This is a genomic window from Pseudomonas reinekei (assembly GCF_001945365.1).
GTDB classification, from domain to species: Bacteria; Pseudomonadota; Gammaproteobacteria; order Pseudomonadales; family Pseudomonadaceae; genus Aquipseudomonas; species Aquipseudomonas reinekei.
This window is the reverse complement of sequence record NZ_MSTQ01000010.1, coordinates 55,236-112,052: the sequence shown is the minus strand read 5'-3', so window position 1 is coordinate 112,052 and position 56,817 is coordinate 55,236. Positions and strand designations below refer to the sequence as shown.

Below are 56,817 nucleotides of genomic sequence, written 5' to 3'. Positions count from 1 at the left end.
GTCTTCACCGTTGATCAGGATCTTGCCCGAGGTCGGCTTGATCAGGCGGTTGATCATTTTCAGCGTGGTGCTTTTGCCGCAACCCGATGGCCCGAGGAACACGCAGATTTCGCCTTCATTGACGGTCAGGCTTACCGAATCCACGGCTTTGACATCTTTGCCGTTGCTTTGGAAGGTCTTGCTGAGGTTTTGAAGTTCGATCATTTGAGGAGTCCTTTTGGAGTCAACGAGCGTTGCAGCCATTGGAGAAACAGGTCAGCGAAAATGGCCAGAAGACTGACCAGCAGCGCGCCGACGATCAGCATCGACATGTCACTGCGGCTGATGGAAGCGAGGATGAGTACGCCCAGGCCACCGGCGCCGATGGTGGCGGCGATGGTCATGACGCCGATGTTCATCACCACGGCGGTGCGTACACCCGCAAGGATTACCGGCACGGCGATGGGCAGTTCGACCATGCGCAGGCGCTGGCCGAAGGTCATGCCGATCCCACGCGCGGCTTCACGAATGCCCGGTTCGACGCCAGTCAGCGCCAGGTAGGTGTTGCGCATGATCGGCAGCAGCGAATAAAGAAACACGGCGGTGATCGCCGGCATCGGCCCCAGGCCCTGGCCGAACTTGGAGTAGAACGGCAGCAGTAGGCCGAACAGGGCAATCGACGGCACGGTCAGCAGCACTGTCGCGCTAGCCTGCAAGGGACCAGCGAGGGTCGGGAAGCGCGTCATCAGAATGCCCAGCGGCACGCCGATGAGGATCGCCAGGGACACGGCGATGCCAACGAGGGTGATGTGCTGCCAGGTCAGGTGCATCACCTGCTGCCAGTCAAGATGGGAAAAGGCGTTCAGGAATTCCATGACTTCTCCTCTCTTAATTCAGCGGGTGTTGGCGCAGGAAATCAGCGGCAACTTTCGATGGGCTTTCGTGATCGACGTCGACGCGCGCGTTGAGCTGGCGCATGGTTTCGTCATCGAACAGTTCGGCCAGTGGCTTGAGTTGCTCGGCCAGTTTCGGGTTGGCGTCCAGCGTCGCCTGACGCACGACGGGCGCGGCGGTGTAGTCGGGGAAGTAGTGCTTGTCGTCTTCCAGCAGTTTCAGGCCGAAGGCGTTCAGGCGTCCGTCGGTGGTGTAGACCAGACCGGCAAACACCTGACCGTTGCGCAGTGCGGTGTAGACCAGACCGGCGTCCATTTGGCGAATGTTCTCGCGGGTCAGGTTCATGTCGTAGAGGTCGACCATGCCGATCAGCCCGTCAGAGCGGTTGGCAAACTCGGTGTCAAGCGCCACCAGGTGATTGCGCTTGGCTTCGGCGCGCAGTACTTCGTTCAACTGACTGATGTTGTTGATCTGCGGATATTCCTCAGCAACTTTTCCCGGCAGCGCGAGGGCGTAGGTGTTGCTGAATTTCGACGGGGTCAGCCAGATCAGGCCTTTTTTCGCGTCGAGTTCTTTCACCCGTGCGTAGGACTGAGCGCTGTCGAGTTTCTCAGTGACATGGTTGTAGGCCACCAGTGACACGCCGGTGTATTCCCAGAGCATGTCCAGTTGCCCGCTTTCGTGGGCGCTGCGGGCGAGGTTGCTGCCCAGGCCCCCGGTGATCTGTGCGTCGTAACCTTTGCTGCGCAGGTATTGCGCGGTGATTTCCGCGAGCAGGGTCTGCTCGGTAAACACTCGGGCGCCGAGGCGGATCACCGGTTTTTCAGCGGCTTGGGCGATGCCTGCGAACAGCAGGGCACTGCTCAACATCAGGCCGAAGATCAAGCTAAGTCGTTTCATAAATATTCCTTCGCAAAAGCCTTAAGACGGGCGCAAACCGCGTTCCAGCCAGAGACGGCTGGCGAGGGTGACCACGCCATCGAGCAGCAAGGCCAGCAGCGCGGTGCACGCGGCGCCGAGCAGCAATTGCGGCTGATTGTTCAGGGCGATGCCGGGGAAGATCAGGCTGCCAAGACTGTTGGCGCCAATCAGGAATGCCAGCGGCGCGGTCCCGACGTTGATCGCCAGCGCCACGCGCACACCACCGACGATGATCGGCACGGCGTTGGGCAGTTCGACTTTCCACAGCACTTGGCGCGGAGTCATGCCGATGCCGACGGCCGCCTCTTTCAGCGAGCCCTGCACGTTTTTCAGGCCTTCGTAGGTGTTGCGCACGATGGGCAGCAACGAAGCGAGGAACAAAGCGAAGATCGCCGGGCCACTGCCGATGCCGAGGATGCCCAGGGCAATCGCGAGCACGGCCAGCGGAGGCACGGTGTTACCGATATTGAAGATCTGCATGAAGCGTTCGGCGCGGCCGACCATGGTCGGGCGGCTGAGGAAGATGCCGGCAGGAATACCCACGACAAGGGCGGCCAGCATGGACGCGAGGACGAGAATCAAATGAGCTTGCAGGTAAAACAATAAATCGTCGCGGTAGTGTTCGATCGTGTTGATGCCGATCCAGTTGATCAGCAGGGCCAGAAGAGCGATTACCAGCGCGCCTCCTATCAGCCCTTTGCCATAGTGGATAGCCACAGGCGGACTCCTTTTTTTCAGTCGGCGAACGCAGTCCCGTGTGGCATGCCATGCCTGGCTGCCGGGATCAGATGTTCGCGAGAAGCAGCTCGCACACGCCGGTAAAACGGCCTGCAATCGAGCCATGAGCACAGCCTCGTCAGGCCGAATAGCGGGTGTTTCAGGCCCCCGACGAGTGGTCGTTACGGGGGAGTGGACGTCTCCGTGCTTTAAAAGGTTCCCATCTGCGGCAGCATTTGGCCACCCCGAATGTGCTCAACGGTTCGGTTCTTGGATCAACTTGGGCTATAATCTGCGCCCTTTTTTGAATCACCTGCCAGGCGATTTCCCATGACCAAACAGGCCGCCGAAGTCGCGAAACGCCGCACTTTCGCCATTATTTCCCACCCCGATGCCGGTAAAACCACCATCACCGAAAAGCTCTTGCTGATGGGCAAGGCGATTGCGGTGGCCGGCACGGTGAAATCTCGTAAATCCGACCGCCATGCCACCTCCGACTGGATGGAAATGGAAAAGCAGCGGGGTATTTCCATTACCACGTCGGTCATGCAGTTCCCGTATCGCGAGCACATGATCAACCTGCTCGACACCCCGGGCCACGAAGACTTCTCCGAAGATACCTATCGCACGCTGACGGCGGTGGACTCGGCGTTGATGGTGCTCGACGGCGGTAAAGGTGTAGAGCCACGGACCATCGCGCTGATGGACGTCTGCCGTCTGCGTGACACGCCGATCGTCAGCTTCATCAACAAACTCGACCGTGACATCCGCGACCCGATCGAACTGCTCGACGAAATCGAAGCGGTCCTGAAGATCAAGGCGGCGCCGATCACCTGGCCGATCGGCTGCTACCGCGACTTCAAGGGCGTGTACCACCTCGCCGACGACTACATCATCGTCTACACCGCCGGTCACGGTCACGAGCGCACCGAAACCAAGATCATCGAGAAACTCGACTCCGATGAAGCCCGCGCCCACCTGGGTGACGAGTACGAGCGCTTCATCGAGCAGTTGGAGCTGGTGCAGGGTGCCTGCCATGAGTTCAACCAGCAGGAGTTCCTCGACGGTCAGCTGACCCCGGTGTTCTTCGGTACGGCGCTGGGTAACTTCGGTGTCGACCATGTACTCGACGCCGTGGTCGACTGGGCGCCGCGTCCGATGGCACGTGTGGCCAACGAGCGCACCGTGGAGCCGATCGAAGAGAAGTTCTCGGGCTTCATCTTCAAGATCCAGGCGAACATGGACCCGAAACACCGTGACCGCATCGCCTTCATGCGCATTTGCTCCGGCAAGTACGAAAAGGGCATGAAGATGCGCCACGTGCGTACCGGCAAAGACGTGCGGATCGGCGACGCGCTGACGTTCTTCTCCTCCGAACGTGAGCAACTGGAAGAAGCCTACGCCGGCGACATCATCGGTTTGCACAACCACGGCACCATCCAGATCGGCGACACCTTCAGCGAAGGTGAAGTCCTGGGCTTTACCGGTATCCCGCACTTCGCTCCGGAACTGTTCCGCCGCGTACGCCTGAAAGACCCGCTGAAATCCAAGCAACTGCGCCAGGGCCTGCAGCAACTGGCCGAAGAAGGCGCGACCCAGGTGTTCTTCCCGGAACGCAGCAACGACATCATCCTCGGTGCCGTCGGTGTGCTGCAGTTCGACGTGGTCGCCAGCCGTTTGAAAGAGGAATACAAGGTCGAGTGCTCCTACGAGCCGATCACCGTGTACTCGGCGCGTTGGGTCGAGTGCAGTGACAAGAAGAAGCTTGAAGAATTCTCCAACAAGGCCGTGGAAAACCTGGCACTGGACGGCGGCGGTCACCTGACCTACCTCGCGCCTACGCGGGTCAACCTGGCGCTGATGGAAGAGCGCTGGCCGGACGTGAAATTCCGTGCGACGCGTGAGCATCATTAAGCATTAGGTGTTCAGGCAGGGAAAAAGCGAAGCTTTCGGGCTTCGCTTTTTTTTTGATCTTTTCGGCATAACGCTTATTCAAAACCAGTCTCTACATCCATTGCATTTCCCTCTCATCATTAACGTCCTATCTGGAGAACCCTGCTGATCGGAACTAGATTTCAATCGGCGCCAGACAGGCACTCTTCGACAGGATGGATTCGCTCATGAACAGATTGCTACGCATTTTATTGATGATGAAGGTATTGGTGATGCTGGCGCTCGGCAGCCCGGCGGTCTGGGCTGAGTGCGAAGAACACGAGACCCAGGCCTCGAGTGGGCAGGGGGCAAACGGTGAGCTGATGCTCGCCAAGTCTGAAGCCGAGCCGGGCGACAAAGGCCAGGGTGGGGCTGAGGGTGACGATGCCTCGACCACCGACGAGCCGGACTCCGATGACGCCGACGAAGGCGACAGCCAGACCTAAATCGCAGACAAAATAAAACCCCTTCCACTTGAAGTGGAAGGGGTTCGATCAACACAACCCCTGTGGGAGCTAGCCTGCTAGCGATTGCGGTGTGCCGGTAAACAGAAATGTTGACCGGTATACCGCTATCGCCAGCAGGCTGGCTCCCACATTTTTATGCCGCGCCGTGCACGAACTGCTCGGCGTAGTGGCAAGCCACTTGGCGGCTGTCGAGCAGGCGCAGGGCCGGCTCTTCGGTGCTGCAGCGCTCAGTGGCATACGGGCAGCGCTTGTGGAAAGCGCAGCCAGGCGGCGGGTTCAGCGGGTTGGGCAGTTCGCCGACGATCTTGATCTTCGGTTTGTCCGGATCCGGGTGGATGGTCGGCGTCGCCGACAACAGCGCCTGGGTGTAAGGGTGCAGAGGACGGGTGTAGATGTCCTCCTTTGGCCCCATTTCCACCGGACGGCCGAGGTACATCACCATCACATGGTCAGCCACATGCCGCACCACCGCCAGGTTGTGGGAGATGAACACGTAGGCGGTGTTGAACTCCTGCTGCAAATCCATGAACAGGTTCAGTACCTGAGCCTGGATCGATACGTCCAGCGCCGAGGTCGGTTCGTCCGCCACCAGCACTTTCGGTTGCAGCATCATGGCGCGGGCTAGGGCGATACGCTGGCGCTGACCGCCGGAGAACATGTGCGGATAACGCTGGTAGTGCTCAGGACGCAAGCCCACCTGCTTCATCATCGCCTGGACTTTCTCGCGACGTTCGGTGGCCGACAGGTTGGTGTTGATCAGCAGTGGCTCGGCCAGCTGATCACCGATTTTCTGCCGCGGGTTCAACGACGCGTATGGGCTCTGGAACACCATCTGCACGTCTTTGCGCAATTGCTTGCGCTGGGCCTTGTCGGCGCCGGCGACTTCCTGGCCGGCGATTTTCAAGGAGCCCGAGGACGGCTCTTCGATCAGGGTCAGGGCGCGGGCCAGGGTGGATTTGCCGCAACCCGATTCGCCTACGACGGCGAGGGTCTTGCCGGCTTCCAGCTCGAACGACACCCCGTTGAGGGCGCGAACGGTGGCGTGCCCCTTGAACATGCCACGGGACACTTCGTAGTGACGGGTCAGGTCGCGGGCGGTAAGTACGACGGCCATTACGCCACCTCCTGGTTCAGCGGGTAGAAGCAGCGGGCGAGGCTGTTGCTTTTCGGGTCAAGGGCCGGACGCTGGGAGCGGCAGTTGTCCTGCACATACGGGCAGCGCGGCGACAGCAGGCAACCTTGCGGACGGTCATAGCGACCGGGGACGATGCCCGGCAGGGTCGACAGGCGCGAGGCCCCCAGGCTGTGCTCCGGAATGGCCTTGAGCAGCGCTTCGCTGTACGGGTGCGCCGGGATGTCGAACAGTTGCGGCACCTGGCCGACTTCTACGGCTTGGCCGGCGTACATCACGCACACACGCTGGGCGGTTTCAGCCACGACCGCGAGGTCGTGGGTGATCAGCACCAGGCCCATGTTCTGCTCTTTCTGCAACGCCAGCAGCAGGTCCATGATCTGCGCCTGAATCGTTACGTCGAGTGCCGTGGTCGGTTCGTCGGCGATCAGCAGTTTCGGCTCGCCGGCAATCGCCATGGCAATGGCCACACGCTGACTCATGCCGCCGGACAGTTGATGCGGGTAGGCATCCATACGGCTGGCCGCACCCGGGATTTCAACTTTTTCCAGCAGTTCGATGGCGCGTTTGCGCGCGGCCTTGCCGGACATTTTCAGGTGCAGGCGCAGCACTTCTTCGATCTGAAAACCCACGGTGTAGCTCGGGTTCAGCGCAGTCATCGGGTCCTGGAACACCATCGACAGGTCTTTGCCGACGATTTGCCGACGCTGACGGTTGCTGAGCTTGAGCATGTCCTTGCCATCAAAGCTGAGCGAGTCGGCGGTGACGATGCCGGGATGCTCGATCAGACCCATCAGCGCCATCATGGTCACGGATTTACCCGACCCCGACTCGCCAACGATGGCCAGCACTTCGCCTTCGTCCACTTTCAGGTCGAGGCCATCGACCACGGGCGTTGCGTTCTTGTCGCCGAAGCGAACGTTGAGATTCTTGATTTCTAGCAGTGACATTGGAATCTCCTCAGGCGGCGTTCTTGAGTTTCGGGTCCAGCGCATCGCGCAGGCCGTCACCCATCAAGTTGATTGCCAGCACGCTGAGCAAAATGGTCAAACCAGGCAGACTGACGACCCACCAGGCACGTTCGATGTAGTCGCGGGCCGAGGCCAGCATGGTGCCCCACTCAGGGGTTGGCGGTTGTACGCCAAGGCCAAGGAAGCCCAGTGCGGCGGCATCGAGAATCGCCGAAGAGAAGCTCAGGGTCGCCTGAACGATCAGGGGTGCCATGCAGTTCGGCAGCACGGTCACGAACATCAGGCGTGGAAGGCCCGCACCGGCCAGGCGCGCGGCGGTCACGTAGTCGCGGTTCAGTTCGCCCATCACCGCGGCGCGGGTCAGACGAACGTAGGACGGCAGGGAAACCACGGCGATGGCGATCACGGTGTTGATCAGGCCAGGGCCGAGGATGGCGACGATCGCCACGGCCAGCAGCAGGGATGGCAGAGCCAGCATGATGTCCATCAGACGCATGATGGTCGGGCCGACCGCTTTCGGGAAGAAACCGGCGAACAGGCCCAGCAGAATCCCCGGGATCAACGACATGACGACCGACGACAAACCGATCAGCAGCGACAGGCGCGAACCCTGGATCAGGCGCGACAGCAGGTCGCGACCCAGTTCATCGGTACCGAGCAGGAACTGGATCTGCCCGCCTTCCAGCCAGGCTGGCGGGGTCAGCAGGAAATCACGGTACTGCTCGCTCGGGTCGTGGGGGGCAACCCACGGGGCGAAGATGGCGCAGAAAATCACCAGCAGCATGAACATCAGGCCGGCGACGGCGCCCTTGTTCCTGGAGAACGCTTGCCAGAATTCTTTGTACGGCGACGGATACAGCAGGCTTTGATCCACGGCGGACGCGGCGTTGGCTACTGAGGATGTTGGAGTGCTCATGGGTATTGACCTCAGCGCTGATGACGGATGCGTGGGTTGGCAAAGCCGTAGAGGATGTCCACTACGAAGTTGACCAGAATCACCAGGCAGGCGATTAACAGGATGCCGTTTTGCACAACCGGGTAGTCCCGGGCGCCAATGGCTTCGATCAGCCATTTGCCGATGCCCGGCCAGGAGAAGATGGTTTCGGTCAGGACCGCGCCGGCCAGCAGGGTGCCGACTTGCAGGCCGACCACGGTCAGTACCGGGATCAGCGCGTTACGCAGGCCGTGGACGAACACCACGCGCGATGGCGACAGGCCTTTGGCGCGGGCGGTACGGATGTAGTCTTCACGCAGCACTTCGAGCATCGACGAACGGGTCATCCGCGCGATCACCGCCAGCGGGATGGTGCCGAGCACGATGGCCGGCAGGATCAGGTGATGCAGCGCATCGAAGAACGCGCCGACGTCATCGGCCAGCAATGTATCGATCAGCATGAAGCCGGTACGCGGCTCGATGTCGTAGAGCAGGTCGATCCGCCCGGACACCGGGGTCCAGCCCAGGGACACCGAGAAGAACATGATCAGGATCAGGCCCCACCAGAAGATCGGCATCGAGTAACCCGCGAGGGAGATGCCCATCACCCCGTGGTCGAACAGCGATCCTCGCTTGAGTGCCGCAATCACCCCGGCCAGGAGGCCCAGGATGCCGGCGAACAACAGTGCGGCCATGGACAGTTCCAGGGTCGCTGGGAAGAGGGAGGTGAACTCGGTCCAGACGCTTTCACGGGTACGCAGGGATTCCCCGAGATCGCCGTGGGCCAGTTTGCCGATGTAATCCAGGTACTGGGCATACAGGGGTTTGTTCAGACCTAGGCGTTCCATTGCCTGAGCGTGCATTTCGGGGTCGACCCTGCGTTCTCCCATCATGACTTCCACGGGGTCGCCAGGGATCATGCGTATCAACGCGAAAGTCAGCAAGGTGATGCCGAAGAACGTGGGGATCAGTAACCCCAGTCGGCGGGCAATAAAACTAAACATCGTGTGGTGTACCTCATCAGCCGGTTAGGCGTGCCTGGTGTCCCTGGGGTCAGGGACACCGGGAGTTTTCTTATTTACTTCACCTGGGTGGTGGCGAAGTTATTCGTGGTGAGGGGGCTTATGTGGTAGCCCTCTACGTTGTTGCGCATTGCGGTGAACATTCTAGTGTGTGCCATGCTGATCCATGGCTGGTCCTGGTTAAAAATAACCTGAGCCTGTTCGTACAGTGCTGCACGCTCGGCCGGGTCGGTTTTTTCCCGGGCCTGATCGATCAGGGCCTGGAACTTGTCATTGCACCAGCGTGCATAGTTTTCGCCGTTCTTGGCCGCTTCGCAACTGAGCATAGGCGTCAGGAAGTTATCCGGGTCGCCGTTATCGCCCGCCCATCCTGCGGAAACCATGTCGTGCTCACCGTTTTTCGCACGTTTGAGCATTTCGCCCCATTCCATCACGCGGATGTCGATCTTGATCCCGACCTTGGCCAGGTCAGCCTGCATCATCTGCGCGCCGAGCATCGGGTTCGGGTTGGTCGGACCGCCACCGTTACGGGTGAACAGGGTGAAGGTGGTGCCTTCCGGTACGCCAGCTTCCTTGAGCAGGGCGCGGGCCTTGTCCAGATCACGAACCGGGTTTTTCAGGCTGTGGTTGTAGCCCAGCAGGGTGTCCGGGAACGGGTTGACCGCTACGGTAGCGTTGCCTTTGCCGAACAGGGCGTTGACGTAGGCCTCTTTGTCGAAGGCGATGTCGATGGCTTTGCGTACCCGCACGTCGCTCAAGTACTTGTGGGTGGTGTTCATGGCGACGTACGAAACGGTCATCGCGTTCAGCTCATCGACCTTCAGCTTATCGTCTTTCTTGATGCTCGGGATGTCGTCCGGTTTCGGATACAGCGCGACCTGGCACTCGTTGGCCTTGAGCTTCTGCAGGCGCACGTTGTTGTCGGTGGCGATGGCTAGAATCAGCGAATCGGCCGGGGCCTTGCCACGGAAGTAGTCCGGGTTGGCCTTGAAGCGCACCTGGGCGTCCTTGTTGTAGCGCTGGAAGATAAACGGACCGGTGCCGATTGGCTTGCTGTTCAGGTCGCCGGTCTTGTTGGCCTTGAGTAGCTGATCGGCGTATTCAGCGGAGTAGATCGACGAGAACGCCATCGCGATGTCGGCCAGGAACGGCGCTTCGCGGCGGGTCAGGGTGAACTTGACCGTGTTGTCGTCAACTTTCTCGACGCTCTTGAGCAGTTCTTTGAAGCCCATGCTTTCAAAGTACGGGAAGCCCACACTCGACAGTTTGTGCCATGGGTGGTTTGGGTCCAGCTGGCGCTGGAAGCTCCAGACCACGTCGTCGGCATTCATGTCGCGGGTGGGTTTGAAGTATTCGGTGGTGTGGAATTTGACGCCTTTGCGCAGGTGGAAGGTGTAGCTCAATCCGTCTTCGCTGATGTCCCAGGATTCGGCCAGCGCCGGAATCACATCGGTGGTACCGGGCTTGAAATCCGCCAGGCGATTGAAGATGGTTTCAGCGACCGCATCGGCGGTGACTGCAGTCGTGTACTGGACCATGTCGAAGCCTTCGGGGCTGGCTTCGGTGCAAACCACCAGCGGCTTGGCCGATACGCCCACCGCGACACTCAGCAAGGCGGCCGCGATGGCCGCACGTAGGGGAAGCATTTTCATCAAGAGCCCTCTGCAATCGGTTAAAGGACAAAAGCCCGACGGCCGACTCGACAAACGAATCGGCCGTCGGGCAGGTGCATTACAGAATGTTGAACGGGATGGTCGTCACGAGACGGAACTCGTTGAGGCTGCCATCGGCCTGGTTTTCGCTGGCGCGGTGAGCGGTGTAGGTCGCACGCAGAGTAGTGGCCTTGAGCGGGCCGCTTTGTACGGCGTAGGTCGCACCGATGCCGTATTCGTAATGATGTTCACCGTCTTGCGCCTGGATACCGTCGTAGCCCTTGTCGATCACACCTTTGTTGCCGGTGTAGTGGGTACCGTCGATACCCCAGCCGCGAGCCTGGTAGATGTTGAACTTCAGGCCGGGTACGCCGTACTCAGCCATGTTGAGGCCGTAGGCCACCTGGAAGGATTTCTCGTTCGGGCCGTTGAAGTCCGACAGCAGGGAGTTGGCCAGGTAGATACCGTTGGTTTCGTGCAGGTAGTCGAAGTACTCGTTACCGTTCACTTCCTGGTAGGAGAAGGTCAGGCTGTGAGCCTGGTGAGTCAGGCCGAACGACAGGGAGTAAGTGTCGTTGTCGATATCGCCGATCAGCGCCTTACCTTCTTCCTGGGTTTTGTAGTAGTTCAGGCCGGTGGTCAGGCTCAGGACCTGGCTGTCGCCCAGTACGTGGGTGGCGCCGAAGTAGTACTGGTTCCAGATATCTTCAGCCTGGGTGGCCCAGAGGCTGGTGGTCAGGCTGGCGAACGGGGTGTAGGTGATACCGCCGGTGTAGACGTGATCGGTTTCAACGATGCCGTTGGCGTATTCGGTGCGGAATTTACGCTGGCTTTGTTCGGTACGCGGAGAGTTGCGGTCGAAGGTGGCCAGGTCGAATTGCAGGTTGTTCAGCTCTTCGCTGTGGATTGCCACACCCTGGAAGCTCGAAGGCAGTGCACGGTTGCCGATGACGTCGACCATCGGGCTGCTGAAGTTCTGACGACCGGCGGTCAGGGTGGTGTTGGAAACACGAGCCTTGACGTTGGCTAGACCCAGTTTGCTCCACTGACCAACCGCGTCGCCACCTTCTTCGGTCAGGGTCCGGTTGTTGCCAGCCCTTTCGCGATCGCCAGGTGCGCCGCCAAAGCCGGATGCCAGATCTTTACGGTCCCGGTCCAGTGCGATGGCGTTGTAAGCTGCCACTTCAGTGCTGACACCGACAGTGCCCTCGGTGAAGCCCGAGTTGTACTTGATAATGGTGCCTTGAACCCAGTTGATACGACGATCAGTTGTCTGCAATGCGTCGTTTTTGTTGTAACGCACTACGCCGCCACGCTTGAAATACTCGTTGGCGTACCAGTTGCGAGTGGTGCCGGTGATCGACTGGCCTTCGAGGAAACCGGTGGCTTCAGCCTGGGCGCTTTTTTCGTTAACGGTAACCGGGGTGAACGCCTGGCTCTGGGTTTCAGCGTAAGCCGTGGCGGTTACGCTGCTGATGGCCAAGGCCAATATTGCGGTGCTGCTCAGTTTCATGGGTGAAGCTCCTTACTTTCTTTTTTTATGCCGGTCTTTTTTGGGTGATCCGGCTATTGGTTTGGAACTCAATCACGCATCGCAAACGTTTGCTGCAGGCCCTGTGGGCGAATTACGGCAATACGCTTGCGTGAGGGCGCAATGCGCCCCCAGCGTTCTAGCTACACGGTTTTATTTTTCGATGCTGACACCCGAGAACACGTTACGACCGAAGGGGCTGACCTTGAACCCTTCGATTTTGGCGCTCAACGGCTGGTTGACCGTCGAGTGGGCGACTGGCGTGATCGGTACCTGCTGCTTGAGGTACTGCTGCGCCTGTTTGTAGAGCACGGTGCGCTGGTCGCGGTCGGTTACGACTTTGGCCTGCTTGATCAGCTTGTCGTAAGCCGGATCACACCACATGGAATAGTTGTTTCCGCCGATGGCGTCGCAGCTGTACAGCGTGCCGAGCCAGTTGTCCGGGTCACCATTGTCACCGGTCCAGCCGATCAGGCTGACGTCGTGCTCGCCATTTTTGGTGCGCTTGATGTACTCGCCCCATTCATAGCTGACGATCTTGACCTTGAGACCGATTTTCGCCCAGTCAGCCTGGAGCATTTCAGCCATCAACTTGGCGTTGGGGTTGTACGGACGCTGGACAGGCATGGCCCACAGGGTGATCTCGGTGCCTTCCTTGACGCCGGCAGCCTTGAGCAATTCCTTGGCTTTTTCCGGGTTGTAGGCGGCGTCCTTGATGGTGTCGTCGTAGGACCACTGAGTCGGTGGCATGGCATTGACCGCCAGTTGACCCGCGCCCTGATATACAGCGTTGAGAATGCCTTGCTTGTTCACCGCCATGTCCAGCGCCTGCCGCACTTCGAGCTGGTCGAACGGCTTGTGGCGCACGTTGTAGGCGATGTAGCCGAGGTTGAATCCGGGCTTCTCGATCAGTTGCAGTTTCGGGTCGTTCTTCAGCGCGGTGACATCGGCAGGGCGCGGATGCAGGGTGATCTGACACTCGTCGGCCTTGAGTTTCTGCACCCGCACCGAAGCGTCGGTGTTGATGGCGAAAATCAGATTGTCGAGTTTGACCCGCTCAGGCGCCCAGTACTGCTTGTTGCCGGTGTAACGGATGTTCGAGTCTTTCTGGTAGCTCTTGAACACGAACGGCCCGGTGCCGATCGGCTTCTGGTTGATGTCGCTCGGCTTGCCCTCGGCCAACAACTGGTCGGCGTACTCGGCGGAGAGGATGGCGGCGAAGCTCATGGCGATGTTCTGGATGAACGCGGCGTCGACGCTGTTGAGCGTCATGACCACGGTCAGGGGCCCGGTCTTTTCGACCTTGGCAATGTTCTTGTTCAGGCTCATCCCGTTGAAGTACGGAAACTCTGTCGGGTAAGCCTTACGGAATGGCTGTTGCGGGTCGAGCATGCGATTGAACGTGAACAGCACGTCGTCGGCATTGAAATCACGGGTTGGGGTGAAGTATTTGGTCGTGTGAAATTTCACCCCGGGGCGCAGGTGAAAAGTGTACTTGAGGCCGTCCTCGGAAATATCCCAGCTCGTGGCCAGACCCGGTACGACATTGGTCGAGCCTTTTTCAAACTCTGCCAGTCGATTGTACAGCGGCTCGGCGGCGTCGTTGTCAGTCGCAGTCGTGTACTGCGCCGTATCGAAGCCGGCGGGGCTGCCTTCGGAGCAGAACACCAGGCTGTTGTTGGCAGCGTGGCTCATGGACGTGGCGGCCAACAGGCCGGTGCCCAGCAATGCAGATAAAACCAAGGTATGGCGCATGGCGCTCCCTCTTGTTCAGTGTTGTGGCAATGAGCCTGCGTCCGTGCGTAGACGTGAAGGCTCCACTGTTTTCAAACCATGACGTGCGGCAAACAAACCGATGGCCCACGCGTGAGCTGGTCGAATCCCGACGGTAGGGTCCGTGGGTTCGGCAGTAAACGCGTAAATCCTGAAAGACTGGTAGGAAAAGTCGACGCATCCTGGCGCTAGGCTGTAGTCAGCTGGCGAATTGGGTGTAGGCGAATTCCTGCATTCTCGGTCGATAAAGTAACGGCGACGTCAGAAACGTCGCCGTTACCCGATCTTATTTGCTGACGCTGACGCCGTAGAAGGAGTTCAAGCCAAACGGGCTGATCTTGAAGTCCTGCACATTGGCGCGCATGGGTTGGAACACCGTCGAGTGAGCGATAGGTGTCATTGGCACCGCGTCTTTGAGGACGTGTTGCGCCTGTTTGTACAGCTCGGTGCGCTTGCCTTGGTCCGAAGTACGCTTGGCTTGTTTGACGATGTCGTCAAACTTCTTGTCGCACCACTTGGAGAAGTTGTTGCCTTCCAGCGAGTCGCAGCCGAACAGCACATTCAGCCAGTTGTCCGGATCACCATTGTCACCGCTCCAGCCAATCAGCATGGCCTGGTTCTCGCCACCTTTGGAGCGCTTGATGTACTCGCCCCACTCGTAGCTCTGGATCTTGACCTTGAGGCCGACCTTCGCCCAGTCGGACTGCAGCATTTCTGCCATCAGCTTGGCGTTCGGGTTGTAGGGACGCTGTACCGGCATCGCCCACAGAACGATCTCGGTGCCTTCTTTGACGCCCGCTTCCTTGAGCAGCTCTTTGGCTTTCTCAGGGTTGTACGGGGCATCTTTGATGGTGGTGTCGTAGGACCATTGGGTAGGTGGCATGGCATTGACGGCCAGCTGGCCAGCGCCCTGGTACACCGAGTCGATGATCTGTTGCTTGTTGACCGCCATGTCCAGTGCCTGACGCACTTTCAGTTGGGCCAACGGGTTTGGCTCGTTGCTGCCCTTGACCTTGTCCATCACGTTGTAGGCGATGTAACCCAGGTTGAAACCAGCCTGGTCAGGCAGCTTGAGGGATTTGTCTTCACGCAGCGCTTTCAGGTCGGCCGGACGAGGGAACAGGGTCACCTGGCACTCGTTCTTCTTCAGCTTCTGGATACGAACCGACGGGTCTGTGGTGATGGCGAAGATCAGGTTGTCGATCTTCACGTCATCCGGCTTCCAGTAGTCCTTGTTGCCGGTGTAACGGATGTTGGAGTCTTTCTGGTAGCTCTTGAATACGAACGGACCCGTGCCGACCGGCTTCTGGTTGATGTCGGCGGCCTTGCCTTCCTTGAGCAGCTGGGCAGCGTACTCGGCGGACTGGATCGAGGCGAAGCTCATGGCCATGTTCTGGATGAACGCGGCGTCTACATCTTTGAGGGTGAACTTGACGGTCTTGTCGTCGACTTTATCGATCTTGGTGATGTTGGTGTCCATCCCCATGTCGGTGAAGTACGGGAATTCGGTCGGGTACGCTTTGCGGAACGGGTCATCCTTGTTAATCATGCGATTAAAGGTGAACAGCACGTCGTCGGCGTTGAACTCACGGGTCGGCTTGAAGTAAGGCGTGGTGTGGAACTTGACGCCTTCGCGCAGGTGGAAGGTGTACGTCAGGCCGTCATCGGAGACGTCCCAGCTGGTTGCCAGACCAGGAATGACAGCGGTGCCGCCACGCTCGAACTGAGTCAGACGGTTGAACATGGTTTCGGCTGAGGCGTCGAAGTCGGTTCCGGTGGTGTATTGACCTGGATCGAAACCGGCCGGGCTCCCTTCGGAGCAGAACACCAGATTGGTCGCAGCTTGGGCGAACGGTGCGCTAGCTAGCAAGCTGGCACCTAATAAAAACGGAATGACCGCTTGTTTAAGCATGGTGGCCTCATGATTTGTTGTCATTTTTTAATTTTGAGGACGACCTCGTGAGTCGTGCCTGCGGATACTTATGCAGGGGGCATACCCAATGCAAGATCTTGAGCGGCTACAGGTCTTAAACAGTGGCACGGACGTACCTTAATGTCGCATATGTATAAAAGTTGACGCATTTGACCGTTTGCGCGGCATTTTTGCGGTGCAATTTGTGCGCTTTTTTGGTGCGTGAAAAGTGAGGGGCGCTCGTGGGTGGGGCGAGGTGTTACCTATTCATACCCCGTCTTCAAGGGGTGTGCAGGGGTAAATGGGAGTGGTTATCGTTGCTCTGGTGTGGGTCAAGTTGTACCAAGTGCAACTTTCATTTCAGGAGCCACCGGGGGCCTGCGATTTTTTTGCCGGGCACTGAAGGGTATTGAGAGCATGGATCAACACCACAAGATCATCCGAACGCCGCCTGCGCCTTCGGCTGCTCCTGCAAGGAGATAAAAAAACGGCGATCATTTTGGTGATCGCCGTTTTTTGGTTCAGAGGTTATCGATTCAAGGCATCAGCACTTCAATCGAACCGTCGGCCGTCATGCTGACCTGGCTGGTACCGGCCTCGACTTCAGGCGTCACCGGAGCCGCGCCGTCCATGCTGGCGGCTTTCATCATCATCGGCCCGCGCATGTACGGTTGCGGGTAGCCGTTGCTGTTGAGGTTCAGGTTGACGATTTTGTAGCCCTTGCCACCCAGCGCATCGGTCGCCAATTGCGCTCGCGCCTTGAAGGCGGTGACTGCTTCCTTGAGCAGGGTGTCTTCACTGGCCTTGCGCGTTGGTGTGGCGATGGCGAAGTCCATGCCGCCCATCTTCAGGTCGGTGAGCAGTTCGCCGGTCAGCGTCGACAGCGCGGCGAAATCGGTGCTTTCCAGGCGCAGCTCGGCGCGTTCACGCCAGCCGGTGATCTTCTGGCCTTTGGTGTCGTAGATCGGGTAGCTGTTGCGGCTGCCCTGGCGCAGGGTGATGTCCTTGACCTGCTTGGCCTGGGCCAGCGCCTTGTTCATGGTGGTGCTGACGTCGGCGGCGAGCTTGGCCGGGTCGGTGTTTTGTTCTTCGGTGTAGAGGGTCACGATCATCAGGTCGCGAGCCACTTCCTGGCTGACTTCGGCGCGCAGGGAAATCTGATTGTAATGAAGCTCGTCGGCCGCCAGGGTCGGGAGGCTGGCGAGGGTGCCAACGCTCAGGGCAAGGAGGGCGGCGCTGCGGCGGAATGTGTGCATGAAAGCTCCTAAGGTGGGACGCAGGCGGGTGTTCCGGACCTGCATGAAATCCATCAGACTCTAACGCCTAGGGTCCGGTTCGCACAGTTACAACTTCTATACAGATCCATGAGAAACCTGTGGCGAGGGGAGCTTGCTCCTGTTCGGCGGCGAAGCAGTCGCAAAATCGGATGGCAGGCTCTCCCTGTTTTACACGGTGCGATGGAGCGCGTCTGCTACGCAGTCCAGCGGGAGCAAGCTCACTCGCCACAACAGCGTTATCAGATTCGGCATGTGGTCGTTTGCCGCACTTTCGCCCCTGAAGGCGTGGCTTGGTTATACTCCCAGCGATCCGCCTGGAGCGCTCATCAGGAGAGCTCATGCTCGCCCCCGTTCAAATCACTTCCGCCACTCGCCAGAATCTCTGGCGGCTGACGTTCATCCGGACTTTGGTGCTGGCCGCCCAGGCCGGTTCCGTGGGCCTGGCCTACTGGTTCGAATTGCTGCCGCTGCCCTGGTTTCAACTGGCCGCGACCCTCGTTTGCTCGATGCTGCTGTGTGCGTTTACGGCTATTCGCCTGCGCACTTCGTGGCCCGTCACCGAGCTTGAGTACGCTGTACAACTGGCCTGCGACCTGTTTATCCACAGCGCCTTGCTGTATTTCTCCGGCGGCTCGACCAACCCCTTTGTTTCTTATTACCTGGTGCCCTTGACCATCGCCGCGGTGACGTTGCCGTGGCGCTATTCGGTGATCCTGTCGGGCATCGCGCTGACGATGTACACCTTGCTGCTGGCACGTTTCTATCCGCTGCAAACATTCCCCATCGCCCGGGAGAACCTGCAGGTCTACGGAATGTGGCTGAGTTTCGCCCTGGCGGCGGCAGTGATCACCTTCTTCGCCGCACGCATGGCCGAAGAGTTGCGCCGGCAGGAAGAATTGCGCGCCATCCGTCGTGAAGAAGGTCTGCGCGACCAGCAGTTGTTGGCCGTCGCCACCCAGGCTGCGGGCGCCGCCCATGAGCTGGGTACGCCGTTGGCGACCATGAGCGTGCTGCTCAAGGAAATGCGCCAGGACCATCACGATCCGATGTTGCAAGACGACCTGAGCGTGCTGCAGGATCAGGTCAAGCTGTGCAAAGAAACCCTGCAGCAACTGGTGCGCGCCGCCGAGGCCAATCGGCGCTTGGCCGTGGAGATGCAGGACGTCACCGATTGGCTCGATGAAGCGCTCAATCGCTGGCACCTGATGCGCCCGGAAGCCAGTTACCGCTTCCAGCGCCTCGGTCAGGGCACGGTGCCGCGCATGGCGCCGCCGCCGGACCTGACCCAGGCGCTGCTGAATTTGCTGAACAACGCCGCCGATGCCTGCCCCGAGGGCTTGCAGGTGACGCTCGACTGGGACACCGAAAACCTGACCATCAGCATCCGCGATCACGGCGCAGGCGTACCATTGGCTATCGCCGAACAGATCGGTAAACCATTTTTTACCACCAAGGGCAAAGGCTTCGGCCTGGGCCTGTTTTTGAGCAAGGCCAGCGTGACACGCGCGGGCGGCTCAGTGAAACTCTACAGTCATGAGGAAGGTGGCACGCTGACCGAGCTGCGCCTGCCCCGTGTCGCCCGAGGAGACGAACATGAGTGACGAACCCCAAGTCGAAGGCGAAGAACTGCCGCATTTGCTGCTGGTCGATGACGACGCTACCTTCACCCGCGTCATGGCTCGCGCCATGGCTCGCCGTGGTTTTCGCGTCAGCACGGCAGGTTCGGCCGAGGAAGGCCTGGAGCTGGCCAAGGCTGACCTGCCGGATTACGCCGCACTGGACTTGAAAATGGACGGCGATTCGGGCCTGGTGTTACTGCCCAAGTTGCTGGAGATGGACCCGGAAATGCGCGTGGTGATCCTCACCGGTTATTCGAGCATTGCCACCGCTGTCGAAGCGATCAAGCGCGGCGCCTGCAACTACCTGTGCAAACCGGCCGATGCCGATGACGTGCTGGCCGCGCTGCTGTCCGAACACGCCGACCTCGACAGCCTGGTGCCGGAAAACCCGATGTCCGTGGACCGCTTGCAGTGGGAACACATTCAGCGCGTGTTGACCGAGCACGAAGGCAACATCTCCGCCACGGCCCGTGCCCTGGGCATGCACCGCCGCACGCTGCAGCGCAAACTGCAGAAGCGTCCCGTTCGCCGCTGAACCTGCGCTGAACGAATGCCGGCCGCGCCTCGCGACAAACCGAACCGATCATCTATGATCGGTTCGTGCGTGTACTTTTCTTTATTGAGCCTTATCCATGAATCAGAACGCTGAGTACTCCGCGGTCAACGATGCTGTGCGCGGACAGTTTTTTCGCAAAGTGTGGGCGATGATCACGCCTTACTGGCAGAGTGAAGAGAAGGGCAAGGCCTGGACGCTGTTGATCGCGGTGATTGCGCTGTCGCTGATCAGCGTGGGCATCTCGGTGTGGTTCAACACTTGGTACAAGGATTTCTACAACGCGCTGCAACAGAAAGACGAAGCCGCCTTCTGGCGCTTGATTCTGTACTTCTGCGCAATTGCGGCGGTGGCGATTATCGGCGCCGTGTACCGCCTCTACCTGACCCAGATGTTGACGATTCGCTGGCGGGCCTGGCTCACCGAAAAGCATTTCGCGCGTTGGCTCAACGACAAGAATTACTACAAGCTGGAGCAGGGCGGTTACACCGATAACCCGGACCAGCGGATTTCCGAAGACCTCAACAACTTCACCTCCAACACCCTTGAACTGGGTATCGGGCTGCTGCGCAATATCGTCAGCCTGGTGTCGTTTTCGATCATTCTGTGGGGCGTCTCGGGCAGTATCGAAGTGTTCGGTATTACCATTCCCGGCTACATGTTCTGGTGTGTGTTGGTTTACGCGGTGGTCGGCAGCTGGTTGACGCATTTGATTGGTCGTCGATTGATCGGTCTGAACAACCAGCAACAACGTTTTGAAGCCGACCTGCGTTTCTCCATGGTGCGGATTCGCGAGAATGCCGAAAGTATTGCGTTGTACAACGGCGAGCCGAACGAAAATCGTCGCTTGAGCAGCCGCTTCGGGATGGTCTGGCATAATTTCTGGGACATCATGAAGGTGTCCAAGCGCCTGACTTTTTTTACGGCCGGTTACAGCCAGGCTGCCATTATTTTCCCGTTCATCGTTGCTTCGCCGCGTTACCTCTCGGGCAAGATCGAGCTCGGCGAACTGATGCAAATCAGTTCGGCGTTCGGCAACGTGCAGGAAAGTTTCAGCTGGTTTATCAGCGCCTACCAGAGCCTCGCGTCATGGCGCGCCACGTGCGATCGTCTGCTCAGCTTCCGCCAGGCCATGACGGACAATGAGGGACGCGCACCAGCCATTGACGTGCAGAACACGGGCTCAGCCTTGAAGATGCACAACCTGGGCCTGGATCTCGCCGACGGTCGACACTTGCTGGCGAACGCCGACATGACCGTGGAACAGGGCGAGCGCGTGATGCTCAGCGGCCGTTCCGGCAGCGGCAAGTCGACCTTGCTGCGGGCGATGGGGCACCTGTGGCCGGCGGGTCACGGCAGCATTCGACTGCCGGCTGCGCGGTACCTGTTCCTGCCGCAAAAACCGTACCTGCCAATCGGCACGCTGCGTGAGGCGTTGAGTTATCCACAGGCTGGCGAAACCTATCAGAACGAGCGCTACGCGCACGTTCTGGAAACCTGCCGTTTGCCGCACCTGGTGGCACGCCTCGACGAGGCCAATCACTGGCAGCGCATGCTGTCGCCGGGTGAGCAGCAACGCCTGGCCTTTGCCCGCGCGCTGCTGTATGCACCGCAATGGCTGTATATGGATGAAGCGACTTCGGCGATGGATGAAGAGGATGAGGCGTCGCTGTATCAGGCGCTGATCGATGAGTTGCCGGGGCTGAGCATTGTCAGCGTCGGCCATCGCAGCAGTCTCAAACGCTTCCATCCTCGGCATGTGCGGATCGAGAACGGCCATTTGGTGGACCAGGGCGTGACTGCATAAATGCTCAGGTAGGGGGTGGTGATCGTACAACCGCGTTGCGCTATGATGCGGTTTCAGCAGCCGAATTTTTCGAGACAAATGTCGACCATGGAAAACCCGAACGACGCACCACGCCTACCTCGCAAGCGCCGCAGCCTCGCTCAGGAACTGGTGACGGTGCTGTCCGAGCAGATCCGCGACGGCCACCTCAAGCGTGGCGACAAGTTGCCCACCGAGTCGGCGATCATGGATGCCCATGGCGTCAGCCGCACGGTGGTGCGCGAAGCGATCTCCCGTTTGCAGGCGGCGGGGCAGGTGGAAACCCGTCACGGCATCGGCACCTTCGTGCTCGACACCCCGAGCCCCAGCGGTTTCCGCATCGATCCGGCAACCGTGGTCACCTTGCGTGACGTGCTGGCCATTCTGGAACTGCGTATCAGCCTCGAAGTGGAGTCCGCCGGGCTCGCGGCGCAGCGTCGCAGCCCCGAGCAGTTGGCGTTGATGCGTGCGGCGCTGGATGCGCTGAACGAAAGCGTTTCCCATGCCAGTGATGCCGTGGCTTCCGACTTTCAGTTCCACTTGCAGATTGCACTGTCGACCGGCAACCGCTACTTCACCGACATCATGACCCACCTGGGCACCAGCATCATTCCGCGCACCCGCCTCAATTCTGCGCGGCTGGCCCATGACGATCAGCAGCACTACATGAATCGCCTGAGCCGCGAGCACGAAGAAATCTACGACGCCATCGCTCGTCAGGATTCCGATGCAGCCCGCGCAGCCATGCGCCTGCACCTGACCAACAGCCGCGAGCGGTTGCGCCATGCCCATGAAGAGGCTGAGGCGCAGCGCGGATAATTTTTGTCTTCGAGCGATTTTTTCTGATGGACCGCTATCGCGAGCAGGCTCGCTCCCCCATTTGAATTCGGCTGTTCATGAGATTTGTCTCCACAGCCGAACCAATGTGGGAGCGAGCCTGCTCGCAAAAGGGCCAGTAGGCATTTCACAGACCTTCCAGCCCGCCTCTTCGTCGCTCACTCCTCCGACAACGTAACGCTGGCAATTACCTTGCAGCCACACGTCCGCCTCATTTTTCGTTCGTAATCAGCCCCCTGAAACCTGAGCTGACGCACCATCCTGTCGAACAATTTTCACCCCCAGCGATGAAATGCAGTTGACGGTTATTTTTTAAGTTGTACGATGACCTACAACTTCGGCGAAGGCTGAACGGTTTTCTCATCACACAAACGTCGCAACCCAGGGTGTTCGAATAATGAATCCACAAGAACTGAAGTCCATCCTCTCTTCCGGTCTGCTGTCTTTCCCGGTTACCGATTTCAATGCACAGGGCGACTTCAATCGCGCTGGCTACATCAAACGTCTGGAATGGCTGGCCCCATACGGCGCCTCGGCATTGTTTGCCGCGGGCGGCACCGGTGAGTTTTTCTCTCTGGCGGCCAGTGAATATTCGGAAATCATCAAGACTGCCGTCGACACTTGCGCCACCAGTGTGCCAATCCTGGCCGGCGTGGGCGGTTCGACCCGTCAAGCCATCGAGTACGCACAGGAAGCCGAGCGTCTGGGCGCCAAAGGCCTGTTGCTGCTGCCGCACTACCTGACCGAAGCCAGCCAGGACGGCGTTGCCGCCCACGTTGAAGCTGTGTGCAAATCGGTCAACATCGGCGTTGTGGTCTACAACCGTAACGTCTGCCGCCTGAACGCGCCGCTGCTGGAACGTCTGGCCGAGCGCTGCCCGAACCTCATCGGCTACAAGGATGGCCTGGGCGATATCGAGTTGATGGTGTCGATCCGTCGCCGCCTCGGTGATCGTTTCAGCTACCTGGGTGGTCTGCCGACCGCTGAAGTCTACGCCGCTGCCTACAAGGCGCTGGGCGTGCCGGTCTACTCCTCGGCGGTGTTCAACTTCATCCCGAAAACCGCGATGGACTTCTACCACGCGATCGCCCGTGAAGATCACGCCACCGTTGGCAAGATCATCGACGACTTCTTCCTGCCGTACCTGGATATCCGTAACCGCAAAGCCGGTTACGCCGTGAGCATCGTCAAGGCCGGGGCAAAAATTGCCGGCTATGACGCCGGTCCCGTGCGTGCACCACTGACCGACCTGACCGGTGAAGAGTACGAAATGCTTGCCGCGCTGATCGACAAGCAGGGTGCGCAGTAATACATCCGATTTAGTAAGGCCGCTGAGCGATCAGCGGCCTTTTGCGTGAGGAGATATCAAAGTGGCAGATGCAAAGCGTTTCGATAACTACATCAATGGCGAATGGGTTGCCGGCGGCGATTACTCGGCCAACATCAACCCTTCCGAACTGACCGATAACATCGGCGACTATGCCAAGGCCGATCTGGCTCAGGTCAACGCCGCCATCGATGCTGCCCGTGCCGCATTCCCGGCCTGGTCCACTTCCGGCATTCAGGCGCGTCACGATTCCCTGGATAAAGTCGGCACCGAAATCCTCGCCCGTCGCGAAGAACTCGGTACCCTGCTGGCCCGGGAGGAGGGCAAGACCCTGCCCGAAGCCATTGGCGAAGTGACCCGCGCCGGCAATATCTTCAAGTTTTTCGCCGGTGAATGCCTGCGCCTGTCCGGCGACTACCTGCCGTCGGTGCGTCCGGGTGTCAACGTTGAAGTCACCCGCGAAGCACTGGGCGTGGTCGGTCTGATCACGCCGTGGAACTTCCCGATTGCCATCCCGTCGTGGAAAATCGCCCCGGCCCTGGCCTACGGCAACTGCGTCGTGCTCAAACCGGCTGACCTGGTACCGGGTTGCGCCTGGGCCCTGGCCGAGATCATCTCCCGCGCGGGCTTCCCGGCCGGTGTGTTCAACCTGGTGATGGGCAGCGGTCGTGTGGTTGGCGATGCGCTGGTTCATAGCCCGAAAGTCGACGGCATCAGCTTCACCGGTTCCGTCGGTGTTGGTCGCCAGATCGCCGTCAGTTGCGTGTCGCGTCAGGCCAAGGTCCAGCTGGAAATGGGCGGCAAGAACCCGCAGATCATTCTTGATGACGCCGACCTCAAGCAAGCGGTCGAGCTGTCGGTACAGAGCGCGTTCTACTCCACCGGCCAGCGCTGCACCGCATCGAGCCGCTTCATCGTCACCGCCGGCATCCACGACAAGTTCGTTGAAGCCATGGCCGAGCGCATGAAGTCGATCAAGGTCGGCCACGCGTTGAAATCCGGTACTGACATTGGTCCTGTGGTTTCCCAGGCTCAACTTGAACAGGACATGAAGTACATCGACATCGGCCAGTCCGAAGGTGCGCGCCTGGTCAGCGGCGGTGGTCTGGTGACCTGCGACACCGAGGGCTACTTCCTCGCGCCAACGCTGTTTGCCGACAGCGAAGCGTCGATGCGCATCAGCCGCGAAGAAATCTTCGGTCCGGTGGCCAACATCGTGCGGGTTGCCGATTACGACGCTGCGCTGGCCATGGCTAACGACACCGAATTCGGTTTGTCGGCGGGCATCGCCACCACATCCCTGAAGTACGCCAACCACTTCAAGCGCCACTCCCAGGCCGGAATGGTGATGGTCAACCTGCCGACCGCCGGCGTCGATTACCACGTTCCGTTCGGTGGCCGTAAAGGTTCATCCTATGGCTCACGTGAGCAAGGCCGCTATGCGCAAGAGTTCTACACGGTCGTGAAGACCAGCTACATCGGTTCCTGATCCACGCAATACCTTGTAGGAGCCGGCTTGCTGGCGATGCAACCACCGCGGTTTTTCAGTTACACCGCAGTGATGCCATCACTGGCAAGCCCGCTCCCACAAAAGGCAGACCAAAGAAGATTCACCCGCGCATAAAAATAATTTGTGGGAGTACATCTACATGCAATCGACCCAAAAGCCGACTCACGTCCGCTATTTGATCCTGCTCATGCTTTTCCTGGTGACCACGATCAACTACGCCGACCGGGCTACCATCGCTATTGCGGGCTCCAGCCTGCAAAAAGACCTCGGCATCGACGCCATTACCCTCGGCTATATCTTCTCCGCATTCGGTTGGGCCTACGTGGCCGGGCAAATTCCCGGTGGCTGGTTGCTGGACCGTTTCGGCTCGAAAAAAATCTACGCACTGAGCATCTTCACCTGGTCGCTGTTCACCGTGCTGCAAGGCTTCGTCGGTGAGTTCGGCATGTCCACGGCGGTGGTTGCGCTGTTCATGCTGCGCTTCCTGGTGGGCCTGGCCGAAGCGCCATCCTTCCCTGGCAACGCACGCATTGTTGCGGCGTGGTTCCCGACGGCTGAACGCGGTACCGCTTCGGCGATCTTCAACTCGGCGCAATACTTCGCCACTGTGCTGTTCGCTCCGCTGATGGGCTGGATCGTCTACTCCTTCGGCTGGGAACACGTGTTCATTGTCATGGGTATCCTGGGCATCATCTTCTCGCTGGTCTGGCTGAAAGTGATCTACAGCCCGCGTGAACACCCTCGGATCAACGATGCCGAGTTCAAACATATCGCTGAGAACGGCGGCATGGTCGACATGGACCAGAAGGGCAAGAAGGCCGACGGTCCGAAGTGGGACTACATCCGCCAACTGCTGACCAATCGCATGATGCTCGGCGTGTATCTGGGCCAATACTGCATCAACGGCATCACCTACTTCTTCCTGACCTGGTTCCCGGTGTACCTGGTTCAAGAGCGCGGCATGACCATCCTCAAGGCGGGTTTCATCGCCTCGTTGCCAGCGATCTGCGGTTTTATCGGCGGCGTCCTCGGCGGGGTGATTTCCGATTACCTGCTGCGCAAAGGCCATTCCCTGACCTTCGCCCGCAAGGCGCCGATCATTGCCGGCCTGCTGGTTTCCAGCAGCATCGTGGCCTGCAACTATGTCGATGTTGAGTGGATGGTCGTCGGCTTCATGGCGTTGGCGTTCTTCGGCAAAGGAGTGGGCGCACTGGGTTGGGCCGTGGTATCCGATACCTCGCCAAAACAGATTGCCGGTTTGAGTGGTGGCCTGTTCAACACCTTCGGTAACCTGGCGTCGATCACCACCCCGATCGTGATCGGCTACATCATCAGCTCCACCGGTTCGTTCAAATGGGCGTTGGTATTCGTCGGTTGCAACGCACTGGTCGCGGTATTCAGCTACCTGGTCATCGTCGGTCCGATCAAGCGTGTGGTGCTCAAAGAGCCACCGGTCAGCGGTCCTGAAACCAACAACACATTGTCTCAAGCGCATTCCTGAGGAGCGGCGTCATGCAGTTGATTGAACATTCCGACTCGCCGCGCTACATCCGCCTGCACGAGCGGGACAACGTGGTGATCGTGGTCAATGATCAGGGCGTACCGGCCGGTACCGAGTTTGCGGACGGCCTGGTCACCGTGGACTTCGTGCCACAGAGCCACAAGGTCACCCTGGAAGACATTCCCGAGGGTGGCCAGGTGATTCGTTATGGCCAGACCATTGGTTACGCCTTGCAGCCGATTCCACGCGGCAGTTGGGTCAAGGAAGATCAACTGCGCATGCCGACCGCGCCGCCGCTGGACAGCCTGCCGCTGTCCACCGAAGTGCCGGCCGCGCCAGCAGCGCTGGAAGGTTTTACCTTCGAGGGTTATCGCAACGCCGACGGCACCGTCGGCACACGCAACATCCTTGGCATCACCACCACTGTGCAATGCGTGACCGGCGTGCTGGATCACGCGGTCAAGCGCATCAAGGACGAGTTGCTGCCCAAGTACCCGCACGTTGATGATGTGGTGGCGCTGACCCACAGCTACGGCTGTGGCGTGGCGATTACGGCCACCGACGCCTACATCCCGATTCGTACCGTGCGCAATCTGGCGCGCAACCCGAACCTGGGCGGCGAAGCCTTGGTGATCAGCCTGGGCTGCGAGAAATTGCAGGCCGGGCAGGTGATGCACGAGAACGACAGCTCGGTGGACTTGAGCGAGCCGTGGCTTTATCGCTTGCAGGACTCCAGTCACGGTTTTACCGAGATGATCGAACAGATCATGGAGCTGGCGGAAATCCGTCTGAAGAAGCTTGATCAACGCCGTCGGGAAACCGTGCCGGCGTCCGAGCTGATCCTCGGTATGCAGTGCGGTGGCAGTGATGCGTTTTCCGGCATCACCGCCAATCCGGCCTTGGGCTATGCCTCGGACCTGTTGCTGCGTGCCGGTGCGACGGTGATGTTTTCCGAAGTGACCGAAGTGCGCGACGCGATCTATTTGCTGACTTCCCGGGCGCAGACCAGGGAAGTTGCCCAGGAACTGGTTCGGGAAATGGACTGGTACGACCGTTACCTGGCCAAGGGGGAAGCGGATCGCAGTGCCAACACCACGCCGGGTAACAAAAAGGGCGGGTTGTCGAACATTGTCGAGAAGTCCCTGGGCTCGATCGTCAAGTCAGGCAGCAGCGCCATCACCGGCGTGCTCGGCCCTGGTGAGCGGTTCAAGGACAAAGGCCTGATTTTCTGTGCAACCCCGGCCAGTGATTTTGTCTGTGGGACGTTGCAACTGGCGGCGGGGATGAACCTGCATGTGTTCACCACCGGGCGTGGCACGCCTTACGGTTTGGCCATGGCGCCCGTGGTGAAGGTGTCGACCCGGACCGAACTGGCGCAACGCTGGCCGGACCTGATCGACATCGACGCCGGGCGTATCGCCACCGGGCGCGCTTCGATCGAGGAGCTGGGCTGGGAGTTGTTCCACTACTATCTGGATGTGGCCAGCGGCAAGCAACAGACATGGGCTGAAAAGCACAAGCTGCACAACGACATCACCTTGTTCAATCCGGCGCCGATTACTTAAGACCGCGTTATCGTTCATCGCTGGCAAGCCAGCTCCCACAGGGATTGCGCTGAACCTGTAGGCGCTGGATTGCCAGCGATAGCAATCCAGCAGGCGCCGACGTGTTCAGTGGCTTATCATTAGCCCCCTAACGACGCCCACCCCAAGGTCTTCCCGGCATGCTGGCAATTTTCCTCGAAACCCTGAACATCACGGCTCCGGTGTTCGCCATGCTGTTTCTTGGGGTGCTGCTCAAGCGGATCGACTGGATCAACGACAACTTCATTCACACCGCGTCGTCCCTGGTGTTCAACGTCACCATGCCGGCGCTGCTGTTTCTGGGCATCCTGCATGCCGACCTGCACGCCGCATTGCAACCGGCGCTGCTGATCTACTTCTGCCTCGCGACCCTGGTGTGTTTTGCCATCGCCTGGGGCTGGGCGATTTTCAAGTGTCCGCGTGAAGACCGCGGGATCTACACCCAGGGCGCCTTTCGCGGCAACAACGGCGTGATTGGCCTGGCATTGGCCGCGAGCATGTACGGCGACTACGGGATTTCCCTCGGGGCGATTCTCGCGGCGCTGGTGATCCTGTTTTACAACACGCTGTCGACCATCGTGCTGGCGGTCTACAGCCCGGTGATCAAATCCGACCCGTGGAGCATCTGCAAGAGCGTCATGGTCAATCCGTTGATCATCAGCGTGATTGCAGCGGCCCCCTTTGCCTACTTCAACATCAGCCTGCCGGGATGGCTGGAAACGTCCGGTCAGTATCTGGCGCAAACCACCTTGCCCTTGGCGCTGATTTGCATTGGCGGCACGCTGTCGCTGGCGGCGATGCGCAAAAGTGGCTCGATGGCACTCAGTTCAAGCCTGGTGAAAATGCTCGGCCTGCCGATTCTGGCGACACTCGGTGCATGGCTCTGGGGCTTTCGTGGGGCGGAACTGGGGATTCTGTTTTTGTACTTCGGCAGCCCGACGGCGGCGGCCAGTTTTGTCATGGCCCGGGCGGCGGAAGGTAATCACGAGTTGGCGGCGGCGATCATCGTGATCACCACGTTGATGGCGGCGGTGACCACCAACGTCGGGATCTTTTTGTTGCAGTGGGGTGGGTGGATCTAGCGGCCTCATGCGGTGATCATCAGATCCATTCGCGAGCAGGCTCGCTCCCACAGTTGACCTCCAGTGGACACAAAAATTGTGTACGACATAGATCCTGTGTGGGAGCGAGCCTGCTCGCGAAGACGGCTGCGCAGACAGCGCAAGTTCCAGCGATTCACTCCGGCTTCTGGTAGGTATCAATCACTTCCTGCGCCGCCCGAAACGCATCGATCGCCGCCGGCACACCCGCATACACCGCGCAATGCAGCAGCGCCTCACGAATCTCATCCACGGTGCAACCGTTATTCAGTGCACCGCGCACGTGACCTTTCAATTCCTGCGGGCACTTCAGCGCAGTCAGTGCGGCGAGAGTGATCAGGCTGCGGGTTTTCAGTGGCAAGCCTTCGCGGTTCCACACGGCGCCCCAGGCGTGTTCATTGACGAAATCCTGAAGCGGCTGGGTGAACTCGGTGGCGTTGCCCAGCGCGCGGTCGACAAAGGCGTCGCCCATCACTTGGCGACGTACTTCAACGCCGGGTTTTTTATGCTCGGTCATGGCAATTCCTTCTTGTGGTGTTGGCGCCGCCAGGCGCGCAGCGACGTGAACAGCAAGAACGCCACCAGCGCCGGCAGGATGTAAAACAGCATCAGGTGTTCAAGCTTGCCCGCCAGGGGCATACCCGTGGTGAACGACACCACGTGCAGGCCGTACGCCAGGTACAGGCCCAAAAACAGCAGGCCCTCGGCGCGGGTGACCCGATAACCGGAATAGAACACCGGCAGGCACAGCACCGTGACACCGAGCATGACAGGCAAGTCGAAGTCCAGGGCATTGGGCGATACCGACAACGGCGATGGCGCAATCAGTGCCGTCACGCCGAGCACGCCCAGCAGGTTGAACAGGTTGCTGCCGATCACGTTGCCCACGGCGATCTCGCGTTCACCGCGTAACGCGGCGATCAGCGAGGTCGCGAGTTCAGGCAGGGAGGTGCCCACCGCAACGATGGTCAAACCGATGATCCGCTCCGACAAGCCCAGGTCGGTGGCCACCGCCACCGCTGCGCCCAGCAACAAGTGCCCCGCATACACCAGCATCCCCAGCCCGGCGACGATCATCAGCACGCTGGTGAACCATGGCGTCTCGCCGCTGTGGTCATGGGTCGAAACCGGGCGCACCGAATGCCGTGACTGGCGCAGCAACAACGCCAGATACAGAAGCAATGTCGCCAGCAGAATCACACCATCGGCACGGGTCAGTTCTTCATTCCACGCCAGTACGGACACCAGCAGGCTGGCGCCGATCATCAGGGGAATGTCCAGGCGCACCAACTGCCTGGACACCCGTAGCGGAATGATCAGCGCCGAAAGTCCGAGGGTGACGAGGATGTTGAAGATGCTGCTGCCGATCACACTGCCGACAGCGATGTCAGCGTTGTGCGCCAACGTGGCTTGCAGGCTGACGGCCATCTGCGGCGCGCTGCTGCCGAGGGCGACGATGGTCAGGCCGATGATCAGCGGCCGAACATGCAGGCGTGCAGCCAGGCGCACCGCGGCGCGCACCATTAATTCGGCGCCGGCAATCAGCAGCACCAGGCCGCTGAGCAATTCGATCACGCTGATCAGGGGTAAGTCGGCTAGTCCGAGAATGGTCGGGGCTCCAAGTGTCAGTCGTCGAGGGCTTGCACGCGAACCCGCGCAGTGCCGCTCCTGATCATGCCCAGGCGCTCGGCAGCCTCATGGGACAAGTCAATCAGGCGTCCACGGGTATGTGGCCCGCGGTCGTTGATGCGTACCACGCAGGACTTGTCGTTATTCAGGTTGGTGACCTTCACCCGTGTGCCGAACGGCAACTGGCGGTGGGCGGCGGTCATGGAATTCTTGTCGAAACGCTCGCCACTGGCGGTGCGTTTGCCTTGGTGTCTGGCGCCGTAGTACGAAGCCACACCGGTCTTGTCGTAGCCGTGCGGATCGACGATGTCGTTACTCGCGCAACCGGCGAGGAGCGAGAGTGTGGCGCAAAGTCCAAGTAGACGCTTCATTTGAAGGCTTCCAGATACAAGTGTGGGAGCGAGCCTGCTCGCGAATGCAGTTCTGACAGTCAACTTTGAATTGAGTGCCGAATCCCATTCGCGAGCAGGCTCGCTCCCACAGGGCCTGGAGCCAGGTTGGAAAGCTGGCTCCATCCCTATCAGCCTTCGAGCTTGCTTTTGAGCAGTTCGTTGACCTGTTGCGGGTTGGCCTTGCCCTTGGAGGCTTTCATGGCCTGGCCGACGAAGAAGCCGAACATCTTGCCGCGCTTGGCTTCGTCTGCCGCACGGTATTGCTCGACCTGCTCGGCGTTCGCCGCCAGCATTTCATCCAGCACTGCCGAGATGGCGCCGCTGTCGGTGACTTGCTTGAGGCCGCGCTTGTCGATGATCTCGTCCGCGCTGCCTTCGCCGTTGGCCATCGCTTCAAACACGACCTTGGCGATTTTGCCGGAGATGGTGTTGTCCTTGATGCGCAACAGCATGCCGCCCAGTTGCTCGGCGGAAACCGGCGACTGCTCGATGTCCAGGCCTTGCTTGTTGAGCAGACTGCCCAACTCGACCATCACCCAGTTCGCCGCCAGCTTGGCGTCGCCGCCGATGCTCGCGACTTTCTCGAAGTAATCGGCTTGTTCGCGGCTGGTGGCCAGGACGCTGGCGTCGTAGACCGACAGACCGAACTGCTCCTGGAAGCGCTCGCGCTTCTGCGGTGGCAATTCCGGCAGGGTGGCGCGCACGTCGTCGAGGAACGAGTTCTCGATGACCACCGGCAGCAGGTCCGGATCGGGGAAGTAACGGTAGTCGTTGGCTTCCTCTTTGCTGCGCATCGGACGGGTTTCGTCCTTGTTCGGGTCGTACAGGCGGGTCTGCTGGATCACCTTGCCACCGTCTTCGATCAATTCGATCTGACGCTGGATTTCACTGTTGATCGCCTTCTCGATGAAGCGGAACGAGTTGACGTTCTTGATCTCGCAGCGGGTGCCGAATTCGACCTGGCCTTTCGGGCGGATCGACACGTTGCAGTCGCAACGCAGCGAACCTTCGGCCATGTTGCCGTCACAAATCCCCAGGTAACGCACCAGCGCGTGGATCGCCTTGACGTAGGCCACGGCTTCCTTGGCGCTGCGCATGTCCGGCTCGGAGACGATTTCCAGCAGCGGCGTGCCGGCACGGTTCAGGTCGATACCGGTGGCACCATTGAACTCTTCGTGCAAGCTCTTGCCGGCGTCTTCTTCCAGGTGCGCGCGGGTGATGCCGACACGCTTGACCGTGCCGTCTTCCAGGGCGATGTCCAGGTGGCCCTTGCCGACGATCGGCAATTCCATCTGGCTGATCTGGTAGCCCTTGGGCAGGTCCGGGTAGAAGTAGTTTTTACGGGCGAACACGTTGTGCTGGCCGATCTCGGCGTCAATCGCCAGACCGAACATCACCGCCATGCGCACCGCTTCCTCGTTCAGCACCGGCAACACGCCGGGCATGCCCAGGTCGATCAGGCTGGCCTGGGTGTTCGGCTCGGAGCCGAAGGTGGTGGAACTACCGGAAAAGATTTTCGACCGGGTGGTGAGCTGGGTATGAATCTCCAGTCCGATCACGACTTCCCATTGCATGTGTGTCTCCTCAGAAGCCGGTTGGGGTGCGGGTGTGCCAGTCAGTGTGTAACTGATACTGGTGGGCAACGTTCAACAGGCGACCTTCCTGGAAATACGGCGCGAGCAACTGCACGCCGACCGGCAGACCGTCGACAAAACCGGCCGGCATCGACAGGCCCGGCAGGCCCGCGAGGTTGGCGGTGATGGTGTAGACGTCTTCCAGGTACGCGGCGACCGGGTCGCTGTTCTTGGCGCCGAGCTTCCAGGCCGGGTTCGGCGTGGTTGGGCCGAGGATGATGTCGACCTCATTGAAGGCGGCCATGAAGTCGTTCTTGATCAAGCGACGAATCTTCTGTGCCTTCAGGTAGTAGGCGTCGTAGTAACCGGCGGACAGCGCATAGGCGCCGACCATGATCCGGCGCTGTACTTCCGGCCCGAAGCCTTCGCCACGGGAACGTTTGTACAGGTCGATCAGGTTGACCGGGTTTTCGCAGCGGTAGCCGAAGCGCACGCCATCGAAGCGCGACAGGTTGGACGAGGCTTCTGCCGGGGCGATCACGTAGTACGCAGGGATCGCGTGCTGCATGTTCGGCAGGCTGATTTCCTTGATCACGGCGCCGAGCTTTTCCAGCGCTTTGACGCTGTTGTGGATCAGCTCGGCGATGCGCGGGTCGAGACCGGCGCTGAAATACTCTTTCGGCACGCCGATGCGCAGGCCTTGCAGCGAGCCGTTGAGGCCGGCGCTGTAGTCCGGCACGGGCTCATCGATGCTGGTGGAGTCGTTCGGATCGAAGCCGGCCATGCCTTGCAGCAATATTGCGCAGTCTTCGGCAGTGCGGGCCAACGGGCCGCCCTGATCGAGGCTCGAGGCGTAGGCGATCATGCCCCAGCGCGAAACGCGACCGTACGTCGGTTTCAGGCCGGTGAGGTTGGTCAGCGCCGCTGGCTGACGAATGGAGCCGCCAGTGTCGGTGCCGGTCGCCGCAGGCAACAGACGAGCAGCAACGGCCGCCGCCGAACCGCCGGACGAGCCGCCCGGGACGCAATCCAGGTTCCACGGGTTTTTCACCGCGCCGTAGTAGCTCGACTCGTTGGCCGAACCCATGGCGAATTCGTCCATGTTGGTCTTGCCCAGGGTCACGGCGCCGGCAGCGGCCAGCTTGGCGACGACGGTGGCGTCATACGGAGCCTTGAAGTTGTCGAGCATCTTCGAGCCGCAGCTGGTGCGAATGCCCTGGGTGCAGAACAAATCTTTGTGGGCGATCGGCGCGCCGAGCAGGGCGCCGCTCTCACCATTGGCCCGGCGGGCGTCAGCGGCTTTCGCCTGCGACAGTGCCAGGTCTTCGGTGAGGCTGATGAAACTGTTGAGCTGTGGATCGAGCTGGGCAATGCGCGCCAGCAGGACTTTGGTCAGCTCTTCGGAGGAAAACTTTTTATCGGCGAGTCCGCGGGCGATCTCGGCCAGAGTCAATTGATGCATTGCAGGCTCTTTCCCTTTAGTCGATGACTTTCGGAACCAGGTACAGGCCGTTTTCGACCGCTGGTGCGATGGACTGGTAGGCCTCGCGGTGATTGGTCTCGGTCACGACGTCTGCACGCAGGCGCTGGCTGGCTTCCAGTGGGTGAGCCAGTGGTTCGATACCGTCGGTATTGACCGCCTGCATTTCGTCGACCAGCCCGAGAATGCTGTTGAGGGCTGAAGTGATGTGCGGAAGATCGGCATCATTTAGGCCAAGACAGGCCAGATGAGCGATTTTTTCCACGTCGGAGCGTTCAAGCGCCATTGGGATTCTCCAGTGGAAAACAGAACGGACGGCGTCCGTGTGTTAGATTGTCGGAACACTACCGCACTTCTACGGTCATAAGGCCGCGATTGTGGGGCTTGGTGCACAGAAAAGCGGCCAATTTAACATATTGGCGCCTTGCCCAAAATCCCTGTCGTTGTTAGAGTTTGCCGCACTTTTTTACCCACGCGTTGCCTAGGGTCCCTTTCCCATGTTCAAGAAACTGCGTGGCATGTTTTCCAGCGATCTTTCCATTGACCTGGGCACTGCCAACACCCTTATTTACGTGCGCGAGCGCGGTATCGTCCTGAATGAGCCATCGGTTGTGGCCATTCGGACACACGGTAACCAGAAAAGTGTCGTTGCTGTCGGCACCGAAGCCAAGCGCATGCTGGGCCGTACGCCGGGCAACATTGCTGCCATTCGTCCGATGAAAGACGGCGTGATCGCCGACTTCAGCGTCTGCGAAAAGATGCTGCAGTACTTCATCAACAAGGTTCATGAAAACAGCTTCCTGCAGCCTAGCCCTCGTGTGTTGATCTGCGTTCCGTGCAAATCCACCCAGGTTGAGCGCCGTGCCATCCGTGAATCGGCCCTGGGTGCCGGTGCCCGTGAAGTGTTCCTGATCGAAGAGCCAATGGCCGCTGCGATCGGTGCCGGCCTGCCGGTAGAGGAAGCTCGCGGTTCGATGGTCGTGGATATCGGTGGCGGTACCACTGAAATCGCACTGATCTCCCTGAACGGTGTGGTTTACGCCGAGTCCGTACGCGTGGGTGGCGACCGTTTCGATGAAGCGATCATCACTTATGTACGTCGCAACTACGGCAGCCTGATCGGCGAATCCACTGCCGAGCGCATCAAGCAGGAAATCGGTACTGCCTACCCGGGCGGCGAAGTTCGTGAAGTCGACGTTCGTGGCCGTAACCTGGCTGAAGGCGTTCCACGCGCATTCACCCTGAACTCCAACGAAGTGCTGGAAGCTCTGCAAGAGTCCCTGGCCACCATCGTTCAGGCCGTGAAAAGCGCCCTGGAGCAGTCGCCGCCGGAACTGGCTTCCGACATCGCCGAGCGTGGTCTGGTATTGACCGGTGGTGGCGCCTTGCTGCGTGACCTCGACAAATTGCTGGCCCAGGAAACCGGGTTGCCGGTGATCGTCGCCGAAGACCCGCTGACCTGCGTTGCTCGCGGCGGTGGCCGTGCACTGGAAATGATGGATAAACACACCATGGATCTGCTTTCCAGCGAGTAAGTCGCCGGATCGCCTCTTTGCTGTTGAGCGCGCAGGCGGCACTTTGCAGTGCTGCCTGTTCGCGTTTATCTTCTGTCACTCTGCATCCAGGCCGGTTTGCTGCCGTATGAATAAAGAGAACATTTGCCTGGGAGGAGCGGCTTATTAAACCGCTTTTCACCAAGGGTCCCTCACTGGGCGTGCGCTTGTTGGTGCTGGTCGTGCTTTCGGTCGCGCTGATGGTGGTCGATGCGCGTTTCACACTGCTCAAGCCAGTGCGTAGCCAGATGTCGCTGGCGTTGATGCAGTCTTACTGGATCACCGACCTGCCGCAGCGGCTATGGCAAGGTGTCGCCAGCCAGTTTGGCAGCCGGACCGAACTCGTCGCCGAAAACGAAAAGCTCAAGACTGAAAACCTGCTGTTGCAGGGGCGCATGCAAAAGCTGGCCGCCCTGACCGAGCAGAACGTTCGGCTGCGCGAGTTGCTCAACTCTTCGGCACTGGTCAACGAGAAGGTCGAAGTGGCCGAGTTGATCGGCATGGACCCTAACCCGTTTACCCATCGCATCATCATCAACAAGGGTGAGCGCGACGGAGTCGTGCTGGGTCAGCCGGTACTCGATGCCCGTGGCCTGATGGGCCAGGTGGTCGAGTTGATGCCGTACACCTCCCGCGTTCTGTTGCTGACCGATACCACCCACAGTATTCCGGTGCAGGTGAATCGCAACGGCCTGCGCGCCATTGCCAGCGGCACCGGTAATCCGGAGCGCCTGGAGCTGCGGCATGTGGCGGACACCGCCGACATCAAGGAAGGCGATCTGCTGGTCAGTTCCGGCCTGGGGCAGCGTTTCCCCGCAGGTTACCCGGTGGCGACGGTCAAGGAAGTGATTCATGACTCCGGCCAGCCGTTTGCCATTGTCCGTGCCGTGCCGACCGCCGCACTGAACCGCAGTCGTTACCTGCTGTTGGTATTCAGCGACACCCGTACCCCGGAAGAGCGCGCCAACGATGCCGCCCAGGCGCAGGAGTCTCTGGATGCGCAGGGTGGTGGGCCGATCATTCCGGCGACCGTGCCGAAGCCGGCGCTCGTCCCGTCTACCGTCGCAGCGCCGGCGTCACCCGCCACGCCAGCAACCCCGGCAACCGCACCGGCTGCCGCCGCACCGGTCAAGCCAACGGCCACGCACCCGGCGGCGACTAAGCCGCCCGCAACAGCACCTGCTGCGCCCGCCAAACCGCCGGCAGCTCAACCTGCCGTCGTGAAGCCTGCTGCCAAACCGCCTGTCTCTGCACCGGCTACCACTGGGGGACGAGAATAATGGTCGGTGTTACTGCCTCCCGAAACGGCTGGATCGTCTGGCTGACATTCGCCATCGGTTTGCTGCTCAGCGTTTCGCCGCTGCCGCAATTCATGGAAATCCTGCGTCCGCTGTGGCTGGCCTTGCTGCTGGCGTTCTGGGCGTTGGCGTTGCCGCAGAAAGTCGGGATGGTCACCGCATGGTGCCTGGGCCTGGCCGAAGACGTGCTCTACGGCACATTGCTGGGCCAGAACGCGTTGATCCTGACCCTCATCACTTACCTGGTCCTGGCGCTGCAACAACGTCTGCGGATGTTCCCCATGTGGCAGCAGAGCCTGGTGATCCTGGTGATCTTCGGCCTCGCGCAGCTTGTCCAGTTGTGGCTCAGTGCCCTCACCGGTAACCGCCAGCCAACGCTGGCGCTGGTATTGCCGGCGCTGGTCAGTGCCTTGCTCTGGCCCTGGATCAGCTTCGGTTTGCGCGGATTGAGTCGGCGCTACAAAATCAATTAATTCGCTCAGCATTAGACAGGGAGAGGTCTTGATGAAACGGTTGTACCTCGCCTCTGGTTCGCCGCGTCGGCGTGAACTGCTCACGCAGATCGGCGTGCCGTTTTCCGTTCTCAGTGCGGATATCGATGAAACCCCTCTGACTCACGAAACCCCGTCGGCTTATGTCGAGCGTCTGGCGCGCGGCAAGGCCGAGGCGGGGCGCTGTGCGGTCGTGTCGGAAGACTCGTTCTGTGTGCTCGGCGCCGATACCGCTGTGGTGCTCGACGGAAAAATTCTTGGCAAACCGGTTGATGAAGCCGACGCGTGCGCCATGCTGATGATGTTGTCCGGCAACGAGCATCAGGTGCTGACCGCGATTGCCGTGCTCGATGGCGAGCGTTGCGAGTCTCGGGTGATCACCAGCCTGGTGCGTTTTCGCCCTGTCAGTCGCGATGAGGCTGCAGCCTATTGGGCCAGCGGCGAGCCGAAGGACAAGGCTGGAGGCTACGGCATTCAAGGCCTTGGCGCGGTGTTTGTCGCCGGGCTCAATGGAAGTTACTCGGCGGTGGTCGGACTGCCGCTGTGCGAAACCGCAGAACTGCTCGGCCATTTCGGCATACCCTGTTGGCAAACCCATAACGCGCGTTAAGCGTCGTACTGACCCGATGCGGCCATTATCGTGAACATGCCTGAACGAGACCCTGCCATGAGTGAAGAGATCCTGATCAACATCACGCCGATGGAATCGCGCGTGGCGGTGGTCGAAAACGGTGTCCTGCAAGAGGTCCATGTCGAACGCACGCAAAAGCGCGGGATCGTCGGCAACATCTATAAAGGCAAAGTCGTGCGGGTGTTGCCCGGTATGCAGGCGGCATTTGTCGACATCGGCCTGGATCGCGCGGCCTTCATTCATGCGTCGGAAATCTCCCTGCGCGAAGGCCCGGCGGTGGAGAGCATCAGCGCACTGGTGCATGAAGGCCAAAGCCTGGTGGTGCAAGTCACCAAAGACCCGATCGGCTCCAAGGGCGCACGCCTGACCACGCAGCTGTCGATCCCGTCGCGCTATCTGGTGTACATGCCACGCACCGCGCATGTCGGCATTTCACTAAAGATCGAAGACGAAGCCGAGCGCGAGCGCCTCAAGCAAGTGGTCACCGATTGTGTGGCCAAAGAAGGCATCAAGGAAGCCGGCGGATTCATTCTGCGTACAGCGGCCGAAGGTGCCGGGGCTGACGAAATCCTGATGGACATTCGTTACCTGCGCAGGCTGTGGGACCAGATCAGTGAGCAGATCAAAACCATCAGCGCCCCGAGCGTGATCTACGAAGATCTCGGCCTGGCGCTGCGCACCCTGCGTGATCTGGTGAGCCCGAAAATCGAGAAAATCCGCATCGATTCCCGGGAAACCTTCCAGAAAACCACGCAGTTCGTCGCCGAATTGATGCCGGAAATCGCCGATCGTCTGGAGCATTATCCGGGCGAGCGGCCAATTTTCGATCTGTACGGTGTCGAAGATGAAATCCAGAAAGCCCTGGAGCGCAAAGTGCCGCTCAAGTCCGGTGGCTACCTGGTGGTAGACCCGGCGGAAGCAATGAGCACCATCGACGTCAACACCGGGGCGTTTGTCGGTCACCGCAACCTCGAAGAAACCATCTTCAAGACCAATCTCGAAGCCGCGACCGCCATCGCTCGCCAGCTGCGCCTGCGTAACCTGGGCGGGATCATCATCATCGACTTCATCGACATGGAAGATGAAGAGCATCAGCGCCAAGTGCTGCGCACACTGGAGAAGCAACTCGAGCGTGATCACGCCAAGACCAACATCATCGGCATCACCGAGCTGGGCCTGGTGCAGATGACCCGCAAGCGCACCCGCGAAAGTCTCGAGCAGGTGCTGTGCGAGCCGTGCACCAGTTGCCAGGGGCGCGGCAAGTTGAAGACGCCGGAAACCGTTTGCTACGAAATCTTCCGCGAAATTCTCCGTGAGGCTCGCGCCTATCAGGCGGAAGGCTATCGTGTATTGGCGAACCAGAAGGTTGTCGACCGTCTGCTGGATGAAGAGTCGGGTAACGTCGCCGAACTCGAGGTGTTTATCGGTCGCACCATTCGTTTTCAGGTGGAAACCATGTACTCCCAGGAACAATACGACGTGGTGTTGCTCTGATTCGCTGTGTTTTGATTTTTCCACAATGGCTGGCCTCAGCTTTTTGCAAAACTTTTGCCATGGGAGCCAACTGACATGGAGCGTCTGACACGCATTTTGGCCGCACTGACTCGCTGGGGTCTGGGCCTGTGCGCGTTGGTTTTGGTGTTGATGGCGTTGTACGTCAGCCTGGGCCGGGAACTGACTCCGCTGGTGGCCGAATACCGTGCCGAAGTCGAAACCAAAGCCAGCGAGGCTTTGGGCATGCCGCTGCAAGTTGGCGAGCTCGAGGGCAGCTGGAGTGGCTTTGCGCCTATTCTGTCGGCCCATGATGTGACGGTCGGTGACGGCGCCAATGCCCTGCATCTGGAGAAGGTGCGTGCGGTGCCGGACCTGTGGGCCAGCCTGATGGCCCGTGAAGTACGCATCGCCCATCTCGAACTCAATGGCCTGAAGATCAGCCTCAAGGAAGGCGAGGACGGTCAATGGGCGCTGGAAGGTTTGCCGGTCAAGGATGATCAGCCGCTCGACCCCGAGCAGTTGCTCAATCGCATGCAGATGATCCAGCGCTTGTCGGTGCTCGACAGCCAGGTCACCTTGCAGCCGTTTGGCGAGTCGCCGCTGACCCTGACCTACGTCGGCGCAAGTCTGAAAACCGGTGCCGTCCGTCAGCGACTGGATGCCCGCCTGACCTTGCCCGACGGACAGCCGGTGGCCATGAGCCTGCGCACCCGCATCCGTGCCAGTCAGTGGAGGGATGGCGAAGCAGAGGCTTACGTGAGCCTGCCGCAGAGCGATTGGTCGAAGTGGCTGCCGGAACGACTGACTCAACAGTGGAATTTTTCCGAGATCAAGGCCGGGGGCGAGATCTGGGCAACCTGGGGGCAGGGTGCCCTGCAGAGTGCGGCGGTGCGCCTGAATGCACCGCAACTCAATGGCGCTTACGCCGAGCGCAAACCGATCAAGATCAGCAACCTGGCGCTCAACGGTTACTTCCAGCGCAACGCCAAAGGCATGCAGGTGACGCTGGACTCGCTGGCCATGAACTTTGGCGAGCATCGCTGGGAGACGCATCTGCAGCTCCAGCAAACCGCCGCCTCCGACAAGTCTGAAGAACGCTGGCACCTGCAGGCAGACCGCCTCGACCTGACCCCGCTGACGCCGTTGCTCAATGCCCTGGCGCCTTTGCCGCAAGGCTTTGCTACGGTGGTCGACCGGCTCAAGGTGACAGGAGGGCTGCGCAATGTGCTGGTCGACCTGCGTCCCAATGCCACCGACGACAGCAAGTTCAGCTTCGCGGCCAACCTCGATCAGGTCGGTTTCGACGCTTATCACGGCGCTCCGGCGGCACGAAATGTCACGGGCAGCATCAGCGGTGACCTGGGGCACGGCGAGCTGCGCATGGACAGCAAGGATTTCATGCTGCACCTGGACCCGATTTTCGCCAAGCCATGGCAGTACATCCAGGCCAACGCCCGCCTGACCTGGAAACTCGACAAAGACGGTTTCACCCTGATCGCGCCCTACCTGAAAGTGTTGGGTGAAGAGGGCAAGATTGCCGGCGACTTCCTGATTCGCCTGCATTTCGATCACACCCAGGAAGACTACATGGACCTGCGGGTCGGCCTGGTCGACGGCGACGGCCGTTACACCGCCAAGTACCTGCCAACGGTCCTCAGCCCGGCGCTGGACGAATGGCTGCGCACGGCGATTCTCAAAGGCGCGGTGGATCAAGGCTTCTTCCAGTATCAAGGCTCGCTCAACCATGGTGCCGCCGATGCCGACCGCAGCATCAGCCTGTTTTTCAAGGTTCACGATGCCGAACTGGCGTTCCAGCCGGGTTGGCCGCACGTCAGCGGGGTTACCGGTGATGTGTTTGTCGAAGACAGCGGCGTGCGTATCCTGGCCAGCAAGGGCCAGTTGCTCGACACCCAGGTCAGCGAGATTTACGTGAACATTCCCCACGTGCCTCAGGGGCAGAGCTCCCATCTGTTGCTCGACGGCGGGTTTGCCGGTGGCCTGGGCGATGGCCTGAAAATTCTTCAGCAAGCGCCCATCGGTACGGCCGAGACCTTTGCCGGCTGGGAAGGCGAGGGTGATCTGCAAGGCAAGCTGAAGCTGGATATCCCGCTGGCCAAAGGCGAGCAGCCGAAAATCCTGGTCGACTTCAAGACTGCCAAGGCCCGCCTTAAACTTCCCGAACCGCCTCTGGAGCTGACTCAGCTCAAGGGCGACTTTCGTTTTGACAGCACCAAAGGGCTGAGCGGGCAGAACATCACTGCACGGGCCTTCGACAAGCCTGTGAGCGCGCAGATTTTTGCCGATGGCCGTGAAGGCAAGCTCAATACCCGGGTCGTGGCCTCGGGGCAGGTTGAAGTGAAGAAGCTCACTGATTGGCTGAGCGTGACCCAGCCGTTGCCGGTCAGTGGCGTGATCCCGTATCAACTGCAACTGACTCTGGATGATGCTGACAGCCAGTTGATGGTCAACTCCAGCCTCAAAGGGGTTGCCGTCGATCTGCCCGCACCTTTCGGCATGGCGGCGGATGTGGGGCGTGACACGACGTTCCGCATGACCCTGCAAGGCGCGGAACGGCGCTACTGGGTGAACTACGGTGAGCTGGCGAATTTCACCTTTGCCGCACCGACGGGCAACTTTGCCGAGGGCCGTGGCGAGTTGTTCCTTGGCAACGGCAATGCGGTGTTGCCGGGTGCTAAAGGTCTGCGCATTCGTGGCGTGCTGTCGGAGCTGGATGTTGGCCCATGGCAGGATCTGGTGAACAAGTATGCCGGACAGGATCCGGGCGGCAGTGCCAAGCAATTGCTCAGTAGCGCCGACTTCAAGGTCGGTAAACTCAGCGCACTGGGCACCACGCTGGATCAGGCTTCGGTGCAATTGACGCGCAAGCCGTCCGCCTGGGCCTTGCAGCTCGACAGCCAGCAAGCCAAGGGCAGTGCGACTGTGCCCGATGCGAAAGCCGCGCCGTTCGTGGTCAACCTGCAATACGTGCGGTTGCCAGCACCTGATCCGACGGTCCTGGCCGACGAGAATTCCCCCGATCCACTGGCCTCGGTCGATCCGACCAAGATCCCGGCGCTGGATATCACCATCAACCAATTGTTTCAGGGCAACGACCTGGTCGGCGGCTGGTCATTGAAAATTCGGCCGACCGCCAAAGGTATCGCTTTCAATTCGCTGGACATGGGCCTCAAGGGCATTCTGTTGCAGGGCAGCGGTGGCTGGGAAGGCACGCCCGGCGCCAGCACGAGCTTTTTCAAGGGGCGGGCCAGCGGCAAGAACCTCGCGGATGTACTCAAGGGCTGGGGTTTTGCGCCGAGCGTCACCAGCAAGGACTTCCATATGGATGTCGACGGACGCTGGCCGGGATCGCCGGCATGGCTAGCCACCAAGCGCTTCTCGGGCACCCTGGATGCATCGCTCAACGAAGGCCAGTTTGTCGAGGTCGAAGGCGGTGCCCAGGCATTGCGGGTGTTTGGTCTGCTCAACTTCAATTCTATCGGCCGCCGCTTGCGCCTGGACTTCTCCGACCTGTTCGGCAAAGGCCTGAGCTACGACCGGGTCAAAGGCCTGCTGGCGGCGACCAACGGCGTGTACGTCACCAAGGAACCGATCCGCCTGACCGGCCCGTCGAGCACCATTGAACTCGACGGTACCCTGAACATGGTGGCTGATCAGATCGATGCGAAACTGATGGTGACCCTGCCGGTGACCAACAACCTGCCGATCGCCGCGCTGATCGTCGGTGCGCCGGCCATCGGTGGTGCGCTGTTTTTGATCGACAAGTTGATCGGTGACCGCGTGGCCCGCTTTGCCAGTGTGAAGTACACCGTCAAAGGGCCGTGGAAAGAACCGAAAATCAGCTTCGACAAGGCTTTTTGAGTTCATTTTTGAAAAGCCACGCCCCAATCCTATGGAGTAGCATGGACGCCTATCGATTCAGGAGTGCGTCATGTCTGTTGCGGTGATTCAAATGGTCAGCCAGAGCGATGTGCTGGCCAATCTGTCCCAGGCCCGACGCCTGCTGGAGCAGGCTGCAGCCGGTGGAGCCAGGCTTGCCGTGCTGCCGGAAAACTTCGCCGCCATGGGGCGCCGCGACATTGCCGACATCGGCCGCGCCGAAGCCATGGGCGAAGGTCCGATCCTGCCGTGGTTGAAACAGACTGCGCGCGACCTCAAGTTATGGATAGTGGCCGGCACTTTGCCGTTGCCGCCGGTGGATCATCCGGCGGCCAAGGTGCATGCCTGCTCGTTGCTGGTCAATGACCAGGGCGAAACGGTGGCGCGCTACGACAAACTGCACCTGTTCGACGTCGACGTGGCCGACAATCGTGGCCGTTATCGCGAATCAGATGACTATGCTTATGGCAGTGGGGTCGTGGTGGCGGACACGCCGGTTGGCCGGGTCGGCCTGACAGTCTGTTACGACTTGCGCTTCCCGGAGCTGTACAGCGAACTGCGTGCAGCCGGTGCGGAACTGATTACCGCACCATCGGCATTTACTGCGGTGACCGGCGCCGCGCACTGGGATGTGCTGATTCGCGCACGGGCCATCGAGACGCAATGTTATGTGCTCGCGGCCGCCCAGGGTGGAACGCATCCGGGGCCACGGGAAACATTCGGTCATGCGGCCATCATCGATCCGTGGGGCCGGGTGCTGGCGCAACAGGATCAAGGCGAGGCCGTGCTGCTGGCCGAACGCGATAGCAGCGAACAGACGTCCATCCGGGCGCGGATGCCGGTGTCCAGTCACCGGCGCTTTTTCTCGCAGGGCGCCCAGCGACCTGCCTCAGAACGATGAATTTAAGGCGTAAAGCATATGAGCGAGTTGTTGTCCTCAGTCAGTGAACACCTCCTGGCGCCTGGCGGCGTAACGATCGAAAGCCTGCAAGGCGTACTCGGCGACCTGGCCGGCCCGGGCATCGATGCCGCCGACCTGTATTTTCAGGGCCAGATATCCGAGTCCTGGGCGCTGGAAGACGGCATCGTCAAGGAAGGCAGCTTCAACCTCGACCAGGGCGTAGGCGTGCGTGCGCAATCGGGAGAGAAAACCGGTTTTGCCTACAGCAACGCGATCACTCTGGAAGCCTTGGGCGCGGCGGCCCGTGCTGCCCGTTCGATCTCCCGGGCAGGACAGAACGGCACCGTGCAAGCGTTCACCACCCAGGACGTCGCTCAGCTTTACGGGCCGGACAATCCGCTGGAAGTGCTGACCCGCGCCGAAAAGGTCGACCTGCTCAAGCGCATCGATGCCGCGACACGCGCCCTCGACCCACGTATTCAGCAAGTGACCGTGAGCATGGCTGGGGTCTGGGAGCGAATTCTGGTGGCATCCACCGATGGCGGTCTGGCGGCGGACGTGCGACCGCTGGTGCGTTTCAACGTCAGCGTGATCGTTGAACAGAACGGCCGTCGCGAGCGTGGTGGCCATGGTGGTGGCGGTCGTACCGATTACCGTTACTTCCTCGCCGAAGACCGCGCCATGGGTTATGCCCGTGAAGCGCTGCGTCAGGCACTGGTCAATCTTGAAGCCATCCCCGCGCCGGCCGGTACGCTGCCGGTGGTGCTCGGCTCCGGTTGGTCCGGCGTGCTGCTGCACGAAGCGGTCGGTCACGGTCTCGAAGGTGATTTCAACCGCAAGGGCAGTTCGGCCTACAGCGGGCGCATGGGCGAGAGGGTCGCGTCCAGCCTGTGCACCATCGTCGATGACGGCACCCTGTCGGGGCGCCGCGGCTCCCTGAGCGTCGACGACGAGGGTACGCCGACCGAGTGCACCACGCTGATCGAGAACGGCGTCCTCAAGGGCTATATGCAGGACAAACTCAACGCGCGACTGATGGGCGTGGCGCGCACCGGTAACGGTCGCCGCGAATCCTACGCGCACCTGCCGATGCCGCGCATGACCAACACCTACATGCTGGCCGGCGAAAGCGATCCTGAAGAAATCATCGCTTCGGTGAAGCGCGGCATCTACTGCGCCAACCTCGGCGGCGGGCAGGTGGACATCACCAGCGGCAAGTTCGTGTTCTCCACCAGCGAGGCGTACCTGATCGAAGACGGCAAGATCACTGCACCGGTCAAAGGCGCGACCCTGATCGGCAATGGCCCGGAAGCCATGAGCAAAGTGTCGATGGTCGGTAACGACCTGGCGCTGGACAGTGGTGTGGGGACGTGTGGCAAGGATGGGCAGTCGGTGCCGGTGGGTGTCGGCCAGCCAACGCTGAAGATTGATGCGATCACCGTGGGTGGCACGGGGGCGTAAGACGTGAAGCTCCGGGTGAGTCGCCTGGCGACTCACCCGGTCAGAGATTTAACGCAGACCGCGTTGAGTCTCGTCCAGCTCACGGATGTACTTGAAGATTTTACGGCTGGAAGCAGGAGGCTTGTTTTGCGCAAGCTCGTGCTGGGCCTGACGGATCAGGGAGCGCAATTGCTGGCGGTCCGCGTCCGGGTAGTCGACGACGAATTTTTCCAGAGTGGCATCGTCGCCGGCAATCAGGCGATCGCGCCAGCGCTCCAGGTTATGGAAGCGTTCGTTGTACTGGCGAGTGGAGGCATCGAGTTGATCGAGCAGAACCAGAATCGCGTCAGTGTCCTGATCGCGCATCAGTTTGCCGATGAACTGAAGGTGCCGTTTACGCGCGATGTTCGCGGTGTGCTTGGGCGCATCGGCCAAGGCCCGGCGCAAGGCGTCGGTCAAGGGCAGTTTTGCCAGCAAGTCAGGCTTGAGTGTTGTAAGGCGCTCGCCAAGGTCAACCAGAGCATGCAGCTCGCGTTTAACCTGGGATTTGCTTTTTTCTCCCGTATCGAGGGAGTCGTCGTAAGAATCAACCATGGTGGCCGTCCGCAAAGAAACGCCGCCATGATAACCAGTCGGGGGCCGCTTGTCCGGCCCGGTCGCTCGATGACCGTTACCGAAAGCAGAATTTGAGTGGAGAACAGCATGAGTGCAGTTGAAAGCGTCGGCCCACAAGCGTTGCCGGCACTGCAGGAGCAAGTCGAGCAGATCATCGCTGAAGCCAGGCGCCAGGGCGCCAGTGCCTGTGAAGTGGCGGTGTCCCTGGAGCAGGGCCTGTCGACCACGGTGCGCCAGCGTGAAGTCGAAACCGTTGAATTCAATCGTGACCAGGGTTTTGGCATCACTTTGTACGTCGGCCAGCGCAAAGGCTCGGCCAGCACGTCCGCCAGTGGCCCGGACGCGATTCGCGAAACCGTCGCGGCGGCGCTGGCCATTGCCAAGCACACCTCTGAAGATGACGCGTCTGGCCTGGCTGACGCTGCGCTGATGGCGCGTGACGTGCAGGATTTCGACCTGTTCCACCAATGGGATATCTCCCCTGAACAAGCCATCGAGCAGGCGCTGGCTTGCGAAGCTGCAGCCTTTGCCGCCGACAGCCGAATCAAGAACGCCGACGGCACCACACTGAGCACGCATCAGGGCTGCCGTGTGTATGGCAACAGCCACGGTTTTGTCGGTGGTTATGCGTCGACGCGACACAGCCTGAGCTGTGTGATGATCGCCGAGGCCGATGGCCAGATGCAACGCGATTACTGGTACGACGTAAACCGCCAAGGCAATCTGCTGGCCGACCCGGTCAGCATCGGTCAGCGCGCTGCACAGCGCGCGGCGAGCCGCCTGGGTGCGCGTCCGGTGCCAACCTGTGAAGTGCCGGTACTGTTTTCGGCGGAACTGGCCGGTGGCTTGTTCGGCAGTTTCCTGTCGGCGATTTCCGGCGGCAGTCTGTATCGCAAATCGTCGTTCCTCGAAGGCACTCTGGGGCAGAAGCTGTTTCCGGAATGGCTGACCATCGATGAGCGTCCGCACTTGATGCGCGCCATGGGCAGTGCCGCATTCGATGGCGATGGTCTGGCAACCTATGCCAAGCCGTTTGTCGAGAAAGGCGAGCTGGTCTCCTACATCCTTGGCACCTATTCCGGCCGTAAACTGGGCATGCCGAGCACCGCGAACGCCGGTGGCGTGCATAACCTGTTCGTCACCCATGGCGATGAAGATCAGGCGGCGTTATTGCGGCGTATGGGCCGTGGCCTGTTGGTCACCGAACTGATGGGCCAAGGCCTGAACATGGTGACGGGCGATTACTCGCGGGGTGCGGCGGGTTACTGGGTCGAGAACGGTGAAATCCAGTTCGCGGTTCAGGAAGTGACCATCGCCGGCAACATGCGCGACATGTTCAAGCAGATCGTTGCCGTGGGTAATGACCTTGAGCTGCGCAGCAACATTCGCACGGGTTCTGTGCTGATCGAGCGGATGACGGTGGCGGGCAGCTAAACTCGTTCGCCACAAAAAAGGCGCGCCACCTGATTGGGTGGCGCGCCTTTTTTTTGGGGGGTACTGAGCGGGTTGGGTCTGGATTGGCGTTTACTCGCCTTCGTCGAAATAGCGGTTGATCAAGTCTTTCAACGCATCCAGCGCCCGTTGCGCGTCTTCGCCTTCGGTGCTGATGTAAATTTTGGTGCCCTTGCCCGCAGCGAGCATCATCATTGCCATGATGCTTTTGCCATCGACAGTGGATTCCGGGGTGCGTCCTACTCTGATCGTGCAATCCTTGAACTCACCGGCGACCCCGACGAATTTTGCAGATGCCCGGGCGTGCAGGCCCAGCTTGTTGATGATTTCGATTTCCAGAGCAGGCATCGCGATGTGAATCCTTTAGCTGAGGTCGCGGTGGCGAACCTGGACGTTCTTCAGGGATTGTTGCAGGGTCTTGCCCAGGCGTTCGGTCAGGTAGACGGAGCGGTGATGCCCGCCGGTGCAACCGATGGCGATAGTGACATAAGCGCGGTTACTGGCCGCAAAACGCGGTAACCATTTGAGCAGGTACGCGGAAATGTCCTGGAACATCTCCTCGACATCCGGCTGTGCCGCCAGGTACTCGGCCACCGGTTGATCAAGACCGGACTGCTCGCGCAGTTCCGGCTTCCAGTAGGGGTTAGGCAGGCAGCGCACGTCGAACACCAGGTCGGCGTCTACCGGCATGCCACGCTTGAAACCGAAAGACTCCACCAAGAATGCCGTGCCGGGTTCCGGCTGGTTCAGCAGGCGCAGCTTGATCGTATCGCGCAGCTGATACAGGTTCAGGTGGGTGGTGTTGACTTTGAGGTCGGCAAGATCGGCAATGGGCCCGAGCAGGCTCGTTTCGTCATTGATGGCTTCGGCCAACGAACGATTGGCACTGCTCAACGGGTGACGACGGCGGGTTTCCGAAAAGCGCTTGAGCAGGGTTTCTTCGTCGGCATCGAGGTACAGGACATCGCACTGGATGTGCCGGCTGCGGACTTCTTCAAGCAGCTCCGGAAACCGCGACAGGTGACTCGGCAGGTTGCGCGCATCGATGGACACGGCAACCAGCGGTTGTGCCAGTTCGGTGTGGATCAGTGCGCGCTCGGCCAGTTCTGGCAGTAACCCGGCAGGCAGGTTGTCGATGCAGTAATAGCCGTTGTCCTCGAGTACATCGAGGGCGGTACTTTTACCTGAGCCGGAGCGGCCGCTGACGATGATCAAACGCATGATTAATGCCCGTTTTGCTCGTCCAGGACAACCTGATACAAGGCTTCATTGCTCGGCGCGCTGCGCAGCTTTTCGCGCACTTCCTTGCGATCAAGCATGCTGGCGATCTGACGAAGCAGTTCCAGGTGCGCATCGGTAGCAGCTTCCGGGACCAGCAGAACGAACAGCAGGTCAACCGGTGCGCCGTCGATGGCATCGAAATCGATAGGGGCGTCAAGGTGCATCAAGGCACTGATGGGTGAAGTACAGCCCTTGAGACGGCAGTGGGGGATGGCGATACCGTTGCCAAAACCGGTTGAACCGAGTTTTTCACGGGCGACCAGGCTCTCGAAGACATCCTGCATGGCCAGATCCGGCACTTCGCGATGGATGAGGTTGGCAATTTGCTCGAGGGCTTTCTTTTTACTGCCGCCCGGCACGTTCACCAGGGAACGGCCGGGGGTCAGGATGCTTTCAAGTCGGATCATGGGTAGGGAGTGTTAACGACCGGTCGCGCCCTGGAGGAGGCTCTGGGTCTTTTCCTTATGCTTTTTGAGTTGTTTATCCAGCTTGTCGGTCAAGGCGTCGATCGCCGCGTACATATCGGTATGTTCCGCGTTGGCGACCACTTCATTGCCGGGAATATGCAGCGTGGCTTCGATTTTCTGCTTGAGCTTTTCGACCGTCATCGTGACCTGCACGTTGGTGATCTTGTCGAAATGCCTCTCTAATCGTTCGAGTTTTTCGCCGATGTAGGTGCGAAGAGGTTCGGTCACTTCCAGTTGGTGTCCACTGATGTTGACTTGCATACAGCTTCTCCTTCGTTGCCAGTGCATAAAGCGGCAGATCAGATGATCTGCCACTGGAACGCTGTGGCGTGGCTCTACATCAACCGCTTGCGTTCGCTCGAAGGCGCGATCCCGAGGGATTCGCGGTACTTGGCGACGGTGCGGCGAGCCACCTGAATGCCTTGTGCCTCCAGTAAACCAGCGATCTTGCTGTCACTCAACGGCTTTTTCTGATTTTCAGCGGCAACCAGTTTTTTGATGATCGCGCGGATCGCCGTAGACGAGCATTCGCCGCCTTCGGAGGTGCTGACGTGGCTGGAAAAAAAGTATTTCAGCTCATAAATTCCCCGAGGGGTATGCATGAATTTTTGCGTGGTCACCCGCGAAATGGTCGACTCGTGCATGCCGACGGCTTCAGCAATGTCATGCAGGACCAGGGGTTTCATGGCTTCGTCGCCGTACTCCAGGAAGCCGCGCTGATGCTCGACGATCTGGGTCGCCACTTTCATCAGGGTTTCGTTGCGGCTCTGCAGGCTCTTGATGAACCAGCGGGCTTCTTGCAGCTGATTGCGCATGAAGGTGTTGTCGGCGCTGGTGTCGGCGCGGCGTACGAAGCCGGCGTACTGGGCGTTGACCCGCAGCCGTGGCACCGATTCCTGATTGAGCTCAACCAGCCAGCGTTCGTTGTCTTTGCGCACGATGACGTCGGGAACGACGTACTCGGCTTCGGAGGACTCGATTTGCGAGCCCGGTCGCGGATTGAGGCTCTGAACCAGTTCGATGACCTGGCGCAGCTCATCTTCCTTGAGCTTCATGCGACGCATCAGCTGGCTGTAATCACGGCTGCCGAGCAGGTCGATGTAGTCAGTGACCAGTCGCTTGGCTTCAGCCAGCCACGGCGTCTTGGCAGGCAGCTGGCGCAGTTGCAGCAACAGGCATTCGCCGAGGTTGCGGGCGGCGATGCCGGCCGGTTCGAACTGCTGGATGCGGTGCAGGACGGCTTCGATTTCGTCCAGTTCGATGTCCAGTTCCGGATCGAACGCTTCAAGAATTTCTTCGAGCGTCTCGTCCAGATAGCCCTGATTGTTGATGCAATCGATCAGGGTCACGGCAATCAGGCGATCGGTGTCGGACATCGGCGCCAGGTTCAGTTGCCACAGCAGATGGCTCTGCAGGCTCTCGCCGGCCGAGGTGCGGGTGGTGAAATCCCACTCGTCGTCATCGTTGCTCGGCAGGCTGCTGGCGCTGGTCTGGTAGACGTCTTCCCACGCGGTATCGACCGGCAGCTCATTGGGAATGCGCTCGTTCCAGTCGCCTTCCTCGAGGTTATCTACCGTCGGGGCGCTTTCCTGGTAGGAGGGTTCCTGGATCTCTACGTTGGGCTTTTGTTCGGCGTTGTCGGCCAGAGGGTCGGAATTGTCGAAATCCTCGCCTTCTTCCTGGCGTTCGAGCATCGGATTGGACTCCAGTGCCTCCTGGATTTCCTGTTGCAGGTCCAGGGTCGACAATTGGAGCAGGCGGATGGCCTGTTGCAGCTGAGGTGTCATCGTCAGCTGCTGGCCCATTCTCAAGACTAGCGATGGTTTCATGGCAGGGGCTTAACACCTTATTCGCCGGCGCACATGCGCCATCCACTACAGGGCGCCGAAGCGCCAAACATAAGCAAATTATATGCCTGAAACTGAAGTGTTTGCCTAGAGCGCAGTAACAATAAAAACCTGTTGATTTTTACTGTTTGTCGCGAACTGTGCCGCCGTCGCGACTTCAGCGCTTACAGGCGGAACTCGTGGCCCAGATACACTTCCTTGACCAGATCGTTGGCCAGGATGGTCTCGGCGTCGCCTTCAGCGATCAGTTGGCCGTCGTTGACGATGTAGGCGGTCTCACAGATATCCAGGGTTTCACGGACGTTGTGGTCGGTGATCAGCACGCCAATGCCTTTGGCCTTGAGGTGATGGATGATCTGTTTGATGTCGCCTACCGAAATCGGGTCCACACCGGCGAAAGGTTCGTCGAGGAGGATGAATTTCGGGTTGGTGGCCAGTGCCCGGGCAATTTCCACGCGGCGGCGCTCACCGCCAGACAGGCTCATGCCGAGGTTGTCGCGGATGTGGCTGATGTGGAATTCCTGCAGCAGGCTTTCCAGTTCCTTGCGACGGCCGGCCTTGTCGAGTTCCTTGCGGGTCTCGAGGATCGCCATGATGTTGTCGGCTACCGAGAGTTTGCGGAAGATCGACGCTTCTTGCGGAAGATAGCCGATACCGGCCTTCGCGCGCCCGTGCATAGGCTGGTGGCTGACGTCGAGGTCGTCGATCAATACGCGACCCTGATCGGCCTGTACCAGTCCGACGATCATGTAGAAGCAAGTGGTCTTGCCGGCGCCGTTGGGGCCGAGCAGGCCGACGATCTGACCGCTGTCGATGGACAGGCTGACGTCGCGCACGACCTGGCGGCTCTTGTAGCTCTTGGCCAGATGCTGAGCTTTCAGAGTTGCCATTACTGGGCCTTTTGCTCGTCGGTTTTCTTTTTCGGCTGGATCACCATGTCGATGCGCGGACGCGACTCGGTCACGTTGGTGCCTGTGGCGCGGCCGGCGCTGGCGAGCTTCTTGTTGGTGTCATAGACGATTTTTTCGCCCTGGGTCACGTTGCCGTCCTTGTCGATGACTTTGGCGCGGTCGATCAGCACGACGCGGTCTTGCGTGGCGTGGTACTGAATGGTGACGCCATAGCCCTGCACCGGCTTGGTGTCGCCCGCCGTTTGCAATTGTTCGAAGTAGGCCAGGTTGCCCACCGAAGTCACCACGTCGATGTCGCCATTCGGAGCGCGGGTCATGGTGACTTTATTGCCGGTCACTTTCATCGACCCTTGGGTAATGATTACATCGCCCGTGTAGGTGGCAACGCCATTCTTGTCGTCCAGTTGGGCATCGTCGGCCTGAATGCGGATAGGCTGCTGCTGATCGGTCGGCAGAGCCCAGGCGCTCACGCTTCCCAGTGCTGCGCCCAGACCGAGCAAAATAGGGAGGGTTTTAACGAGCCTCATACTGTCCTCTTACGTTCGATAGCAGGTGTATCCTGCTTTCTTTCAAATACGCTTTCATTCCCTTGCCAGTCGATACACCGCCAGCGCCGTCAATTCTAACGGGTTGCTCGGTCTGCGCATATTGCTGCTGCGGGAACACCGTCATACGAGTGGTGGTGATCAGGGTTCTGCGGTTTTTCTCGTCGAAACGCGTGATGCGTACCGAGTCGATCAGTTCGACCTGGGTGCCGTCGGGATTGACCTCACCCTTTTCGCTCTGGACGTGCCACGGAAACTGCGTGCCGCGGAACATGTTCAGGTCCGGGTTGGTCAGCAGCGTCACTTCGGTCGCCTTCAGGTGCTCGACCTTGTCCGAGGTCATTTCATACTGCAACTTGCCGTCGGGCAGATACTGCACGCTGTGGGCGTTGATGGCGTAGTAGTCGATTGCGGCGTTATCGGCCTGCACAACCGGCTTGTCGAGAAAACGTTCCGGGCTGATGTTCCAGTAGCCGACCGCGGCGAAAATCGCCGTGATGCAGCCGAACACCAGTATGTTGCGAATCTTTTTACTCAGCATTTTTGGCTCACAGGTACGCGGCGTTAGCCGCATCGAGGCGGCCCTGGGCGCGCAGGATCAGTTCGCAGAATTCCCGGGCGGCACCTTCGCCGCCGCGGGCCTGGGTGACGCCGTGGGCGTGTTCGCGCACGAAGCTGGCAGCGTTGGCCACGGCCATGCCCAGTCCGACACGGCGAATCACCGGCAAATCCGGCAGGTCGTCACCGAGGTAGGCGACCTGTTCATAGCTTAAGCCTAGTTGCTCCAGAAGACCGTCGAGAACGACCATTTTGTCTTCGCGGCCCTGGAACAGGTGCGGTATGCCGAGATTCTTCGCCCTGCGCTCAACCACCGGGGTCTTGCGGCCGCTGATGATGGCGGTCTGCACGCCGGCGTTCATCAGCATTTTGATGCCCTGGCCGTCGAGGGTGTTGAAAGTCTTGAATTCGCTGCCGTCTTCAAGGAAATACAGGCGCCCGTCGGTGAGGACGCCGTCGACATCGAAAACCGCCAGTTTGATCGCTTTGCCGCGTTGCAGCAGGTCAGTGCTCATTACATTACCCCCGCACGCAACAAATCGTGCATGTTCAAGGCGCCGACCGGACGGTCTTCGCTATCGATCACCACCAGTGCGTTTATCTTGTGATCTTCCATGATTTTCAGGGCCTCGGCGGCGAGCATCTCGGCGCGGGCGGTCTTGCCGTGGGCGGTCATGACCTGATCGATCGTGACGCTATGGATGTCGATGCTGCGGTCCAGGGTGCGGCGCAAATCACCGTCGGTAAAAATCCCGGCCAGTTTGCCATTGGTTTCGAGGATCACCGTCATGCCCAGGCCCTTGCGGGTCATTTCCATCAGCGCATCCTTGAGCAGGGTGCCGCGCTGGACTTGCGGCAACTCTTGCCCGGCGTGCATGACGTTTTCCACTTTCAGCAGCAGGCGACGGCCGAGGGCACCGCCCGGGTGCGAAAACGCAAAATCTTCAGCGGTAAAACCACGGGCTTCGAGCAACGCGACGGCCAGGGCATCGCCCATGACCAGTGCAGCGGTCGTCGATGAAGTCGGTGCCAGGTTCAGCGGGCAGGCTTCGTGCTCGACGTGGACATTCAGGTTGACCTCGGCGGCCTTGGACAGCGGCGACTCAGGATTGCCGGTCATGCTGATCAGCTGGATGCCCAGGCGCTTGATCAGTGGCAGCAGGGTGACGATTTCGTGGGTGGAGCCGGAGTTCGACAGCGCCAGGATGATGTCGTCACGGGTGATCATGCCCATGTCGCCGTGGCTGGCTTCAGCCGGGTGGACGAAAAACGCCGTGGTGCCGGTGCTGGCCAGGGTAGCGGCGATCTTGTTGCCGATGTGCCCCGACTTGCCCATGCCGACCACGACTACGCGGCCTTTGCTGGCCAGAATCATCTCGCAGGCGCGTACGAAATCCGCGTCGATTTGTGTCAGCAAGCCTTGTACGGCTTCCACTTCGAGGCGGATGGTGCGTTGGGCGGATTGAATCAGGTCGCTGGATTGGCTCATGTCAGAAATCGTTTAGCCTGATGAAAAGGCGGCGATTATAGCGGTTATGATCGAAACCCTCACGCAAGTTCGTCGCGCATTGTCATTCCTTGTTACTTAATCCGTCTAAATGTCGGTTCATGGCCTTCATATGGCCGAATATGGTCCGGCTTTGGCCTTGGGCGCGTGACCATTGCAGTGATATAGTTCGCCGCCAGTTCGGCCCGCCCGGGAGGCATGTGCTTTCGTCAGGAAGTCAGGCGTCCGAGTGTGAGGCTGCATCGCAAGGAGTTTAGATGAGTGCCGATAACGCCTACGCGGTCGAGCTGAAGGGACTGACCTTCAAGCGCGGTGCGCGCAGCATTTTCAATAACGTCGATATCCGTATTCCCCGCGGCAAGGTCACCGGCATCATGGGACCTTCCGGGTGTGGCAAGACCACGCTTTTGCGGTTGATGGGCGCGCAGTTGCGTCCCTCCAGCGGCGAAGTCTGGGTCAATGGGCAGAATCTGCCGACGCTATCGCGCAGCGATCTGTTCGATGCCCGCAAGCATATGGGCGTATTGTTTCAGAGTGGCGCACTGTTTACCGATCTCGACGTGTTCGAGAACGTGGCTTTTCCTCTGCGCGTTCACACCGAACTGCCGGAAGAAATGATCCGGGATATCGTTCTGCTCAAATTGCAGGCCGTGGGTTTGCGCGGCGCCATCGACCTGATGCCCGACGAACTGTCCGGTGGCATGAAGCGTCGTGTCGCGTTGGCGCGGGCGATTGCGCTCGATCCGCAAATTCTCATGTATGACGAGCCCTTTGTTGGCCAGGACCCCATCGCCATGGGCGTACTGGTGCGCCTGATCCGCCTGCTCAACGATGCCTTGGGCATCACCAGCATCGTGGTTTCCCACGACCTGGCCGAAACCGCGAGCATTGCCGACTACATCTATGTGGTGGGCGACGGGCAGGTGTTGGGGCAGGGCACGCCGGACGAGCTGATGAACTCGGACGACCCGCGCATCCGTCAATTCATGACCGGCGAGCCCGATGGTCCGGTCGCGTACCACTTTCCAGCGACGGATTACCGCGCAGATCTTCTGGGGAAGCGTTGATGCGCAAGATTTCACTATTAGAACGAGTGCGCCGCTTCGGCCACGCCGGCATCGATATGCTGGCGGTGTTCGGGCGCTCGACGCTGTTCCTGTTTCACGCATTACTGGGCCGTGGCGGCATCGGCGGCGGTTTCGGCCTGCTGGTCAAGCAACTGCATTCGGTGGGCGTGATGTCCCTGGTGATCATTGTGGTCTCCGGGGTGTTCATCGGGATGGTGCTGGCGCTGCAAGGCTTCAACATCCTGTCCAGCTACGGCTCGGAGCAGGCGGTGGGGCAGATGGTGGCGCTGACGCTGTTGCGTGAGCTGGGGCCAGTGGTGACAGCGTTGCTGTTCGCCGGGCGTGCCGGTTCGGCGCTGACTGCCGAAATCGGCAACATGAAGTCCACCGAACAGCTTTCCAGCCTGGAAATGATCGGTGTCGACCCGCTCAAGTACATCATTGCCCCGCGCCTTTGGGCCGGCTTCATTTCCCTGCCGGTGCTGGCGATGATTTTCAGCGTGGTGGGTATCTGGGGCGGTTCGTGGGTGGCCGTCGACTGGCTGGGTGTCTACGAAGGCTCCTACTGGTCGAACATGCAGAACAGCGTGACCTTCGCTGACGATGTGCTCAATGGCATCATCAAAAGCATCGTATTTGCCTTCGTTGTGACCTGGATCGCCGTATTCCAGGGCTATGACTGCGAGCCCACTTCCGAGGGTATCAGTCGTGCCACTACCAAGACCGTGGTGTATGCCTCTTTGGCAGTGCTCGGCCTGGACTTTATTCTGACCGCCTTGATGTTTGGAGATTTCTGATGCAAAACCGCACCCTGGAAA

53 protein-coding genes (2 of these 53 running past the window's edge) are annotated in these 56,817 nt (G+C 60.0%); 23 read left to right on the top strand and 30 right to left on the bottom strand.

Annotated features, from left to right (window positions below; all coding sequences use genetic code 11):
• The 4 genes in view from BVK86_RS17785 to BVK86_RS17770 are tightly spaced (at most 21 nt apart) and all read right to left on the bottom strand, a layout consistent with a single transcriptional unit that may run on beyond the window.
• A protein-coding gene (locus BVK86_RS17785) for an osmoprotectant ABC transporter ATP-binding protein OsmV (protein WP_075947659.1) crosses the window boundary here: on the bottom strand, positions 1-204 show its start. The gene continues 954 nt to the left of window position 1, outside the view; only the first 204 of its 1,158 coding nucleotides appear in the window; it begins with the start codon at positions 202-204; its stop codon lies off the left edge, out of view.
• Positions 201-854 (bottom strand): ABC transporter permease, encoded by a 654-nt coding sequence (locus tag BVK86_RS17780; protein ID WP_075947658.1) that lies wholly within the window; start codon positions 852-854, stop codon positions 201-203. Before BVK86_RS17780 ends, BVK86_RS17785 begins: the two co-directional genes overlap by 4 nt.
• 13 nt (positions 855-867) lie before the next feature.
• The gene (locus BVK86_RS17775) at positions 868-1,773 is read right to left on the bottom strand and encodes a glycine betaine ABC transporter substrate-binding protein (protein WP_075947657.1); all 906 of its coding nucleotides are present in this window, start codon (positions 1,771-1,773) and stop codon (positions 868-870) included.
• Between the two features lie 21 nt (positions 1,774-1,794).
• Entirely contained in the window at positions 1,795-2,511 is a 717-nt protein-coding gene (locus BVK86_RS17770) for an ABC transporter permease (protein ID WP_075947656.1), read from the bottom strand.
• Between the two features lie 330 nt (positions 2,512-2,841).
• Here BVK86_RS17770 and BVK86_RS17765 point away from each other — a divergent pair, with 330 nt between their 5' ends.
• Both BVK86_RS17765 and BVK86_RS17760 read left to right on the top strand, forming a co-directional pair.
• Positions 2,842-4,425: a peptide chain release factor 3 gene (locus BVK86_RS17765; protein WP_075947655.1), complete on the top strand. Its 1,584-nt coding sequence runs from the start codon at positions 2,842-2,844 to the stop codon at positions 4,423-4,425.
• A 206-nt stretch (positions 4,426-4,631) separates the two neighbouring features.
• A complete protein-coding gene (locus BVK86_RS17760; RefSeq protein ID WP_075947654.1) occupies positions 4,632-4,889 on the top strand; it encodes a hypothetical protein in 258 nt (85 codons plus the stop codon).
• Positions 4,890-5,043: 154 nt separating this feature from the next.
• Here BVK86_RS17760 and BVK86_RS17755 read toward each other — a convergent pair whose 3' ends face one another.
• The 9 genes from BVK86_RS17755 to BVK86_RS17715 form a co-directional block, all read right to left on the bottom strand.
• The gene (locus tag BVK86_RS17755; protein WP_075947653.1) at positions 5,044-6,024 is read right to left on the bottom strand and encodes a peptide ABC transporter ATP-binding protein; all 981 of its coding nucleotides are present in this window, start codon (positions 6,022-6,024) and stop codon (positions 5,044-5,046) included.
• A complete protein-coding gene (locus BVK86_RS17750) occupies positions 6,024-6,992 on the bottom strand; it encodes an ABC transporter ATP-binding protein (RefSeq protein WP_075947652.1) in 969 nt (322 codons plus the stop codon). Before BVK86_RS17750 ends, BVK86_RS17755 begins: the two co-directional genes overlap by 1 nt.
• A gap of 10 nt (positions 6,993-7,002) precedes the next feature.
• Entirely contained in the window at positions 7,003-7,929 is a 927-nt protein-coding gene (locus BVK86_RS17745) for an ABC transporter permease subunit (protein ID WP_075947651.1), read from the bottom strand.
• Positions 7,930-7,940: 11 nt separating this feature from the next.
• Positions 7,941-8,951, bottom strand: a complete 1,011-nt coding sequence (locus tag BVK86_RS17740) for an ABC transporter permease subunit (protein WP_075947650.1) — start codon at positions 8,949-8,951, stop codon at positions 7,941-7,943.
• 74 nt (positions 8,952-9,025) lie between these two features.
• On the bottom strand, positions 9,026-10,621 hold the full coding sequence (locus BVK86_RS17735) for an ABC transporter substrate-binding protein (RefSeq protein ID WP_075947649.1): 1,596 nt from the start codon (positions 10,619-10,621) through the stop codon (positions 9,026-9,028).
• A 79-nt stretch (positions 10,622-10,700) separates the two neighbouring features.
• On the bottom strand, positions 10,701-12,134 hold the full coding sequence (locus BVK86_RS17730; protein ID WP_075947648.1) for an OprD family porin: 1,434 nt from the start codon (positions 12,132-12,134) through the stop codon (positions 10,701-10,703).
• Between the two features lie 171 nt (positions 12,135-12,305).
• Positions 12,306-13,907, bottom strand: coding sequence for an ABC transporter substrate-binding protein (locus BVK86_RS17725; protein ID WP_075947647.1), 1,602 nt, complete (start codon positions 13,905-13,907; stop codon positions 12,306-12,308).
• A gap of 304 nt (positions 13,908-14,211) precedes the next feature.
• Positions 14,212-15,837, bottom strand: a complete 1,626-nt coding sequence (locus BVK86_RS17720; RefSeq protein WP_075947646.1) for an ABC transporter substrate-binding protein — start codon at positions 15,835-15,837, stop codon at positions 14,212-14,214.
• 536 nt (positions 15,838-16,373) lie between these two features.
• On the bottom strand, positions 16,374-17,093 hold the full coding sequence (locus BVK86_RS17715; protein ID WP_075947645.1) for an SIMPL domain-containing protein: 720 nt from the start codon (positions 17,091-17,093) through the stop codon (positions 16,374-16,376).
• 359 nt (positions 17,094-17,452) lie between these two features.
• Between BVK86_RS17715 and BVK86_RS17710 the strand changes: the two genes are divergently transcribed.
• From BVK86_RS17710 to BVK86_RS17670, 9 genes are all read left to right on the top strand, one after another.
• Positions 17,453-18,715: an ATP-binding protein gene (locus BVK86_RS17710; protein WP_075947644.1), complete on the top strand. Its 1,263-nt coding sequence runs from the start codon at positions 17,453-17,455 to the stop codon at positions 18,713-18,715.
• The gene (locus BVK86_RS17705) at positions 18,708-19,268 is read left to right on the top strand and encodes a response regulator transcription factor (RefSeq protein WP_075947643.1); all 561 of its coding nucleotides are present in this window, start codon (positions 18,708-18,710) and stop codon (positions 19,266-19,268) included. Before BVK86_RS17710 ends, BVK86_RS17705 begins: the two co-directional genes overlap by 8 nt.
• A 97-nt stretch (positions 19,269-19,365) precedes the next feature.
• The gene (locus BVK86_RS17700) at positions 19,366-21,093 is read left to right on the top strand and encodes an ABC transporter ATP-binding protein/permease (protein ID WP_075947642.1); all 1,728 of its coding nucleotides are present in this window, start codon (positions 19,366-19,368) and stop codon (positions 21,091-21,093) included.
• A gap of 87 nt (positions 21,094-21,180) precedes the next feature.
• Entirely contained in the window at positions 21,181-21,930 is a 750-nt protein-coding gene (locus BVK86_RS17695; protein ID WP_175581354.1) for a FadR/GntR family transcriptional regulator, read from the top strand.
• Between the two features lie 415 nt (positions 21,931-22,345).
• On the top strand, positions 22,346-23,257 hold the full coding sequence (gene kdgD, locus BVK86_RS17690; protein WP_020796617.1) for a 5-dehydro-4-deoxyglucarate dehydratase: 912 nt from the start codon (positions 22,346-22,348) through the stop codon (positions 23,255-23,257).
• A gap of 61 nt (positions 23,258-23,318) precedes the next feature.
• Positions 23,319-24,764: an aldehyde dehydrogenase family protein gene (locus BVK86_RS17685; RefSeq protein WP_075947640.1), complete on the top strand. Its 1,446-nt coding sequence runs from the start codon at positions 23,319-23,321 to the stop codon at positions 24,762-24,764.
• Between the two features lie 160 nt (positions 24,765-24,924).
• Positions 24,925-26,286, top strand: a complete 1,362-nt coding sequence (locus BVK86_RS17680) for an MFS transporter (RefSeq protein WP_075947639.1) — start codon at positions 24,925-24,927, stop codon at positions 26,284-26,286.
• 11 nt (positions 26,287-26,297) lie between these two features.
• Positions 26,298-27,851 (top strand): galactarate dehydratase, encoded by a 1,554-nt coding sequence (gene garD, locus BVK86_RS17675; RefSeq protein WP_075947638.1) that lies wholly within the window; start codon positions 26,298-26,300, stop codon positions 27,849-27,851.
• 158 nt (positions 27,852-28,009) lie between these two features.
• The gene (locus BVK86_RS17670; protein ID WP_075947637.1) at positions 28,010-28,951 is read left to right on the top strand and encodes an AEC family transporter; all 942 of its coding nucleotides are present in this window, start codon (positions 28,010-28,012) and stop codon (positions 28,949-28,951) included.
• Positions 28,952-29,105: 154 nt separating this feature from the next.
• Here the strand turns inward: BVK86_RS17670 and BVK86_RS17665 are convergent, their stop codons facing one another.
• The 6 genes from BVK86_RS17665 to gatC all read right to left on the bottom strand — a co-directional run bounded on the left by BVK86_RS17665 (position 29,106) and on the right by gatC (position 34,330).
• Entirely contained in the window at positions 29,106-29,486 is a 381-nt protein-coding gene (locus tag BVK86_RS17665; protein WP_075947636.1) for a carboxymuconolactone decarboxylase family protein, read from the bottom strand.
• Positions 29,483-30,544 carry a calcium/sodium antiporter gene (locus BVK86_RS17660; protein ID WP_075947635.1) on the bottom strand — a complete coding sequence of 354 codons (1,062 nt, stop codon included), beginning with the start codon at positions 30,542-30,544 and terminating at the stop codon, positions 29,483-29,485. The genes BVK86_RS17665 and BVK86_RS17660 overlap by 4 nt, the downstream gene beginning before the upstream one ends.
• A gap of 50 nt (positions 30,545-30,594) precedes the next feature.
• Complete coding sequence (locus tag BVK86_RS17655; protein WP_075947634.1) at positions 30,595-30,969, bottom strand: septal ring lytic transglycosylase RlpA family protein; 375 nt, start codon at positions 30,967-30,969, stop codon at positions 30,595-30,597.
• Positions 30,970-31,118: 149 nt separating this feature from the next.
• On the bottom strand, positions 31,119-32,564 hold the full coding sequence (gene gatB / locus BVK86_RS17650) for an Asp-tRNA(Asn)/Glu-tRNA(Gln) amidotransferase subunit GatB (protein ID WP_075947633.1): 1,446 nt from the start codon (positions 32,562-32,564) through the stop codon (positions 31,119-31,121).
• Positions 32,565-32,574: 10 nt separating this feature from the next.
• Positions 32,575-34,026, bottom strand: coding sequence for an Asp-tRNA(Asn)/Glu-tRNA(Gln) amidotransferase subunit GatA (gene gatA, locus BVK86_RS17645; protein WP_075947632.1), 1,452 nt, complete (start codon positions 34,024-34,026; stop codon positions 32,575-32,577).
• 16 nt (positions 34,027-34,042) lie between these two features.
• Positions 34,043-34,330 carry an Asp-tRNA(Asn)/Glu-tRNA(Gln) amidotransferase subunit GatC gene (gene gatC, locus BVK86_RS17640; protein ID WP_007901429.1) on the bottom strand — a complete coding sequence of 96 codons (288 nt, stop codon included), beginning with the start codon at positions 34,328-34,330 and terminating at the stop codon, positions 34,043-34,045.
• Positions 34,331-34,541: 211 nt separating this feature from the next.
• Here gatC and mreB point away from each other — a divergent pair, with 211 nt between their 5' ends.
• From mreB to tldD, 8 genes are all read left to right on the top strand, one after another.
• A complete protein-coding gene (gene mreB / locus BVK86_RS17635) occupies positions 34,542-35,579 on the top strand; it encodes a rod shape-determining protein MreB (RefSeq protein ID WP_002555108.1) in 1,038 nt (345 codons plus the stop codon).
• 143 nt (positions 35,580-35,722) lie between these two features.
• Positions 35,723-36,877, top strand: a complete 1,155-nt coding sequence (gene mreC / locus BVK86_RS17630; protein WP_075947631.1) for a rod shape-determining protein MreC — start codon at positions 35,723-35,725, stop codon at positions 36,875-36,877.
• On the top strand, positions 36,877-37,368 hold the full coding sequence (gene mreD / locus BVK86_RS17625) for a rod shape-determining protein MreD (protein WP_075947630.1): 492 nt from the start codon (positions 36,877-36,879) through the stop codon (positions 37,366-37,368). The genes mreC and mreD overlap by 1 nt, the downstream gene beginning before the upstream one ends.
• Before the next feature lie 31 nt (positions 37,369-37,399).
• Entirely contained in the window at positions 37,400-37,996 is a 597-nt protein-coding gene (locus tag BVK86_RS17620; RefSeq protein ID WP_075947629.1) for a Maf family protein, read from the top strand.
• A gap of 57 nt (positions 37,997-38,053) precedes the next feature.
• Entirely contained in the window at positions 38,054-39,511 is a 1,458-nt protein-coding gene (gene rng / locus BVK86_RS17615) for a ribonuclease G (protein ID WP_075947628.1), read from the top strand.
• 75 nt (positions 39,512-39,586) lie between these two features.
• Positions 39,587-43,390 (top strand): YhdP family protein, encoded by a 3,804-nt coding sequence (locus BVK86_RS17610; RefSeq protein ID WP_075947627.1) that lies wholly within the window; start codon positions 39,587-39,589, stop codon positions 43,388-43,390.
• 70 nt (positions 43,391-43,460) lie between these two features.
• Complete coding sequence (locus tag BVK86_RS17605) at positions 43,461-44,309, top strand: carbon-nitrogen hydrolase family protein (RefSeq protein WP_075947626.1); 849 nt, start codon at positions 43,461-43,463, stop codon at positions 44,307-44,309.
• An 18-nt stretch (positions 44,310-44,327) separates the two neighbouring features.
• Complete coding sequence (gene tldD / locus BVK86_RS17600; protein ID WP_075947625.1) at positions 44,328-45,770, top strand: metalloprotease TldD; 1,443 nt, start codon at positions 44,328-44,330, stop codon at positions 45,768-45,770.
• 48 nt (positions 45,771-45,818) lie between these two features.
• Here tldD and yjgA read toward each other — a convergent pair whose 3' ends face one another.
• Positions 45,819-46,343 (bottom strand): ribosome biogenesis factor YjgA, encoded by a 525-nt coding sequence (gene yjgA / locus BVK86_RS17595; protein ID WP_075947624.1) that lies wholly within the window; start codon positions 46,341-46,343, stop codon positions 45,819-45,821.
• A 108-nt stretch (positions 46,344-46,451) separates the two neighbouring features.
• Between yjgA and pmbA the strand changes: the two genes are divergently transcribed.
• Positions 46,452-47,798 (top strand): metalloprotease PmbA, encoded by a 1,347-nt coding sequence (gene pmbA, locus BVK86_RS17590; protein ID WP_075947623.1) that lies wholly within the window; start codon positions 46,452-46,454, stop codon positions 47,796-47,798.
• A gap of 90 nt (positions 47,799-47,888) precedes the next feature.
• Here pmbA and BVK86_RS17585 read toward each other — a convergent pair whose 3' ends face one another.
• The 10 genes from BVK86_RS17585 to BVK86_RS17540 all read right to left on the bottom strand — a co-directional run bounded on the left by BVK86_RS17585 (position 47,889) and on the right by BVK86_RS17540 (position 54,914).
• A complete protein-coding gene (locus tag BVK86_RS17585) occupies positions 47,889-48,164 on the bottom strand; it encodes an HPr family phosphocarrier protein (RefSeq protein ID WP_075947622.1) in 276 nt (91 codons plus the stop codon).
• A 15-nt stretch (positions 48,165-48,179) separates the two neighbouring features.
• The gene (gene rapZ, locus BVK86_RS17580) at positions 48,180-49,037 is read right to left on the bottom strand and encodes an RNase adapter RapZ (protein WP_075947621.1); all 858 of its coding nucleotides are present in this window, start codon (positions 49,035-49,037) and stop codon (positions 48,180-48,182) included.
• Between the two features lie 2 nt (positions 49,038-49,039).
• The gene (gene ptsN, locus BVK86_RS17575) at positions 49,040-49,504 is read right to left on the bottom strand and encodes a PTS IIA-like nitrogen regulatory protein PtsN (RefSeq protein ID WP_075947620.1); all 465 of its coding nucleotides are present in this window, start codon (positions 49,502-49,504) and stop codon (positions 49,040-49,042) included.
• Between the two features lie 12 nt (positions 49,505-49,516).
• Positions 49,517-49,825 (bottom strand): ribosome hibernation-promoting factor, HPF/YfiA family, encoded by a 309-nt coding sequence (gene hpf / locus BVK86_RS17570; RefSeq protein ID WP_007941242.1) that lies wholly within the window; start codon positions 49,823-49,825, stop codon positions 49,517-49,519.
• 74 nt (positions 49,826-49,899) lie between these two features.
• A complete protein-coding gene (locus BVK86_RS17565) occupies positions 49,900-51,393 on the bottom strand; it encodes an RNA polymerase factor sigma-54 (protein WP_075947619.1) in 1,494 nt (497 codons plus the stop codon).
• 182 nt (positions 51,394-51,575) lie between these two features.
• A complete protein-coding gene (lptB, locus tag BVK86_RS17560; protein ID WP_008054366.1) occupies positions 51,576-52,301 on the bottom strand; it encodes an LPS export ABC transporter ATP-binding protein in 726 nt (241 codons plus the stop codon).
• Positions 52,301-52,849, bottom strand: a complete 549-nt coding sequence (gene lptA, locus BVK86_RS17555; protein ID WP_075947618.1) for a lipopolysaccharide transport periplasmic protein LptA — start codon at positions 52,847-52,849, stop codon at positions 52,301-52,303. Before lptA ends, lptB begins: the two co-directional genes overlap by 1 nt.
• Entirely contained in the window at positions 52,836-53,408 is a 573-nt protein-coding gene (lptC, locus tag BVK86_RS17550) for an LPS export ABC transporter periplasmic protein LptC (RefSeq protein WP_075947617.1), read from the bottom strand. Before lptC ends, lptA begins: the two co-directional genes overlap by 14 nt.
• Before the next feature lie 7 nt (positions 53,409-53,415).
• Positions 53,416-53,940 carry a KdsC family phosphatase gene (locus tag BVK86_RS17545; RefSeq protein ID WP_075947616.1) on the bottom strand — a complete coding sequence of 175 codons (525 nt, stop codon included), beginning with the start codon at positions 53,938-53,940 and terminating at the stop codon, positions 53,416-53,418.
• Positions 53,940-54,914: a KpsF/GutQ family sugar-phosphate isomerase gene (locus BVK86_RS17540; RefSeq protein ID WP_075947615.1), complete on the bottom strand. Its 975-nt coding sequence runs from the start codon at positions 54,912-54,914 to the stop codon at positions 53,940-53,942. The genes BVK86_RS17545 and BVK86_RS17540 overlap by 1 nt, the downstream gene beginning before the upstream one ends.
• Before the next feature lie 275 nt (positions 54,915-55,189).
• On the opposite strand from BVK86_RS17540, the gene BVK86_RS17535 reads away from it, so the two are divergent.
• The 3 genes in view from BVK86_RS17535 to mlaD are tightly spaced (each overlapping or abutting the next) and all read left to right on the top strand, a layout consistent with a single transcriptional unit that may run on beyond the window.
• Positions 55,190-55,999: an ATP-binding cassette domain-containing protein gene (locus BVK86_RS17535; RefSeq protein WP_075947614.1), complete on the top strand. Its 810-nt coding sequence runs from the start codon at positions 55,190-55,192 to the stop codon at positions 55,997-55,999.
• A complete protein-coding gene (mlaE, locus tag BVK86_RS17530) occupies positions 55,999-56,796 on the top strand; it encodes a lipid asymmetry maintenance ABC transporter permease subunit MlaE (protein WP_075947613.1) in 798 nt (265 codons plus the stop codon). Before BVK86_RS17535 ends, mlaE begins: the two co-directional genes overlap by 1 nt.
• A protein-coding gene (gene mlaD / locus BVK86_RS17525; RefSeq protein ID WP_046026814.1) for an outer membrane lipid asymmetry maintenance protein MlaD crosses the window boundary here: on the top strand, positions 56,796-56,817 show its 5' portion. It continues 446 nt past the right edge of the window; 22 of the gene's 468 nt are visible here — the first part of the coding sequence; the start codon lies at positions 56,796-56,798; its stop codon lies beyond the right edge, outside the window. Before mlaE ends, mlaD begins: the two co-directional genes overlap by 1 nt.

What these genes read in the sequence shown, in the direction of transcription:
- BVK86_RS17745 (WP_075947651.1), bottom strand. Translation starts at nt 7,929, where the DNA reads ATGAGCACTCCAACATCCTCAGTAGCCAACGCCGCGTCCGCCGTGGAT.
- BVK86_RS17725 (WP_075947647.1), bottom strand. Translation starts at nt 13,907, where the DNA reads ATGCGCCATACCTTGGTTTTATCTGCATTGCTGGGCACCGGCCTGTTG.
- BVK86_RS17735 (WP_075947649.1), bottom strand. Translation starts at nt 10,621, where the DNA reads ATGAAAATGCTTCCCCTACGTGCGGCCATCGCGGCCGCCTTGCTGAGT.
- BVK86_RS17680 (WP_075947639.1), top strand. Translation starts at nt 24,925, where the DNA reads ATGCAATCGACCCAAAAGCCGACTCACGTCCGCTATTTGATCCTGCTC.
- BVK86_RS17710 (WP_075947644.1), top strand. Translation starts at nt 17,453, where the DNA reads ATGCTCGCCCCCGTTCAAATCACTTCCGCCACTCGCCAGAATCTCTGG.
- BVK86_RS17620 (WP_075947629.1), top strand. Translation starts at nt 37,400, where the DNA reads ATGAAACGGTTGTACCTCGCCTCTGGTTCGCCGCGTCGGCGTGAACTG.
- BVK86_RS17670 (WP_075947637.1), top strand. Translation starts at nt 28,010, where the DNA reads ATGCTGGCAATTTTCCTCGAAACCCTGAACATCACGGCTCCGGTGTTC.
- garD (WP_075947638.1), top strand. Translation starts at nt 26,298, where the DNA reads ATGCAGTTGATTGAACATTCCGACTCGCCGCGCTACATCCGCCTGCAC.
- BVK86_RS17715 (WP_075947645.1), bottom strand. Translation starts at nt 17,093, where the DNA reads ATGCACACATTCCGCCGCAGCGCCGCCCTCCTTGCCCTGAGCGTTGGC.
- gatA (WP_075947632.1), bottom strand. Translation starts at nt 34,026, where the DNA reads ATGCATCAATTGACTCTGGCCGAGATCGCCCGCGGACTCGCCGATAAA.
- gatB (WP_075947633.1), bottom strand. Translation starts at nt 32,564, where the DNA reads ATGCAATGGGAAGTCGTGATCGGACTGGAGATTCATACCCAGCTCACC.
- ptsN (WP_075947620.1), bottom strand. Translation starts at nt 49,504, where the DNA reads ATGATCCGACTTGAAAGCATCCTGACCCCCGGCCGTTCCCTGGTGAAC.
- BVK86_RS17585 (WP_075947622.1), bottom strand. Translation starts at nt 48,164, where the DNA reads ATGCCTGCTCTGGAAATCGAAATCATCAACAAGCTGGGCCTGCACGCC.
- BVK86_RS17700 (WP_075947642.1), top strand. Translation starts at nt 19,366, where the DNA reads ATGAATCAGAACGCTGAGTACTCCGCGGTCAACGATGCTGTGCGCGGA.
- BVK86_RS17705 (WP_075947643.1), top strand. Translation starts at nt 18,708, where the DNA reads ATGAGTGACGAACCCCAAGTCGAAGGCGAAGAACTGCCGCATTTGCTG.
- rng (WP_075947628.1), top strand. Translation starts at nt 38,054, where the DNA reads ATGAGTGAAGAGATCCTGATCAACATCACGCCGATGGAATCGCGCGTG.
- rapZ (WP_075947621.1), bottom strand. Translation starts at nt 49,037, where the DNA reads ATGCGTTTGATCATCGTCAGCGGCCGCTCCGGCTCAGGTAAAAGTACC.
- BVK86_RS17740 (WP_075947650.1), bottom strand. Translation starts at nt 8,951, where the DNA reads ATGTTTAGTTTTATTGCCCGCCGACTGGGGTTACTGATCCCCACGTTC.
- gatC (WP_007901429.1), bottom strand. Translation starts at nt 34,330, where the DNA reads ATGGCGCTTGAACGCTCCGACGTGGAAAAAATCGCTCATCTGGCCTGT.
- mreD (WP_075947630.1), top strand. Translation starts at nt 36,877, where the DNA reads ATGGTCGGTGTTACTGCCTCCCGAAACGGCTGGATCGTCTGGCTGACA.
- kdgD (WP_020796617.1), top strand. Translation starts at nt 22,346, where the DNA reads ATGAATCCACAAGAACTGAAGTCCATCCTCTCTTCCGGTCTGCTGTCT.
- BVK86_RS17755 (WP_075947653.1), bottom strand. Translation starts at nt 6,024, where the DNA reads ATGGCCGTCGTACTTACCGCCCGCGACCTGACCCGTCACTACGAAGTG.
- yjgA (WP_075947624.1), bottom strand. Translation starts at nt 46,343, where the DNA reads ATGGTTGATTCTTACGACGACTCCCTCGATACGGGAGAAAAAAGCAAA.
- hpf (WP_007941242.1), bottom strand. Translation starts at nt 49,825, where the DNA reads ATGCAAGTCAACATCAGTGGACACCAACTGGAAGTGACCGAACCTCTT.
- BVK86_RS17750 (WP_075947652.1), bottom strand. Translation starts at nt 6,992, where the DNA reads ATGTCACTGCTAGAAATCAAGAATCTCAACGTTCGCTTCGGCGACAAG.
- lptB (WP_008054366.1), bottom strand. Translation starts at nt 52,301, where the DNA reads ATGGCAACTCTGAAAGCTCAGCATCTGGCCAAGAGCTACAAGAGCCGC.
- mreB (WP_002555108.1), top strand. Translation starts at nt 34,542, where the DNA reads ATGTTCAAGAAACTGCGTGGCATGTTTTCCAGCGATCTTTCCATTGAC.
- BVK86_RS17695 (WP_175581354.1), top strand. Translation starts at nt 21,181, where the DNA reads ATGGAAAACCCGAACGACGCACCACGCCTACCTCGCAAGCGCCGCAGC.
- pmbA (WP_075947623.1), top strand. Translation starts at nt 46,452, where the DNA reads ATGAGTGCAGTTGAAAGCGTCGGCCCACAAGCGTTGCCGGCACTGCAG.
- BVK86_RS17565 (WP_075947619.1), bottom strand. Translation starts at nt 51,393, where the DNA reads ATGAAACCATCGCTAGTCTTGAGAATGGGCCAGCAGCTGACGATGACA.
- BVK86_RS17535 (WP_075947614.1), top strand. Translation starts at nt 55,190, where the DNA reads ATGAGTGCCGATAACGCCTACGCGGTCGAGCTGAAGGGACTGACCTTC.
- BVK86_RS17655 (WP_075947634.1), bottom strand. Translation starts at nt 30,969, where the DNA reads ATGAAGCGTCTACTTGGACTTTGCGCCACACTCTCGCTCCTCGCCGGT.
- BVK86_RS17780 (WP_075947658.1), bottom strand. Translation starts at nt 854, where the DNA reads ATGGAATTCCTGAACGCCTTTTCCCATCTTGACTGGCAGCAGGTGATG.
- BVK86_RS17720 (WP_075947646.1), bottom strand. Translation starts at nt 15,837, where the DNA reads ATGCTTAAACAAGCGGTCATTCCGTTTTTATTAGGTGCCAGCTTGCTA.
- lptA (WP_075947618.1), bottom strand. Translation starts at nt 52,849, where the DNA reads ATGAGGCTCGTTAAAACCCTCCCTATTTTGCTCGGTCTGGGCGCAGCA.
- mlaE (WP_075947613.1), top strand. Translation starts at nt 55,999, where the DNA reads ATGCGCAAGATTTCACTATTAGAACGAGTGCGCCGCTTCGGCCACGCC.
- BVK86_RS17665 (WP_075947636.1), bottom strand. Translation starts at nt 29,486, where the DNA reads ATGACCGAGCATAAAAAACCCGGCGTTGAAGTACGTCGCCAAGTGATG.
- BVK86_RS17760 (WP_075947654.1), top strand. Translation starts at nt 4,632, where the DNA reads ATGAACAGATTGCTACGCATTTTATTGATGATGAAGGTATTGGTGATG.
- BVK86_RS17610 (WP_075947627.1), top strand. Translation starts at nt 39,587, where the DNA reads ATGGAGCGTCTGACACGCATTTTGGCCGCACTGACTCGCTGGGGTCTG.
- tldD (WP_075947625.1), top strand. Translation starts at nt 44,328, where the DNA reads ATGAGCGAGTTGTTGTCCTCAGTCAGTGAACACCTCCTGGCGCCTGGC.
- BVK86_RS17730 (WP_075947648.1), bottom strand. Translation starts at nt 12,134, where the DNA reads ATGAAACTGAGCAGCACCGCAATATTGGCCTTGGCCATCAGCAGCGTA.
- BVK86_RS17545 (WP_075947616.1), bottom strand. Translation starts at nt 53,940, where the DNA reads ATGAGCACTGACCTGCTGCAACGCGGCAAAGCGATCAAACTGGCGGTT.
- BVK86_RS17540 (WP_075947615.1), bottom strand. Translation starts at nt 54,914, where the DNA reads ATGAGCCAATCCAGCGACCTGATTCAATCCGCCCAACGCACCATCCGC.
- BVK86_RS17765 (WP_075947655.1), top strand. Translation starts at nt 2,842, where the DNA reads ATGACCAAACAGGCCGCCGAAGTCGCGAAACGCCGCACTTTCGCCATT.
- BVK86_RS17775 (WP_075947657.1), bottom strand. Translation starts at nt 1,773, where the DNA reads ATGAAACGACTTAGCTTGATCTTCGGCCTGATGTTGAGCAGTGCCCTG.
- BVK86_RS17605 (WP_075947626.1), top strand. Translation starts at nt 43,461, where the DNA reads ATGTCTGTTGCGGTGATTCAAATGGTCAGCCAGAGCGATGTGCTGGCC.
- lptC (WP_075947617.1), bottom strand. Translation starts at nt 53,408, where the DNA reads ATGCTGAGTAAAAAGATTCGCAACATACTGGTGTTCGGCTGCATCACG.